This window comes from Rhabdaerophilum calidifontis (assembly GCF_008641065.1).
Lineage (GTDB): Bacteria > Pseudomonadota > Alphaproteobacteria > Rhizobiales > Beijerinckiaceae > Rhabdaerophilum > Rhabdaerophilum calidifontis.
This window is the reverse complement of sequence record NZ_VTRS01000006.1, coordinates 1-56,871: the sequence shown is the minus strand read 5'-3', so window position 1 is coordinate 56,871 and position 56,871 is coordinate 1. Positions and strand designations below refer to the sequence as shown.

Below are 56,871 nucleotides of genomic sequence, written 5' to 3'. Positions count from 1 at the left end.
GTGAGTTCGAAGCGGACCTGATCATTGCCCTTGCCGGTCGCGCCGTGGGAGACGGCGTCCGCCCCGACCAGCTTCGCGATCTCGATCTGCCGCTTGGCGATCAGCGGCCGCGCGATCGAGGTGCCGAGCAGGTATTGCCCCTCGTAGAGCGCGTTCATGCGGAACATCGGGAAGACGAAATCGCGGGTGAATTCCTCGCGCAGGTCATCCATGAAGATGTGCTCGGGGCGGATGCCGAGCATCTCGGCCTTGCGGCGTGCCGGCTCCAGCTCCTCGCCCTGGCCGAGATCGGCGGTGAAGGTCACCACTTCGCAGCCATAGGTGGTCTGGAGCCATTTGAGGATGACGGAAGTGTCGAGCCCGCCCGAATAGGCGAGAACGACGCGCTTGATATCGCTTTGTGCCATGGAGCCGTTCCGAGGGGGGCGGCGGAAGCGCCGCTTTGCCGAGAAAACCGAGGCGTTCTATAGACCTTGCCGAGCCGGACGCAAGCCGGCGAACCGGCCGGGATGCGCATGCTGAGCAACGACGACCTTTCCCGCTTCGCCCGCCATATCGTGCTCAGGCATGTCGGCGGGCCTGGCCAGCAGCGACTGCGGGCCGCAAAGGTGCTCGTCGTCGGCGCGGGCGGGCTCGGCTCGCCGCTGCTGCTCTATCTCGCTGCCGCGGGGATCGGCACGCTCGGCATCGTCGACGACGATCGGGTGTCGCTCTCCAATCTCCAGCGGCAGGTGATCCATCGCCTGGCCGATCTCGGCCGCGCCAAGACCGACAGCGCCGGCGACGCGATCCGCGCGCTCGATCCCGGCATCCGGATCGCGCCCCATCCGGTGCGGCTCGATGCCGCCAACGCGGCGGGCCTCGTCGCGGATTACGACGTGATCGCCGATGGCTCGGACAATTTCGATACTCGCTACACCCTCGCCGAGGCGTGCGAGGCGGCGCGGAAGCCGCTCGTCACTGCCGCCGTCAACGAGTTCCACGGCGCGGTGACGGTTCTGCGCCCGTGGGAGGCGGCGCAGGAGGGGGGGCTCAACCCGCGCTACCGCGATCTCTACCCGGACAAGCCGCCCCCCGGCGCCATTCCGACCTGCGCCGAGGCCGGGGTGCTCGGCGCGCTCTGCGGCCTCGTCGGCTCGCTCCAGGCGATCGAGGTGATCCGCCAGATCACACCGTTCGGCACGCCGCTGATCGGGCGGCTGCTGATGATCGACGCGCTCGACATGCGCTTCGAGACGCTCGGCTATTCGCGGCTCGATTGAGGCTCAGCGGCGCCGGCGCCGGAGCGAGGAATCCGTCTGGCGCACCGAGGACCAGGGGTCGATCGTTGCGGAGACGCGGTTGCCGCCGCGGCGCTGGATCGTCACGCCATGGCCGCCCCCGAGGGGCTCGAGCCCGCCGGCGCGCCCCCGCGCGCGGCCGCGGACGGTCGCCTCCGGGTCTCCGGCAGCGGTCGCCGCGCGCTGGCCGCGTTGCGGCCCCTGCCGTGCGAGGCATTCATTGTAGGCGAAGGCATTGGTGATCTGCTCGCAGCCAGCCGCGATCGCCGCATGCGACGGCATCACGGCCCAGAGGCCAAGCAGAAGGGCAGCGGCCCGCAAGCGCATTCCCGTTCCATCCTTGCTGTGCCGGGCACTCAGGCGCGCAGGACAGCCCCTGTCTTCGCCGCGATCTCGGCGACAAGCCTTGCCGAGAGTGCGTCGATCTCGGCATCGGTCAAGGTCTTGTCGCGTGGCTGGAGCGTCACGGCAAGACCGATCGAGACCTTGCCGGGCTCGACGCCCTTGCCGGCATAGCGGTCGAAAACCGAGACATCCGCGATGAGCGCCCGGTCAAGTCCACGCGCGATCCGAAGGATCGCTTCCGCCTCCACCGTCTCGTCGACAAGAAAGGCGAAATCACGGCTGACGGGCTGAAGGTCGGCGAGATCGAGCCGCGCCCGCGCCCGGGTCGGCTTGCGCTTGGGCTGCGGCAGCACGTCGAGCACGAGTTCGAAGGCGACGAGCCGTCCCTCCGCCCCGAGCGCCTCGACCGCGCGCGGATGCAATTCGCCGAACCAGCCGACCACCTCCTTCGGACCGAAGCGCAGGATCGCCGAGCGGCCGGGATGGAGGAAGGGCGGCAGGTCGACATTGACGATCTGAAGCCCGCCGGTCGGCACATTCATCGCCGCGAGCGCGGCCAGGAGATCGACCTTCGCATCATGGATCGATGCCTCGGCCGTGCCGGACCAGTGCCGGCCGGTTCCGAGCCCCGAGGCCAGCCCGCGCCGGAGCCCTGCGGCCGCGAAGCGCTGCTCGTCCTCGCCATCACCGAGAAAGACCTGCCCGACCTCGAACAGGGCGTGATCCGGGTAGCCGCGGTCAGCGTTGCGCTGCGAAGCAAGGACAAGCCCCGGCATCAGGCTCGGGCGCATGTCCGAGAGATCCGCTGCGATCGGGTTGGCGAGCGCCAGCGCCGGCTGGCCGCCGCCGAACAGGGTCGCGGCGCCCTTCGCGATGAAGGACCAGGTGACCGCCTCGACAAGCCCGCGGGCGGCGAGCGCGCGCCGCGCCTGCCGGACGCGCAGCTGAAGCGGGGTGAGCACCCGCCGATGCACCTGATCGACCCGCGCGATCGGCACCAGCGGCACCGCGTCGATGCCGTGGATGCGGACGATCTCCTCGACGAGATCGGCCTTGCCCTCGATGTCCGGCCGCCAGGAGGGCACCGCCACCTTCACATGCGGCGCGATGCCGGAGACCCAGAAGCCCAGCGCGGAGAGGATGGCCTTCATCTCGGAGAAGGGCAGGTCGAGCCCCGTCAGCCGCTTCACTTCCGCGACCGGGAAATCGATGATCCGCTCGCGCTCCGGAACTGCGCCGGCCAGCGTCACCTGGCTCGGCGTGCCGCCGCACAGCTCCGTCACGAGCCGCGTCGCCAGTTCGATTCCCGGCAGGGTGAAGGCGGGATCGACCCCGCGCTCGAAACGGTAGCGCGCATCCGTGACGATGCCGAGCCGACGCCCGGTCTGGGCGATGTTGGTCGGGTCCCACAAGGCCGATTCGATCAGCACATCCGTCGTCGATTCGTCGCAGCCGGAATGCTCGCCGCCCATGATGCCGGCGAGCGATTCCGGGCCGTTCTCGTCCGCGATCACGACCATGGACGGATCGAGCGCGTAGGTGCGGCCGTCGAGCGCGACGAGGCTCTCGCCCGGCCATGCGCGGCGCACGGTGAGCGCGCCCTTCACCTTCGCGGCATCGAACACGTGCAGCGGCCGGCCGCGATCGAAGGTGACGTAGTTCGTGATATCGACCAGCGCGTTGATCGGGCGCAGCCCGATGGCGCGCAGGCGCTTCTGCATCCATTCCGGCGAGGGGCCGTTCCTCACCCCCTCGACGAGGCGCAGCGCGAAGGCCGGGCAGAGCGCCCGGTCATCGCCCTCGAAGGCAAGCGTGACCGGCACGGTGCAGGCGGCGCTGCCTTTCACCGGCGCGATGCCGCGATCCTTGAGCTTGCCGAGGCCGGCCGCCGCGAGATCGCGCGCGATGCCGTGGATGCCGGCCGCATCCGGCCGGTTCGGCGTCAGGTTGATCTCGATGACGGGATCGGCAAGGCCGGCCCATTCGGCGTAAGGCATGCCGATCGGCGCATCCGCCGGCAGATCGAGGATGCCGTCATGATCCTCGTTCACGAGCAATTCGCGGCCCGAGCAGAGCATGCCGTTCGATTCGACGCCCCGGATCACGCCCTTGCCGAGGGTGATGTCCTTGCCCGGAATATAGGTGCCGGGCGGGGAGAACACGCTCTTCATGCCCTTGCGGGCATTGGGCGCGCCGCAGACCACCTGCACCGGTTCGCCGCCGAGGCCGGTCTCGACCATGCAGACGCGCAGCCGGTCGGCATTCGGGTGCTGCTCGGCCGAGACCACATAGCAAACCGTGAAGGCCGAAAGCTTCGCGCCGGGATCCTCGACATGCTCGACCTCGAGGCCGATGCGCGTCAACGCCTCGACGATCTCGGCGAGCGAGGCATCGGTTTCAAGATGATCCTTGAGCCAGGAGAGGGTGAATTTCATGTTTGCCCCCTTATGCGCTCAGCCCGCCCGCCAGGCTCGGCAGGTCGAGCGGCCGGAAGCCGTAATGCTTCAGCCAGCGGATGTCGGCCTCGAAGAAGGGGCGCAGGTCCGGCATGCCGTATTTCAGCATGGCGATGCGGTCGATGCCCATGCCCCAGGCATAACCCTGCACCTCGTCCGGGTTGAGGCCGCAATTCCTCAGCACATTCGGATGCACCATGCCGCAGCCGAGGATTTCGAGCCAATCCTCGCCCTCGCCGAAGCGGATCTCGCCGCCCCGGCGCGAACACTGGATGTCCACCTCCATCGAGGGTTCCGTGAAGGGGAAGAAGGAGGGGCGGAAACGCATCCGGACATCCGCGACCTCGAAGAAGGCCCTGCAGAATTCCTTCAGCACCCATTTGAGCTGGCCGAGATTGGCGGAACGGTCGATCACCAGCCCCTCGACCTGATGGAACATCGGCGTGTGCGTCTGGTCCGAATCGCAGCGATAGGTGCGGCCGGGGCAGATGACGCGGATCGGCGGCTTCTGGCTCAGCATGGTCCGCACCTGCACCGGCGAGGTATGCGTGCGCAGCAATTTCCGCTCGCCCTTCGCATCCGGCGCGAAAAAGAAGGTGTCGTGCATCTCCCGCGCCGGGTGATGGGGCGGGAAGTTGAGCCGGGTGAAATTGAGATCGTCGCTCTCGATATCCGGCCCCTCGGCCACGGCGAAGCCGAGATCGGCGAAGATCGCGGTCAGTTCGTCCATCACCTGGCTGATCGGGTGGATGCGCCCGGCCTCGATGCCGCTCTCGCGCGCCGGCAACGTGACATCGAGCCGCTCGGTCGCGAGGCGGGCGTCGAGCGCGGCATCCTTGAGCACGGCCTTGCGGGCGCTGAGCGCCTCGGCGACGCGGTCCTTCACCGCATTGACCGCCGCGCCGAAGCTCTTGCGCTCCTCCGGCGCCATGGTGCCCAATGTCGCCAGCAGGGCCGAGAGCGAGCCCTTCTTGCCGAGCGCGGCGACACGGACGGCTTCGAGCGCCTCCTCGGAGGTAGCGGCGGCGATATCGGCGAGGAGGGAGGATTCGAGAGCGGCAGGATCGGTCATGGCGGGTTCCGGTTCAGGCGGAACCCCGCTTGTCACGCCGGCCCGGCGGGCGTCAAGTTCCGCCGCGCGGCGGAGCTGGCGGAGAATGGCAAACCCGCCGCTTCCGGCGGATTTGCCCGTGATGCGATGGTCAGGCGCCGGCCGGCAGCGCGCCCTTCGCCTGCTCGACGATCGCCTTGAAGGAATCCGGCTCGCGGATCGCGAGATCGGAGAGCACCTTGCGGTCGATCGAGATGTTGGCGCGGGCGAGCCCGTCGATGAAGCGGGAATAGGTGAGCCCGTATTCCCGCACCGCCGCGTTGATGCGCTGGATCCAGAGCGCGCGGAAGGTGCGCTTCTTCACGCGCCGGTCGCGCGTGGCGTATTGCATCGCGCGGTCGACGGCGGCCTTGGCGGTGCGGATGGTGTTCTTGCGGCGACCATAGAAGCCCTTGGCGGCCTTGTAGACCTTCTTGTGCTTGGCGTGGCTGGTCACGCCCCTTTTGACACGAGACATTTCTTAACTCCTTGAATTGCTGATCGTTTCGAATTGGCCCGAGGTAATCAGCCGTTCGGGAGCCAGTATTTCTTGATGTTGTCGCCGTCGGTCTTGAACAGCACCTTCATGCCGCGATGATCGCGGATCTGCTTGTTGGTGCGCTTGATCATGCCGTGGCGCTTGCCGGATTGGGCGAACTTCACCTTGCCCGTTCCGGTGATCTTGAAGCGCTTCTTCGCGCCCGATTTGGTCTTCAGCTTGGGCATTTGCTTCTCCACAGGAAGAGCGACCCCGAAAGGCCGCAAGCGCCGATGAAATCCTCAACGGATTCCGGACGCGAAAGAACCGCCACGGCAGCCCTTACCGGCCGGGCGGTTCAACGAAAGGCGCGCATATAGGGGAAAGCGGGCGGGAAATCAAGCACGGTGGCCGAGGAGGATGAGGCCCGCCCCAAGCAGACAGAGGCTCGTTCCGATGAGATCCCAACGGTCGGGCGGCACCCGTTCGATACCGATCATCCAGACGAGGGAAGCCACGATATAAACCCCGCCATAGGCGGCAAAGACACGTCCGGCCGCCGAGGCGGGCACGAGGGTGAGCAAGGCGGCAAAAAGCGCCAGCAGGAACAGGCCGGGAACCGCGAGGATGGCCGGCCTGCCAAGGCGCAGCCACGCCCAGAAGAGGTAACAGCCCGCGATCTCCGCAAAAGCCGCACCGAGATAGATGGCGAGCAGTTTCACCCCGATGCGCGCCTCATTTCGGCGCGAGCACCATCACCACCTGGCGACCCTCGAAGCTCGGCTCGTTCTCGACCTTGGCGATCTCGGCGACATCCTGCTTCACCCGGTCGAGCACCTTCATGCCGATATCCTGGTGCGCCATCTCGCGGCCGCGGAAGCGCAGCGTGATCTTGACCTTGTTGCCTTCCTCGAAGAAGCCCTTCATCGCCTTCATCTTGACGCCGTAATCGTGGTCGTCGATGGCCGGGCGGAGCTTGATCTCCTTGATCTCGATGGTCTTCTGCTTCTTGCGGGCCTCGGCCGCCTTCTTCTGCTCGAGGAAGCGGAAGCGGCCGTAATCCATCACCTTGCAGACGGGCGGGTTCGCGTTCGGCGAAACCTCGACCAGATCGAGCCCCTGATCCTCCGCGAGCTTGATGGCATCGAACGTGGACAGGATCCCCTTGTTCGAGCCGTCGGCGTCGATGACCTGGACCTCACGGATGCGGATATCGCGGTTGACGCGCGGCCCCTCCTTCACCGGAAGGGGAGCGTTTCTCATGGGCCTGCGAATGGTCGTTCTCCTGTCGCTGTGGCAAGGGGGCCCGCGCGGCGACGCGCCGGGCGGACGAAAATCTGCATAATCGCTGTCAAAGTCAACGGCAAGGCGGCGCGGGCGCCATTATCCGACGCGGCCCTCGAGCAGGGCCGTATAGCAGTCGAGCGTCTCGGAAACCATGGTTTCGAGCGAGAAGCGGCCCTCGACATGGTGGCGCGCGCGCGCCGCCATCGCCTCGCGGGCCGAGGCGCGCAGATCCAAAGCCGCGGCGAGGGCTTCGGCGAGCGCGAAGGCGTTTCCGGGTTCGATCCGCCAGCCGGTCCGCGCCTCGGGGCGCACCTGCGGCGGCGCCAGCACCGTTTCCGGCACGGCGCCGAGATTGGAAACCACCACCGGCACGCCCATCGCCTGCGCCTCGACCGCAACCCGGCCGAAGGCTTCCGGCTCGGTGGAGGGCACGGCGACGATCGCCGAGGCAAGCAGCGCCGCCGGCATGTCCGTGACATGGCCGACGCGACGCACCACGCCGCCGAGATTGGCGTCGGCGATCATGCGGTCGAGTTCGGCGACATAGCCGTCGCGTCCCTGCGGGTCGCCCGCGAGCACGAAGACGACATCGTGATAATCACGGGCGCGCAGCATCTCCGCCGCCTGGATCAGGAGCTTCTGGCCCTTCCAGGCCGTAAGCCGCGCCGCGAGCAGCACGATCCGTTCGTCCGGCGAGACGAGCCAGGCGCGGCGGATCTTCTCCACCCTGTCCGGCCCGACGCGCTCGGGCGCGAAGACATTCAGATCGGTGCCGCGATGGATGACGCGCAGGCGCTGCGGCTCGATCCGGTGCGTCTTCTGGATCAGTTCGGCGGTGAAGAGCGAATTGGCGATCACGACATCGCCGCGCGCCATGATCGAGTTGTATAGGATCTTCGGCGCAGAGCGGCCGGAATAGGTGCCGTGATAGGTCGTGACGAAGCCGGCGCCGGTGGCGCGCGCCGCCGCATAGGCGACCCAGGCCGGCGCGCGGGAGCGGGCATGGACGAGATCCACCCGCTCGGCGCGGATGAGCCGGGCGAGCCGGCCCACATTCATCGCCATCGCCGCCGGGTTCTTGGTTCCGGCGGGGAATGGCACCCAGATGCCACCCTTGGTCTGGAGTTCGCCGATCAGCCGCCCGCCTTCGGTGGCGACCAGCGCGCGGGCGCCCGCCTGGTTCAGCCCCTCGGCGATGTCGATCGTGGTGCGCTCGGCGCCGCCGGCGTTGAGATCGGGGATGATCTGGAGGATCGTCCGGCCGCGCAGGGGCTTCGGCGTCGTGGAGGAAAAAACCATCGCGGCTCTTTCAATCGGCGGGGCGCCTGTGAGAGGAGGATCCGCGAACCGGATATTCCCGAGGCGGAGACATAGAGAGATGCAGGAGGCGGCGCAATTCCTCACGGTTGCGGCAGATGGGGAGAACGGTTTTCCCGCCCGCCGCCTCGCCTATCACCATCAGCCCGGCCATGCGCCGGCGATCCTGTGGATGGGCGGTTTCCGCTCCGACATGACCTCGACGAAGGCCCTGGCGCTGGGCGCGGCGGCGGCGGCCGAGGGGCGCGCCAGCCTGCGCTTCGACTATACCGCCCATGGCGCGAGCACGGGCGATTTCCTCGCCGCGACGCTCTCGCTCTGGCTCGACGACGCGCTGCGCATGATCCGCGGCTTCGGCGGCCGCCGGCCGATCCTCGTCGGTTCCTCGATGGGCGGCTGGCTCGCGCTGCGCGCCACGGAAATCCTGGCCAAGGAGGGGAACCCGCCCGGCGGACTGGTGCTGATCGCCCCGGCGGTCGATTTCACCGAGATGCTGATGTGGGAGGCGTTCCCGCCGGAGATCCGCGCCGAGATCACGGCGAAGGGCGTCTGGTATCGGCCCTCCGCCTATTCGCCGGAGCCCTACCCGATCACGATGCGGCTGATCGAGGACGGGCGCCGCCACCGGCTGATGACACGCGAGGTCCGGCTCGGGGTGCCGGTGCATATCCTCCAGGGCGGACAGGATCCGGATGTTCCGCTCGCGCATGTCGAGGCTTTCGTCGCGCGGCTTCCGGCCGAGGATATCCGGATGAGCGTGATCCCGGACGGGGATCACCGCCTGTCGCGCGAGGCGGATATCGCCGCCTTGGTCCGCATCACGCTCGGGCTCGCGCGGGAGGTCGCCGCGCTCTGATCCCTCAATGCAGCACGGCGATGGCGAGTTCGTGCTGCCAGGCGCCGGCAATGACCGCGTCGCGGCTGTCGGCCAGCATCAGCGGCGCGCCATCGGCGCCGAACAGCGCGTAGAGCCGGACGGAGGGGTGCAATTGGGCGCTCTGCGGGAAGAGATGGCGCAGTTCGGAAGCGCGGAAGGCCCGGATATAGGCCACCTCGCCGCCGCCCATCGCGGCCAGTTCGGCAGCCGGGCTCAGGACCCGGTCCTGCGGCTTGGCAACCAGCGCCGCCTGTGCGGGCGTTGTGCCTGTCCGGGTCTGGGTCGTCCTTTTCACGTCGGCCATGTCAGCCTCCAATATTCCCATGAAACGCCTCAAGGCGTTGACGAAGTCTTGCGTTACAGACGTTCCGCGTTTCTCGAGCGCGCGAAGAGTCTTGCCGGCTTCGCATCACCCTGCGGTGACGCGAAGCACAAACCGGACCGGCCGGGCGGCGGGAACGCGGCGGAAACCGGAAGGGGTCAATCCCGCGCCAGGATGTCGATCCTGCGGATGATCCGCTCCGGCTCGGGCCGGGCGAGATCGACGGAGAGCAGGCCGTTCTGCAACTCGGCGCCGAGCACCTCCATGCCGTCAGCAAGGAGGAAAGCGCGCTGGAATTGCCGCGCGGCGATGCCGCGATGCAGGAACTGGCGCGTCTTGTCGTCCTGCTGCCGGCCGCGGATCACGAGCTGGCTCTCCTCCAGCGTGATTTCGAGCTCGTCGCGGACAAAGCCGGCGACGGCCAGCGTGATGCGCAGCCGCTCGGGGCGGTTTTCATCGCGCGGGAGACGCTCGATATTGTAAGGGGGATAGCCGTCCGATGCGGCCTTGGCGACGCGGTCGAGCGCGCGCTCGATATCGTCGAAGCCAAGCAGGAACGGCGAGGAAAGCGATGGTACGCGCGACATATCGTTCGAGCCCTCCGGAAGAAGCGGCCTTGTCCTGTCACCCGCAGCGGCGTGACGATGAAAATATGGGCGCCGCGCCGCAGGCGCACAAGGGGCGGGGACCCGTTGTCCACGCCGCGCCGGCCGCGCGGGGGCGGCGATGAGCCGGCCCGCGCCACCCTCCGCCGAGGAAGCCCGGCTCGCCGGTGAGAAAACCGCGCTGCGCCGGCGCATGGCCGCGCTGCGCGACGCGCTCCCCGCCCCGATCCGGGCCGGACGCGCGGACCTGCTCGCCGACCGCCTCGACGATCCTGCCTTCCAGGCCCTGCTGCCGGGGCCGGGCGGGATGGTGGCCGGCTACCACCCGATCCGCTCCGAACTCGATCCCCTGCCGCTGCTGGAACGCCTCGCTAAGGCCGGATTCCGCCGCGCCCTGCCGCGGGTGACGCCGGACGGGCTCGTCTTTCACGAATGGCCGGCGGCAGAGCCGCCGATTGCCGGCGCCTTCGGCATCCCGGAGCCGGCGCCGCATTGGCCGATCGCCGCGCCGGACCTGTTCCTGACGCCGCTTCTCGCCTTCGATTCCGGCGGCGGGCGGCTCGGCTATGGCCGCGGCCATTATGACCGGCTCTTCGCGGCGCAGCCGGCGGCGCGGCGGGTAGGGATCGCCTATCGCGAGCAGCAGGTGGCGGCAGTTCCATGCGCGCCGTGGGATGCGCGGCTCGATCTGGTTCTGGCCGTGTAACCGCTAGGCCTTGCCGAATTTCCACCATTTGCCGCGCGGCTTGTCCTCGCCGCCGGTCTCCTGCCCGCCAGCCTCCGCCTCGCCGGCAACGTCCGGCGGAACGAGGATCTCACCGAAGGCCTGGAAGAAATCCCCGGCGAGCTTCCTGGCGGTCGAATCGATCAGCCGCGCGCCGAGCTGGGCGATCTTGCCGCCGACCTCGGCCCTGGCGGTGTAATGGAGGATCGTCGCCTCGCCATCGGGTTCGAGGCGCACATCGGCGCCGCCTCGCGCATGGCCGGCGACGCCGCCCTGCCCCTCGCCGGTGATCGTGTAGCCGTTCGGCGGATCGATGTTCGAAAGCGTCACCCTGCCGGTGAACGCGGCCTTCACGGGCCCGATCTTCAGCGTGACCTTCGCCTGAAGTTCGTTTTCGCTCAGCCGCTCGATCTCGTCGCAGCCGGGAATCGCCTGTTTCAGCACATCGGGATCGTTGAGCGCCGCCCAGACCACTTCGCGCGGCGCCTCGATCCGCCGGCTGTCGCTCATGTCCATGGCCGTTCTCCCGCCCGATCTTTCGCATCGGGCATGAAGCGCGTGTGCCGAGGCGACGTCAAGGGCGGTTGCCCTGCCCCGCACGGGCCATCTTGCAGATCAGAGGCAGGGAGCGGGGTCTCCTGCGTCAGGAGCCCCCGCCGGGAATGTCCGAAGCGCGCCGGATCACTGCTTCGGCTTGCCATCCGGCCCGAAGGTCTTGAGATAGGCGAGAAGGTCGGCGGCACGCTTCTCGTCTTTCAGGCCGGCATAGGCCATCTTGTTGCCGGGCATGAAGCCGCGCGGATCCTTGATATAGGCGAGGAAGGTTGCCTCATCCCAGGTCTTGCCGGAATTCTTGTTGGCCTCGGAATAATTGTAGCCCTCGACCGTGCCGGCCTTGCGGCCGATGATCCCGTTCAGGAGCGGGCCGACGCCGTTCTTCGCCGTCTCGCCGACCTGATGGCAGGCGCGGCACTGGCCGAATACCGCTTTGCCGGCTTCGGCATCCTGTGCCTGGGCGGCGGCGGCGAGGGCGATCGTGGCGGCAGCAATCGAAAAGCGAAGCATTGCGTTCCCTTTCTTGAACAATTCCAGCCTCTAACGGAATCAGTGTCCGCGCGCAAGAACGCCGATGTCGCAGAGCCGGCTTGCGGCCTCAGCCCGCGGGCAGCGCGAGCCCCCGGTCCCAGCTCGGCACGGGGCTGTAAAGCTCTGTCAGGAAATCGATGAACACCCGCGTGCGCTGCGGCAGGTGGCGACGCGAGGGATAGACCGCATGGATCGCGACGCGGCGCGGGGCGCGATAGCGCGGCAGCACGACGGTGAGCGCGCCCGAGCGCAGTTCCGGCCCGACATCCCAGGTCGAGCGCAATGCGATGCCGAGCCCGGCGATCACCGCCTCGCGGATCACTTCGCTGGAATTGGTGGCGATGACGCTGCGGACCGGCACCGCAAGCGGCCCCTCGGGCCCTTCGAGGCGCCAGTGATCGGCGTTGTGAACCAGCAGCCGGTGCCGGGCGAGATCGGCGATCGTCGCCGGCGCCGGGTTGCGCGCGAGATAGGCCGGCGCAGCGCAGAGCACGCGATGATTCGGCGCGAGCCGGCGCGCGACGAGGCTCGTATCGGCGAGATCCGCGATACGGATCGCGACATCGAATTCGCCGCCGATCACATCGACGAAATCGTCCGAGAGCGAGAGATCGAGCGCGATCTCGGGGTAGCGTTCCAGAAAGCGCACGAGATGCGGCGCGACATGCAGCCGGCCGAAGGTCGTCGGTGCCGAAACACGCAACGGCCCGCGCGGCAGGGCCGCGCGCTGGGAAACCCAATCCTCCGCCTCCTCGACCGAGGCCAGGATCGCCAGCACGCGCTCATGGAAGCCGCGCCCGGCCTCCGTCAATGCGATCTGGCGCGTCGTGCGCTGGAGCAGCCGGGTGCCGAGACGCTCCTCAAGCCGCTTGATCCGCTTCGAGATCACCGGCGGCGAGAGGCCGAGTTCGCGCGCCGCGCGCGACATCGAGCCGGTTCCGGCCACACGCGCGAAGACGTCGAGATCGCCGAACCTGTCCATCAAGCACGAATGCTAGCATATCCATTCCAAATCGGAACAGATGCCATGCAAGAACCGCTGCGGTGGATCAATCGTCAAAGCGCGCGCGATTTGGCATAAGAGACGCAAGCAGACAAAAACGTCACGGGAAACGCCTGCCATGACCGCGATCGCCTTCCCGGCACCCGATGCCGGCATCCTCGGCCGCCGAGACCTGATCCTTGCCGGGCTGGCGCGGCTGGTGGCGCCGGAATGCCTGATCACCAGCGACGACGAGCGCCGCGCCTTCGAGACCGATGCCTTCACAGCCTATCGGCGCATGCCGCTGGCGGTGGTGCTGCCCCGGACCACGGCGGAAGTGGCGGCGGTTCTCGCCTATTGCCATGCCGAAGGCGTGCCGGTGGTGCCGCGCGGCGCCGGCACCTCGCTCTGCGGCGGCGCGATCCCCCAGGAGGACGCGGTGGTGATCGGCGTCTCGAAGATGAACCGCATCCTGGAGATCGACTACGCCAACCGCCTCGTGCGCGTCGAGGCGGGCGTCACCAATCTCGCGGTGACGAATGCGGTCTCGGCGGAAGGGTTCTTCTATGCGCCGGACCCGTCAAGCCAGCTCGCCTGCACCATTGCCGGCAATATTGCGATGAATTCCGGCGGCGCGCATTGCCTGAAATACGGCGTCACCACCAACAACATCCTCGGCGTGACCTTGGTGACGATCGACGGAAGCGTGATCGAGATCGGCGGACCGGCGCTCGACGCGCCGGGCTACGACCTGCTCGGCCTCGTCTGCGGCTCGGAAGGGCAGCTCGGCATCATCACCGAGGCGACGATCCGCATCCTGCGCGCCGCCGAGGGCGCGCGGCCCGTGCTGTTCGGGTTCGAGACCAGCGAACAGGCCGGCGCGGCGGTGGCGGCGATCATCGCCGCCGGCATCGTGCCGGTGGCGATGGAATTCATGGACAAGCCGGCCATCGAGATCTGCGAGGCTTTCGCGAAGGCCGGCTACCCGCTCGATGTCGAGGCGCTCTTGATCATCGAGGTCGAGGGGTCGGAATCCGAGATGGAGGCGACGCTCGCGCGCATCGTCACGATCGCCAGGGCCCATGGCGTGAAGGTCGTCAAGGAATCGAAATCGGCGATGGAGACCGCGGCGATCTGGAAGGGGCGGAAGAGCGCCTTCGGCGCCACCGGCCGCATCGCCGATTATATCTGCATGGATGGCACGATCCCCACCGGGCAATTGCCGCTGGTGCTGCGCCGGATCGACGAGATCGTGAAGGCGAAGGGCCTGCGCGTCGCCAATGTCTTCCATGCGGGCGACGGCAATCTGCATCCGCTGATCCTCTACAACATCAACGATCCCGACGAGGCGCGGAAGGCCGAGGAGGCCGGCAACGAGATCCTCACCCTCTGCGTCGAGGTCGGCGGCTGCCTCACCGGCGAGCACGGCGTCGGGATCGAGAAGCGCGACCTGATGCGGCGCCAGTTCACCGACATCGATCTCGCCCAGCAGCAGCGGATCCGCGCCGCTTTCGATCCCGGCTGGCTCATGAACCCGGCCAAGGTCTTCCCGCTCGATCGCAGGGCGGCATGATGGCCACGGACACGCATCCCGAGAGCGAGGAGGCCGTCGCCGCGGCCGTGCGCGTGGCATTCGAGGCCGGAGAACCGCTGCGGATCATCGGCGGCGGCACCCGCGCCGCGCTCGGCCGGCCGGTCCAGGCGGCGCGGCGCCTCATCCTCGATCGCCTCGCCGGCATCACCCTTCACGAGCCGGCGGAGATGGTCATCGCAGCGAAGGCAGGAACGCCGCTCGCCGCGATCGAGGCGGCGCTCGACGCCAAGGGGCAGATGCTGGCCTTCGAGCCGGCGGATTTCCGCGCGCTGTTCGGCTCGCAGGGCACGCCCAGCATCGGCGCCATCGCGGCCGGCAACATTTCCGGCCCGCGCCGGATCTGGGGCGGCGCGGCGCGCGACAGCCTGATCGGCCTCCGCTTCGTCAACGGGCGCGGCGAGATCGTCAAATCCGGCGGGCGGGTGATGAAGAATGTCACCGGGCTCGATCTGGTGAAGCTCCAGGCCGGAGCCTGGGGCACGCTCGGCATTCTCACCGAGGTCACGTTCAAGGTGGTGCCGAAGCCGGAAACGATCGCGACGCTGGCGCTTGACGGGCTCGACGATCCGGCGGCGCAGGCCGCGATGAGCGCCGCCCTCGCTTCGCCCTTCGAGATCACCGGGGCGGCGCATCTGGCGGCGGGGCTTGCGGGAGAGACGGCGCGGACATTGCTGCGGATCGAGGGATTCGGCTTCTCGGTCGATTATCGCGCGGGCGAGCTTGCCCGGCTGCTTGCGCCCCATGGCCGGCTCGAACGGCTCGACAACGCGGCCGGCCGGGCGCTCTGGGCCGCGATCCGCGATGGCCTGCCCCTCGCGGAGCCGCGCGAGGCGGCGCTGTGGCGGCTTTCGCTGAAACCCTCCGAGGCGGCGGCGGCGGTGGCCGCCATCCGCGCAAGGCGGGATGCGCGGGCCTATTACGATTGGGGCGGCGGGCTTGTCTGGCTCGCGACGGCGGCGGATGGGGATGCAGGTGCGGGCGTGATCCGCGCCGCCGCGAGGGCCGCGCACGGCCATGCAACGCTGATCCGCGCGCCGGAACCGGTGCGCGCCGCGGTGTCCGTGTTCGAGCCGGGACCGGCGCCGGTCGCCGCGATCACGGCCCGGATCCGGGCGGCCGTCGACCCGGCCGGGCTCCTCAATCCCGGCCTGATGCATGCGGGGGCGTGAGATTCGATGCAGACCAGTTTTTCCCTCGCCGCGCTCGCCGATCCGGCCATGGCCGCCTCGGAGAAGATCCTGCGCACCTGCGTGCATTGCGGCTTCTGCACCGCCACCTGCCCGACCTATCTCGAACTCGGTGACGAGCTCGACAGCCCGCGCGGGCGCATCTACCTGATCAAGAAGATGTTCGAGGCGGGCGAGCCGGCCAATGCCGAGGTCGTGCAGCATATCGACCGCTGCCTCTCCTGCCTCTCCTGCATGACGACATGCCCCTCCGGCGTGCATTACATGCATCTTGTCGACCATGCCCGCGCCCATATCGAACGCAGCTACCGCCGCCCCTGGCACCAGCGGCTGATGCGCGGCCTGCTCGCCAATCTCCTGCCTTATCCCAACCGCTTCCGGCTCGCGATCTTCGCCAGCGTTCTGGCGCGGCCCTTCCGCGGCGTGGTGGAAAGGCTGCCGGTGATCGGCGCCCAGCTCGGCGCGATGCTGGCGCTGGCGCCGGCCAGAATCCCCACCCGCTCGGCGATGGAGGGGCCGGGGCGCTTCCCGGCCCGGGGCCCGCGCCGGGCGCGAGTGGCGCTGCTCTCGGGCTGCGCCCAGCCCGTTCTGGCGCCGCAGATCAACGAGGCGACGATCCGCGTGCTCAACCGGCTCGGAATCGAGGTCGTGCTGCCGGAGGGCGCGGGCTGCTGCGGCGCGCTGGTGCACCATATGGGCCACGAGGAGACAAGCCACCGTCAGGCGGCGCGGCTGATCGACGCCTGGATGGCGGAGATCGAGGCCGCCGAGCGCGAGGGCGCCAGCCTCGACGCCATCCTGATCACGGCCTCCGGCTGCGGCACCACGATCAAGGATTACGGCTTCATGTTCCGCAATGATCCGGCCTACGCCGCCAAGGCGGCGCGGGTTTCGGCGCTGGCCAAGGACATCACCGAATATCTCGCGACGCTCGATCTCGCGCCTGCCCGCGAGACCGGGCTGACCATCGCCTATCATTCCGCCTGCTCGATGCAGCACGGGCAGAAGATCACCGAGCCGCCCAAGGCCATCCTCCGCGCGCTCGGCTTCCGGGTGAAGGACGTGCCGGAGGGGCATATCTGCTGCGGCTCGGCCGGCACCTACAACATGCTCCAGCCGGAGATTTCCGGCCGCCTGCGCCAGCGCAAGGCCGGGAACATCGTCCGGACGCGCCCGGACGCGGTCGCGACCGGCAATCTCGGCTGCATCAGCCAGATCGGGCTCGGCCTTTCCGAGCGCGGCGAAGCGGTGCCGGTAATCCACACGATCGAGCTGGTGGATTGGGCGCTGGGCGGCGCCGCGCCGGCGGGACTGCGCATGCCCTGATTGAAGCTTGCGCGGCAATCCGCACCCTCCTGCGGAATGGCGCCGGCATCACCGGTTCATGACGGGAATTGCTTCAAGTTTAGGCAATCCTTCATATTCGCGGCAGAGAATTTCTCCTTGAGCGTGCAAGGAATGCCGCGTTTGCCTGTTGGGAGATGCATTCGTGATCTTTCGTTTCAGAAGCCTGCGGGTGCAGTATGCAGCCGCGGCGACCCTCATTTTCGCGGCCGGGTTCGCCGGCGCCGCTACCCTCTCGAAAATCGTCGTCGAGCAGACGATCCGCGCGGAACAGCTGGTGGCGACACAGGCGGCCGGCGCGCAGGCGGCGCAGGCGTTCGACACGATCCGCGATCGCATCCTCGTCTATGCCGGGCTCATCGCGCGGGATCCCGAATTCGCCCGCATCGTCGAGCGCGGCGATGACAACGAGCGCATCAACGCGACGCAGATGGCGTTCGAAAGCCTGCGCAAGGCCGACGCCGCGATCTCGACCCTGGAAATCTCCAACGCCGCCGGCATCATCCTGGCGCGCGGGCACAATCCGAAGGTGAAGGGCGACGACAAGAGCAAGGTCAAGGGTGTCGGAAGCGCCGTGAACGGCAAGGCCTGGTCCGGGCTCGAAATATCCCCGACGACCGGCCAGGCTGCGCTCGGCGCGGTGGTTCCCGTGGCGACGGGCCGCGGCGTGATCGGCACGCTGGGAATCGGCGCGCGCGCCAGCGCGGCGACCGGCGCCGAGATCAAGGCCAAGACCGGCGCCGAAATCCTGATGTTCTACAAGGGCAAACTGACCAGTGCGACGCTCGACGCCGCCAAGGATCTGACGATTGACCCGGATTTCTATGCCCGCGCGGTCAACGGCATGCAGGCGGATGGCGCGCTGCGGATCGGCGAGGCGTCCTATGCCGCGCAATTGCGGCATTTCCCCTCGGCGGCCGGCGAGGGGCTGGTCGTGGCGGTGCTGGTCGATGGCGCACCCTATGCCGCGCGCGTGGCCGAATTTTCTACCTCCATGCTGCGCTACGGCCTGCTGGCCCTGCCGGTCATCGCGCTTATGGGCTTCGCGCTCGGCGCGCTGTTCGCGCGGCCGATCCTGCGCACCGCGCAGGCGCTCGACGGGCTTGCGGCGGGGCGCGAAGTCTCGCTCGCCGCCTATGCGCAACGCGGCGACGAGATCGGCGACATGGCGCGCGCCTTCGGCCAACTTCAGGGCGAGGTTGTCGATTCCTTCCGCCTGCGCCAGACCGTCGCCGGAATGCCGACCGGGGTCATGATCCTGGACCGGGCCGCCGGCTGGACGATCGGCTATCTCAATCCCGCGCTGGTCGCGGCGCTGCGGCCGGTCGAGAATGCCCTGCCCGCCGCGGCCGATGCGCTGGCCGGGCGCGCCGCGACGGATGTGCTCGCGGCGGCCGGCATCGATCGGGCGGTGCTGGACACCCTGCCCGCAGACGGGCTACGCCGCCCCATCCACATCGGCGATACCGCCTTCATGCTCACGCTTGCCGAAATCCATGCCCCGGACGGCGCAGCCCTCGGTGCCATGGTCGCCTGGGAGAACGTCTCGGATCGCCTGGCGCTCGCCAACCGCTTCGAGGCGGCGGTGATGGCGGTGGCGGCCGGGGTCGAGCGGGCCTCGTCGGATCTGCGCGCCCGCGCCGCAATGATGCGCGACAGCGCCGCCGCAGCCCAGGGGCAGGCCGAGGCCGTGGCGCGCACCTCCGAGGAAAGCGCCACCTCGGTCACGTCCGTCGCCGCCGCCGCGGAAGAGATGCTGACTTCGATCGAGGAAATCCGCCACCGGATCGACGAATCGGCGGCGACCAGCGCGACGGCGACGCAGGAATCGCAGCGTGTCGTCGGAGTGATCGGCCAGCTCGCAAGCAATTCCGAGCGGATCGGCACCATCGTCCAGGTGATCGGCTCGATCGCGAGCCAGACCAACCTGCTCGCGCTCAATGCCACGATCGAGGCCGCCCGCGCCGGCGAGGCGGGCAAGGGCTTCGCGGTCGTCGCGAACGAGGTCAAAACGCTCGCGAGCCAGACCGCGCGCGCCGCCGAGGAAGTGGTCGCGCAGATCAACGAGATCCAGGGCACGACCCAGATCGCCGTCTCCGCCATCGACACGGTTGCTGAGACCATCGCCCGCATCGCCGCGGCGACGAACGGGATCGCCGCCGCCATGGAGCAGCAGCGCGCAGTCACGGGAGAGATCGCGCGGAATACGCAGCTGACCGCCGCCGGCACCGCCGAAGTCGCGACGGCGATCACCGAGGTGTCCACCACAACACGCCTGACCGGAGACGCCGCCGCCGCCATGCTCGAACAGGCGGATGGGCTGCTCGGCGAGGTCGAGACGCTCAAGGGCGAGGTCAGCGCCTTCCTGGCCCAGCTCGCGGCCTGATCGCGGTCATTCCTCGGCCGGCTCGGCGCTGTCGCGCCGGGGCGCCGGGCGGCGGGGGGTGCGCTTCGGTCGCACCACCCCCACCCCCTCGCGCAGATTGGCGCGGAACTCGTCGCGCTTCTCGTGCACCGAGGCGATGACAAGCCCCATCGGCACGCCGATATCGACCAGAACCGCCTCGGCGAGCTGGAGGCTCGCCTCCATCGTCTCCGGCACGACATCGGAGGCGCCGAGCCGGTAGAGCTGCATCGCGTGCTCCGGATCGCGCGAGCGGGCGATGATGACGAGATCGGACCGTTCGGCGCGGGCGGCGCGCACCAGGCGGTCGACCGAATCCGGATCCCCCGAGGTCGCGACCAGCGCCCGCGCCTCGCCCACCCCGAGCCGGCGTAACAGCTCCGGGCGCGAGCCGTCGCCGAAATGGATGCTCAGCCCGCGCGCCCGCAACCGCGCCACCAGTTCAGGGTCGGAATCGACCGCAACCACCGCCACCCGGTGCCGTTCCAGCATGTCGGCGACCAGCTGCCCGACCCGGCCATAGCCGACCACGATCACCGGCGCCGCACCCGGTTCCGGCAACACCGCCGGTGCCGCCGCCACGCCGGCGCGCAGCCGCGCAGCGCCGAGCCGCAACCCGAGCGCGTGCAGGCCCGGAATCAAGAACATCGACAGAAGCACCGCGATCGCGGCCAGCGCGCCGGTCTCGCGCGGCACGACACCGCTCGCCATGCCGGCCCCGAGAATCACGAAGGCGAATTCTCCGGCCGGCGCAAGCACCAGCGCGATCTCGGCACGGGCGGCGGAAGCAATGCCGAATGCCGCGAGCAGCCCCCAGAGCAGCGCGGCCTTCACAACGATCAGCGCCAGAGTCACACCGAGGGCCACGGCAGGGTTCGCAAGCAGCAGCGCGACATCAAGCTGCGCGCCAGCCGTGAGGAAGAACAGGCCGAGCAGCAGCCCCTTGAACGGCTCGATCGTGACCTCGATCTCGTGGCGGAACTCGGTCTCCGCCAGCAGAAGCCCGGCGAGGAAGGCGCCGAGCGCCATGGATTGCCCGGCCGCCGCCGCCAGCAGCGCGGCGCCGAGCGCCACCAGCAGGCAGGCGGCGAGAAACAATTCCTGGCTGCCCGAAAGCGCCACCAGCCGCATCAGCGGCCGCAGCGCCAGCCGACCAACCAGAACCAGCCCTGCAATGGCGAGGATGCCCCACAGGAACGCCACGAGGAACCCCTGCCCCGCCGCGCCGCCGAGCCCCGCCAGCGCCGCGACCGCAATGAGGATGGGCGCAACCGCCAGATCCTGCAGGATCAGGACCGCGAACGCCATGCGGCCGGAAACCCGCGCGATCCGCCGCCCGGCGGCCAGGACCGGCAGCACGATCGCGGTGGAGGACAGGGCGAGCGCAAGCCCGAGGATGATCGACGCCTCGCGCGAGACGCCGAACAGCCAGGCCCCGACGCCGATCGCCAGCGCCGAGGCGACGAGTTGCGCAGAGCCGAGCCCGAACACGTAGCGGCGCAGCCGGATCAGCCGCTCGAAGGAAAGTTCGAGCCCGATCGTGAACAGCAGCACCACGACGCCAAGCTCGGCGAGCGGCGCGAAATCGCGGATATGCGCGAAAGTGAGCGCACCGAGCCAGGGCCAGTGCGATGCCAGGCTCGCAAGCCCGTGCGGGCCCAGGAAAACGCCGCCAAGCAGGAAACCGATGACGGGGCTCACGCGCAGGCGGTGGAAGACCGGGACGATAACCCCGGCAATCACCAGGAAGATGATCAGGTCGCGGAAGGGGCCGAGGCCCGGGCCATGCTCCATGCCGCGCCCCCGATCACATCAGACACGGCTTCATCGGAAGAAGACCAGCGTCACGAGAATGAAGACCGGGACCAGGATGCCGCCCGACCACAGGATGAACCCGAAGAACGAGGGCATCTTCACCTTCATGTCCTTGGCGATGGCATAGACCATGAAGTTCGGTGCGTTGCCGATATAGGAATTCGCGCCCATGAACACCGCGCCGGAGGAGATGGCGGCGAGGGTCAGCGCCATGGGCCCCATCAGCGTCTTCGGGTCGCCCCCCGCCAGCTCGAAGAAGACGAGATAGGTCGGCGCATTGTCGAGGAAGGACGACAGGATTCCCGTCAGCCAGAAATAGGCGATGTTGTTCGGGCTGCCGTCCGGGTTCGAGACCAGCGCGACCAGCGGCCCGAAGGCCCCGGCCTTGCCGGCCTTCAGCATCGCGAGAACGGGGATCATGCAGATGAAGATCCCAGCGAAGAGCTTCGCCACCTCGAGGATCGGCCCCCAGCCGAACTCGTTGCCGGCGCGCACCGGGCCGGGCGTGATCTTCAGCGAGATGAGCGCGATGACCACCAGAACGATATCGCGCAGCAGGTTCTGAAGCTCGATCTCGCCGCCGGGGAAGGCGATCCGGATGCCCGGCTTCCACGAGGCCGAGACGAGAATCGCGGCGATGATGGCGCCGAGCAGCAGGAAGTTCGCCTTGCCGAAGATCTTGATCGCACGATCCGGCGTCGGGTCCTTCGGATGCGGGAGCGAATCCTCCCGGCGGTGGATCACCGTGTCCCAGGCATAGAACAGCACGAGCAGAAACCCGGCCACGAGCAATGTCTCGGTGAAGAGATGCGTCGTCGTCCAGAAGAAGTCCACCCCGCGCAGGAAGCCGAGGAAGAGCGGCGGATCGCCGAGCGGGGTGAGCGAGCCGCCGATATTCGAAACGAGGAAGATGAAGAAGATCACGACATGCACATTGGTGCGCCGGTCGTCATTGGCGCGGATGAGCGGCCGGATCAGGATCATCGAGGCGCCGGTGGTGCCGACGATGCTCGCGAGCACGGTGCCAATGGCCAGAAGACCTGTGTTCACCGCCGGCGTGCCGCGCAGATTGCCGGTGATGAGGATGCCGCCCGCCACCGTGAACAGCGCGAAGAGCAGGATGATGAAGCTCATATATTCGAGCAGCATCGTGTGCAGAACGGCCTCGAAGGCCACGCCGGCCCCCTTGAAGGCGATAAGCGGCAGCACCGTCAGCGCCGCCCAGAGCGCGGCGATCTTGCCGTAATTGTGCTCCCAGAGCCGGTGGAACAGCACAGGGCCGGTGGCGATGCAGAGCAGCAGGCCGATGAAGGGAAGCGCCCAGAAGAAGGAGAGGCCCTTGCCGTCCAGTCCCTCGGCGGCGGAAGCCGGGCCAGACAGGAACAGGGCGAGACCCAGACAAAGCGCGCGCAGCATCATTTCCCCCGCGAAGATCACATGGCAGTTGTTGTGCCATTCGCATGGCGGCACATCAATTGTCTTCGGCGAAGGCGGCAGGCTTCGCATGTGGAAAGAACGGCGGCGTCTCTTCACAACCGGTTCAGTTTCCGCGTCCAGAATGAATATTGGACAATTCTCCCGTCACAGCCGGGAGAGAGCAGACGTCGTTGACGATAAGGATGCCATGTGCCGCTTCCTCGCCTATCAGGGCCAGCCCGTGCTGATGGAGAGCGTCGTCTCCAAGCCCTGCCATTCGCTGATCCACCAATCGATGCAGGCGCATGAGGCCAAGACGACGACGAATGGCGACGGGTTCGGCCTCGGCTGGTATGGCGAACGGCCCGAGCCCGGCATCTATCGCGACCTGCGCCCGGCCTGGTCCGACGAGAACCTGCTGTCGATCTGCGCGCAGGTGCGTTCGCCGCTGTTCTTCGCGCATGTGCGCGCGGCGACCGGGACGGCGACCAGCCGCCCGAACTGCCACCCGTTCTGCCATGGCACCAGCCTCTTCATGCATAACGGCCAGATCGGCGGCTACCATGCCGTGCGCCGGCAGGTAGAGGCGCTGATCCCGGACAGCCATTATGCCCACCGCCACGGCACGACCGATTCCGAGGCGATCTTCCTCGCCGCCGTCGCACGCGGCGCCGCGAACGATGCCTTGCGCGCCTTCGCCGAGGTTTTGAGCGCGGTGCGAGGCATCACGCAAGCGGCGGCGCTCGATGCCCCGCTCCGCTTCGCCGCCGCCTTCACCAACGGCCATACGCTCTGGGCCTTCCGCTGGGCCTGCGACGACCACGCGCCGACGCTCTACTGGCGCCACGAACCGGACGGGCTGCATGTCGTCTCCGAACCCTGGGATGACCGAAGCGGGGCGTGGCATGCCCTGCCCCAGGGCTCGGCGCTGATCGCCGACCGGCACGGCGCGCCAAGGGTCACGGATTTCCGGCCGGCATGCGGGTGAGGCGCCGGCGCCCGCCTCCCGTCTCGACGGCTTGCCCGCCCATGAGCGGCATCGCCCGACCGGAAATGTCTTAATGCGCCTCGTCCCAGTTCTTCGCCGCGCGCGCGTCCACCTTCAGCGGCACCCTGAGCTGGACGAAGGGAAGCGGCGCCGCCTCCATCACCCGCGCGATGACCGGGATCGCCGCCTCCGCCTCGCCCTCGGGCGCTTCGAAGACGAGTTCGTCATGGACCTGGAGCAGCATTCCCACCGATGACAGGCCCGCAGCGGCGAGCGCGGCGTCCATCCGCATCATCGCCCGGCGGATGATGTCCGCCGCCGAGCCCTGGATCGGCGCGTTGATGGCGGCGCGCTCCATGAAGGCGCGCTCGGCCGGGTTCTTCGAATCGATCTGCGGATAATGGCACTTGCGGCCGAAGATCGTCTCGACATGGCCCTCTGCCCGCACCCGGGCCTTCATCGCCTCCATGTAATCGCGGATGCCGGGGAAGCGCTCGAAATACTTCCGGATATAGGCGCCGGCCTCCTCGCGCGGAATGGAGAGCTGGTTCGCGAGGCCGAAGGCCGAGATGCCGTAGATGATGCCGAAATTGATCGCCTTGGCGCGCCGGCGGATCTCGCTCGTCATTTCCGCGAGCGGCACGTTGAACATCTCGCTCGCGGTCATGGCATGGATGTCCACCCCATCCGCAAACGCCTGCCGGAGCTGCGGGATCTCGGCGATATGGGCGAGGATGCGCAACTCGATCTGCGAATAATCCGCCGAGATCAGCACCTTGCCGGGCTCCGCCACGAAGGCCGTGCGGATCTTGCGCCCCATCTCGTTGCGCACCGGAATGTTCTGGAGATTGGGCTCGGAGGAGGAGAGCCGCCCCGTGGTGGTGGCGGCCAGCGCGAAGGAGGTGTGGACGCGCCCGGTCTTCGGGTTCACATAGCCGGGCAACGCGTCGGTATAGGTGGATTTGAGCTTCTGCATCTGCCGCCATTCGAGCAGGCGGGCGGGAAGTTCGTAACCCTCGGCCGCGAGATCCTCCAGCACATCGGCGCCGGTCGACCAGGCGCCGGTCGCGGTCTTCTTGGCGCCCGGCAGCCCCATCTTGCCGAACAGGATGTCGCCGAGCTGTTTCGGCGAGCCGAGATTGAAGCTCTCGCCGGCCAGGGCGTGGATATCCGCCTCGAGCCGTGCCATGCCTTGGGCGAATTCTCCCGAGAGCCGGGAGAGAATCTGGCGGTCGATCGCGATGCCGCGTGCCTCCATGCGCGCCAGGCAATCGACCATGCCGCGTTCGAGCCCCTCATAGACCTCCACCATACCCTCGGCGACGAGGCGCGGCTTCAGCGCCAGCCACAGCCGGAGCGTGATATCGGCATCCTCGGCGGCGTAGGCGGCGGCCTTGTCGAGGCTCACGAAATCGAAGGTCACCTGGGCCTTGCCCTTGCCGGCGACCTCCGAGAACGGGATCGGGCGGTGATGGAGGTGGAGCGCGGAGAGTTCGTCCATGCCATGGCCGTTGCGGCCGGCATCGAGCACGTAGGAGATCAGCATCGTATCGTCGATCGGCGCGATGTCGATGCCGTGCCGGCGCATGACGATCAGGTCGTATTTCAGGTTCTGCCCGATCTTGAGAACCGAACCATCCTCCAGCAGCGGCCTGAGCGCCGCGAGTGCCGCGTCGATCGGGATCTGGTCCGGCAAAAGCCCGGCATCGAACAGCCCCTCGCCGCTCCGGTGCTGGAGCGGCACATAGGCGGCGCGGCCCGGTTCCAGCGCCAGCGAGAAGCCGACGAGGTCCGCCTGCATCGCATCGAGCGAATTGGTCTCGGTGTCGAAGGCGACGATCCCGTGCTCGCGCGCCGCCGCGATCCAGGCCTCGAGCGTCGCGGGATCGCGGATCGTCTCGTAGGCCTCGAACCGCACCGGCATCGCGCGCAGCGCCGCGAGCCGGCCGGCGGCGAGCGCCGCCGGTCCGGTTCCGCCCGCCGGCACGGGCTCCGGCTGCACCGCGCCCGGTTCCGCGGCCGGCGGCGGCGCCGCGGCCGGGCCGCCACCGCCCTTCGCGTGGACGGGATCGGGCTCGATCTGCTCGGCATCGACGCCGTAAAGCTCCGCCACGCGGTTGGTGAGCGTCTTGAATTCCATCGCCTTGAGAAAGGCCACCGCCCGCGCCGCGTCGGGCGGATGCGCGACAAGGTCTTCGAGCGGCGTCGCGATCGGCACGTCGCGGACGAGCGTGACGAGCCTGCGCGACAGGCGCACCTTCTCCACAACGGCGGGGTCCGTCAGCGTCTCGCGCCGCTTCGGCTGCCGGATCTCGGCGGCGCGGGCGAGCAGCGTTTCGAGATCGCCGTATTCCGCGATAAGCTGGGCGGCAGTCTTGACCCCGATCCCCGGCGCGCCGGGGATATTGTCGGTCGAATCGCCGGCGAGCGCCTGGACATCGACGACCTTCTCCGGCGGGACGCCGAAATAATCCCGGACTTCGGCCTCGCCGATCAGGCGCTCCTCGCGCTCGCCGGAGGCGGGGTCATACATCACGATGCCAGGACCGATGAGCTGCATCAGGTCCTTGTCCGCCGAAACGATGGTGACCTCCGCGCCCGCCTCGACCGCCTCCTTCGCATAGGTGGCGATCAGGTCGTCCGCCTCGTAGGTGTCCTGCTCGATCGGCACATAGCCGAAGGCGCGCACCGCCGCGCGCATCAGCGGGAATTGCGGGACGAGATCCTCCGGCGGCTCGGAACGGTTGGCCTTGTATTCGGGGTAGAGCGCCTTGCGGAAGGAATTCTCGCTCTTGTCGAAGATCATCGCGAGATGCGACGCCGTCCGGCCGCGCACGCCCTCGCGGATGAATTGGATGAGCTTGGTCGCGAAGATGCGCACCGCGCCGGTGGGCAGGCGGTCCGACCGGTAATTGTAGCGTGAATCCTGCCGGATCGACTGAAAATAGGCGCGGAACACGAAGGAGGACCCGTCGATCAGCATGACGTGATCGCCGGGGCCGGGCTTGCGGGGCGGGAGGGTTCTGCTGACGGACCGGGTGCTCATGGGGCGGTTATAGGCCGAAGCCGGTGCCGCGTCAGCCCGGCGCCGGCGTTTCTCCCGCCTCAGGCCGCGCTTCGCGCCGCCTCCAGCAGCACCTGCGCGCGCTGCGCCACCAACCGAGCGCTGCCCGTGACCTCGCGCGCGGATTCGGTCGCCCGCGCGACGGCAGCCGCGAGGCTTTCGATCTCGCGCGCCACCTGCCCGGTATCCTGCGCGGCCTGCTCGAGCCGGCCCTCGATGCGCGCCGTCTCCTCGCTCTGATTGCGGACGACGGTCGCGATCTCGGCGTTGCGGGCGCTGACATCGCGCACCGCCTCGCCGACCGTGTCGATGGCGGCGACGCAGCCATCGACCTGCTGACGCACTGCGGCAATCTCGCTGGCGATGGTCTCGGTCGCGCGCGCGGTCTGCCCGGACAGCGACTTGACCTCCGCGGCCACGACCGCGAAGCCCCGGCCCGCAGAACCGGCCCGCGCCGCCTCGATCGTGGCGTTGAGGGCCAGGAGATTGGTCTGGGCAGCAATCGACTGGATCAGATCGACAACGCCCATGATCGAGGTCGCCGCGGCTGCGAGCCGATCCACCGCCGCGCGCGCCGAGGCCACGCGGTCGGCGGCGACACGGGTGATCCGCTCGGTCTGTTCGCCGGCACGGGCGATCTCGGAGGCATCCCGCGTGAGATGCGCGCTGGCGACGACGACCGCGGACAGCCCCTCATCGATCCGCGCCGTGCGGCCGCTCGCCTCCTCGGTGCGGCCGGCGATCTCCTCCGAGACGCGGGCAAGATCGTCGGCGCGGGTCTCGATCGCCCCGATCGCCTCGAGCGTGCCGGCGAGCCCGTCGCGCGACAAGCGCTCGAACTCGGCGATCGACGCCTCCAGGATCCGGCGCCGCTCGGCATTCTCGGCGGCCTCGCGGGCGCGGGCGGCCTCGAGTTCGGCGCGCCGACGCAGGGAGGCGCGGAAGGTCTCGACGCTGGTGGCGATGGCATGCACGACATCGAGGCGCGAGCGGTCCTCGACGACAACGTCGAGTTCGCCCTCCGCCATCGCCCGCATCGCCTCCGACAGCGCCGAGATCGGCCGCACGAAGCCACGGGCGATGGCGCGCGCCACCCCGAGGAGCACGCAGAGCGTGAACACGAGGCCGACCCCCAGCCCGACCATGATCCAGCGGGCATTGACCGCCGCGAGCGCGCGGGCGGCATCGACATCCGCGCGCGCCGCGACACGCTGCGCTGCCGCCTCGCGATTCGCCTCGGTCGCGGCCGCGCGCAGGGCCTCGTCGGCCACGCGGATCGCCTCGGCCGAAGCGCGATATTGCATCGTGATCTCGTAGAGACGGGCACGCGGCCCGTCGCTGCCGCGGAACATCGCCCGCGTCGAATGCCCGGCGGCGCGGATCGCTGCCTCCATCGCCTCGGCGCGATCGGCGAAGGCGGAGAGCGCGACCAGCGCGGCATCGAGCTTCGCCGGGTCGCGGCTCTGGGCGCCATCGGCGCTGAGCCGGATGATCTGCCGCGCCTGTTCCTCGAACGGTTCCGTCAGGGCGCGCAGCGCCTCCTCGGGAAGCGCCTGGACGCGCGCCGAAAGCTGCGTGGCCATCTGATTGAAATCGACGATCGCCGGCAGCAGCAATTCCTGCGCCTCAAGAATGCGCCAGTTCGCCACGAGCGTCTTCTCGCCGGCCACGCGCAGGCTCGCGACCTGGGCGGGGAAGACGGCGCCGAACTCGGGATGCAGGGCGCCGAACGCCTCGCCGGCCCGGTTCAGCCGCCCGAACGGGCCATCGAGCGCACCGGCGAAATCCGACCGCGCCGCCATGCCGGAATCGAGCCGCGCGCGGTCGATCCCGCCCAGGGCCAGGCTCAGTTCGTCGGCATAGGCGGTCGCCGCCTCGAGCCGCGCCAGCGCCGGGCCGATCGTCTCGACGGAAGCGACCATGCGGTCCGTCAGCAGGGCGATGCCGAGCGATACCGCCAGACTGACGGCGACCATGCCGGCCAGGACCAGCCGCGAGATATTCCTGAGGGACACATTCTTGCGCATGCGACTCGTTCTGAGCAATTCAGTTGTGTGTGCGGATATCGTCCCGAACCCCACGCAGATACATGAATTTGCGAGTCTAACATCAGGTTAAGACCAGAACTCGATAATTGAATTCAATATATATTAGCCGTCGAAATGTATTTCAGTTTAGCCGCCTCTTGAAAGAAAAAGGGCGCCTTGCGGCGCCCTTCCGTTCTTAACTTTTGACATCCCCGATCTAGGACGATTTACTTGCTCTTCTTGAGCGCCGCGCCGAGAATGTCGCCCAATGTCGCGCCGGAATCGGCCGAGCCATATTGCGCCATGGCCTCCTTCTCCTCCGCCATTTCCAGCGCCTTGATCGAGACCTGGACCTTGCGGGCCTTCTTGTCGAACAGGATCACGCGGGCGTCGAACTTCTCGCCGGCGGCGAAACGGTCCGGCCGCTGATCCATGCGGTCGCGCGCGAGTTCGGAGCGCTTGATGAAGGTGGTGAGATCCGAACCGACGATCTTCACCTCGAGGCCGCCATCCTTCACCTCGAGCACCTCGCAGGTGACGACGCCGCCCTTGCGGATCGCATCGCCGGCATCGGCGAAGGGATCGCCCGCGACCTGCTTGATTCCGAGCGAGATACGCTCCTTCTCGACATCGACATCGAGCACCACGGCGCGGACGACATCGCCCTTCTTGAATTCGTCGATGACCTGCTCACCGGGGCGGTTCCAGTCGAGATCCGAGAGATGGACCATGCCGTCGACATCGCCCTCGAGCCCGACGAAGAGGCCGAATTCGGTCTTGTTCTTGACCTCGCCCTCGACGACCGAGCCGATCGGATGCCGCTCGACGAAGCTCTCCCACGGATTGGCGAGCGTCTGCTTGAGCCCGAGCGAGATGCGGCGCTTGACCGGATCGACTTCGAGCACCTGCACCTCGACCTCCTGGCTGGTCGAGAGGATCTTGCCGGGATGGACGTTCTTCTTGGTCCAGCTCATCTCGGAGACGTGGATCAGGCCCTCGATCCCCGGTTCCAGCTCCACGAAGGCGCCGTAATCGGTGATGTTGGTGACGCGGCCGGTGAACTTGCCCTCGACCGGATATTTCGCCTCGATGCCCTCCCAGGGATTGCCCTGGAGCTGCTTCATGCCGAGCGAGATTCGGTGGGTTTCCTGGTTGATCTTGATGATCTTGACCTTCACGGTCTGGCCGACGGTCAGCACCTCGGTCGGGTGGTTGACGCGGCGCCAGGCGATGTCGGTCACGTGCAGCAGGCCGTCGATGCCGCCGAGATCGACGAACGCACCGTAATCGGTGATGTTCTTGACCACGCCGTCGATGATCTGACCTTCCTCGAGATTCGAGACCAGTTCCTGGCGCTGGCCGGCGCGGGTCTCCTCGAGCACCGTGCGGCGCGAGACGACGATGTTGCCGCGGCGGCGATCCATTTTCAGGATCTCGAAGGGCTGCGGAACGCCCATCAGCGGGCCGATGTCGCGGATCGGACGGATATCGACCTGCGAGCGCGGCAGGAAGGCGACCGCGCCGTCGAGATCGACGGTGTAGCCGCCCTTGACCTGGTTGAAGATGGTGCCCGAGACCTTCTCCTTGTTCTCGAAGGCCTTCTCAAGCTTGACCCAGCTCTCCTCGCGCCGCGCCTTGTCGCGGCTGATCACCGCCTCGCCCATCGCGTTCTCGACGCGCTCGAGATAAACCTCGACGACATCGCCGACCTTGAGCACCTGATCCTTGTTCGGACCGGCGAATTCCTTGAGCGCGACGCGGCCTTCCGTCTTGAGGCCGATATCGATGACGGCGACATCCTTCTCGATCGCGACGACCTTGCCGGCGATCACCGAGCCCTCGGCGGTATCCGCCTGGAGGAAGGATTCTTCGAGAAGCGCCGCGAAATCCTCACGGCTGGGGTTGAAGTTGGGGGTCATCAAAACTCCGAAAGCGCCCCGTTTCCAGGGCATTGGCGCCGGCATTCATGGTTGGGGTCGCTCCGAGTCGCCGGCCATCCCCCAGTTTCCGGGAGATGCGGCCCCTGCGGGCTGCCAGCGCGGTCAAACCGGCGCATCGGAACGTTCGTCTCCCCGCGACACCCGCCGGAAAGGCCGGAGGCACGCGGATTGTGCTGGCGCCTAGCAAAAAACACGGGAAGCGGCAAGCAAAACCGGGCAAAAACCGGGTTCCGCCCGGCATCTCGGCATCTCCCGCGTCATTCCGGGCGTTGGGGCAGCCTCACGCGCCCCGCAGATCCAGCATCATGGCAGATCCAGCATCATGAAGGTGGAGTTGTGGTCGGCGCGATAGCCCTCGAACGGGGCGCATTCGACGAAACCATGCCGGGCATAGAGCGCGCGTGCGGGTTTGAAATACTCGAAGGATCCGGTCTCGAGATAGAGCCGCGCCAGCCCGGCCGCCCGCGCCTCGGCGATGAGATGGCGGAGCATGGCGCTCGCGACGCCACGGCGCCGGGCGGCATCGACGGTACGCATCGACTTGATCTCCCCTGCTGCGTCGGCAAGGCGCTTCAACGCCCCCATGCCGAGCAGGGCCTCGCCTTCCCAGAGCGTGAAGAAGGCGAGTTCGGGCGCCTGCATCGCCGCGAGATCGAGCACATGCGCCGAGCCGGCCGGCGTCACGGCGCGGTTCTCCGTGTAATGGCGCTCGAGGAGCGCGACGACGCGCGGATCGGCGAAATCGCCGGGCTTGATCTTGAAGGAAGCGGACATCCGGATCGGCCTCACACCAGGACAAGGATATAATGCGCGCCGCTCTCCGGCGGGGTGCGGAACCGGCTCGCGCCCGCGAGGCGGAAGCGCAGGCAATCGCCCGCCGCCAGGCAATGGGACACGCCGTCGACCTGCATCTCGAGCGCGCCGGCGAGCAGGAACAGGTGATGTTCGAGATCGGCGCGCGGGGCCCGGTCATAGGTGATCTCGCGCCCCGGCTCGATCCGGCATTCGAGCATCTCGGCGCGCAATTCCGGCGCCGGCGGGGAGATCGACCGGCGGTGGAAGCCAAGCGCGGCATCGACATAGACCGGCTGCTCCGCGCGCGTCACCAGCGGCGCGAATTGTGCTTCCGCGAGATGGATGATGCGGGTCAGCGTCAGCCCATAGGCCGCCGCGATGCGGGCCAGCACCTGGGTGGTGGGGCTGGTCTCGCCCTTCTCGAGCCGCGCCAGGCTTGCGCGGCTGACGCCCGAACGCGCCGCAAGCTCATCCAGCGACCAGCCGCGCTCCGCCCGGAGGACGCCAAGCCGCCCGGCGATCCGCTCCTGTAGAAGGGCCTGTTCGTCTTCTCTCATACTTGAGAGATATTCTCATAAATGAGAAACGTCAACTTCACTCCGGGGCTTCCAGAAAGCTGGCGATCTCGGCGAGCGGCTTCTTCTCCAGGGCGTGACGGGGAATTGTGGCATCCGGCGCGGGATAGCCGGTGACGAGCAGAAGATAGGGCTTCTCGCTCGCGGGCCGGCCGCACAGGGTGTTGAGAAAGCCCATCGGGCTCGGCGTATGGGTCAGCGTCGCGAGCCCGGCCTGATGCAGGGCGGCGATCAGGAATCCGGCGGCGATCGACACCGATTCCGGCACGTAATAATTCTTGCGCAGCACACCATCGGCGCTCACCGAGGCGCGGGCGCCGAAGATCGCGATCAGCCAGGGCGCGGTTTCAAGGAAAGGCTTGGATGGATCGGTGCCGAGCGGCTTCAGCGCCGCGAGCCAATCCTCGCCGGCCTTGCCGGCGTAGAAGGCGCGTTCCTCCGCCTCGGCCGCGGCACGGATACGCGATTTCAGCGCGGGGTCGCTGATGGCGGCGAAATGCCAGGGCTGGTGGTTGGCGCCGTTGGGCGCGGTGCCGGCGGCGCGCAGGCAGGTCTCGATCAGCGCGCGCGGCACGGGGCGCGGCGCGAATGCACGCACGCTATGCCGGCGGGCGATCATCGCGCGGAAGGCCTCCGCGCGTTCGAGCATCTCCGCCGGCGGATATTCCACGTAATCGGGCAGCGGAACCGGTTCGAAATCCCGTGTCGTCATGCGGCCCTCCCGGCGCGGCGCTTCAGCCGCGCAGGTTAGCGGCCTCCGGGCAGGCGGCAAGCACCGCGCGCAGGGCGGCCGCGAAGGCGGCCTCGACATCCATGGCGCTGGTATCGATGCGGACGGCATCCGCCGCAATCGCCATATTGGGGGCGTCGCGCGCGTCGCGCGCCATGAGATCGGCGAGGATGCCGGCCTCGGAGACCGGCTCGCCGCGCGCGGTAAGCTCGCGATAGCGACGGCCGGCGCGGATCGCGACATCGGCGTCGATCCACAGCTTCGCCGGCGCGAAAGGCGCGATTACCGTGCCGATATCGCGGCCGTCGAGCACCGCGCCGCCGGGCTGGCGCGCGAAATCCTGCTGGAAGCTGCGCAGGGCCTCGCGCACCGGGCCGAAGCGGGCGACCCGGCTCGCGGCCTCGCCGGCCGCCCGCTCCCGCAGACGGGGATCGTCGAGCCAGCCTGCCTCGAAGCCGCGCGCGGCGGCGGCGGCATGACCGGCATCGTCCAGGTCGCGCCCCGCATCGCGCAGCCGCTGGCCGACGGCCCGGTAGAGCAGGCCGGTATCGAGCACCGGCAGGCCGAAATGCGCGCCGAGCCGCGTCGCCAGCGTGCCCTTGCCCGAAGCCGCGGGACCGTCGACCGCGATGACGAGCGCGCGGCTCACGCGAAATTTCCGCCGAGCCGCGTCATCAGCGGCAGGAAATCCGGGAAGCTCGTGGCGATGAAGGCGGTATCGTCGACCGCAACCGGGGCATCGGCGGCGAGCCCCATCACCAGGAAGCTCATCGCGATGCGGTGGTCCATATGCGTGCGCACCAGGCCGCCGCCCCGGCGCGCGCCGGCAAGCCCGCCGACGACAAGATCGTCGCCCTCGATGCGATGCGCGATCCCGTTGGCCGCGAGCCCGTCGGCAACCGCCTGGAGACGATCGGATTCCTTGACACGCAGCTCCTGGAGCCCGTTCATCCGCGTCTCGCCCGCGGCGAAGGCGGCCGCGACGGCGAGGATCGGATATTCGTCGATCATCGAGGGCGCGCGCTCGGCGGGAACATCGACGCCCCTGAGATCGGAATGGCGCACCCGCAGATCGGCGACGATCTCCCCGCCTTCCTCGCGCCGGTCGAGTTCGACGATATCGCCGCCCATCTCGCGCAGCGTGGTGATCAGCCCCGTGCGCAGCGGGTTCATCATCACCGCGCGCACCACGATCTCGGAGCCCGGCACGATCAGCGCCGCGACGATCGGGAAGGCGGCCGAGGATGGATCGGCCGGGACGCGGATCGGTTGCGGCACGAGTTCCGGCCGCCCCTTGAGCACGACGCGCCGGCCATGCGCGCCGAAGGGCTCGCTCCGCACCTCGGCGCCGAAGAAGGCGAGCATCTTCTCGGTATGGTCGCGGCTCGCCTCGCGCTCGATCACCACGGTCTCGCCCGGCGCGTTGAGGCCGCAGAACAGAACGGCGGACTTGATCTGCGCGGAGGCGACCGGCGTCTCGTAGGTGATCGGGATGCAATCGCGCGCGCCGCGGATCGTGAGCGGCATGCGCTCGCCGGCCGCAACGTCGAGCACCTCGACGCCCATGCGCCGCAGCGGATCGAGAATGCGGCCCATCGGCCGCTTGCGCAGCGAGGCATCGCCATCAAACCGCGCGGTGATCGGGTGGCCGCCGATCACGCCCATCATCAGCCGCGAGCCGGTGCCGGCATTGCCGAAATCGAGCGGGGCCTCCGGTTCGAGCAAGGTGCCGATGCCGAGCCCGCGCACGCGCCATTCGCCGGGGGCGAGATGATCGACCGTGGCGCCGAGCGCGCGGGCGGCCGCGGCGGTGCGCAGCACGTCCTCGCCCTCGAGCAGCCCCGAGACCCGCGTCTCACCGACGCTGAGCAGCCCGAAGATCAGCGCGCGATGCGAAATGGACTTATCCCCCGGAACGATGATCGTGCCGGAAAGCGCCGCAGCACGCCCGGCGCGCAGCGGCCGGGGCGGCGTGGAAGCATGCTGCGCGGAAGGCGCCGCGGAGGGGCGGGGTTCTGCTGCGTGGGTCATCTCGAACCATCCTCGCGGCGCGGCTCTCGCCGGAGAAGCGCCGCCGGGAACCGGGGAGTTTTGCTGCTCGGCCCCGACGAGCATTGACAAAGGGTATGCCGGGCCACTAACGGGCTTCACCCCGAGTTTGCAAGTGGAACTTTGCGCCGAGCCGAGCCGCCGGTGCCCATCTCGACAGGAACGCGACATTGGCCAAGCCAGATCTCGGCACGAAGCGCATCTGCCCGGTTACCGGCAAGAAATTCTACGATCTGGGCCGCGACCCGATCGTTTCGCCCTATACGGGGCAGAGCTATCCGCGCAGCTATTTCGATCCGCTGCTCAAGGCGGCGAAGCCAGTCGAGGCGGACGAGGACGAGACCGAGATCGACGAGGCCGTCGGCGCCGACATCGTCCCGCTCGAAGAAGCCGACCAGGCCGATGAAACCAAGGTTGTCGCCGGCGCGGACGACATCGATATCGCGGATGACGAGGACGACACCTTCCTCGCTGCCGAGGAGGACGAGGATGACGGCGATGTCGCCGGCCTGATCGACGGCGAGATCGAGGAAGACGAAGAGGGCTGACCCATGCGCCGGCGCTCGCAGCCGCCGGTGTGACCATGCCGGCGCTTTCCTCTTGCGGACCGGTTTCTCTTGTGACATTAACCGCGCCTCCGGTCACCAGCGACCGGCGGCGGAGTTCTCGGCTCCGGCCGAAGTGGGGCTATAGCTCAGCTGGGAGAGCGCTTGAATGGCATTCAAGAGGTCAGCGGTTCGATCCCGCTTAGCTCCACCAAATCCTTCTCCGCAGAACGTTGAACTGGTCTCTTCGCGGGCTGCATGTGGCGCCGGGCACCCGCCGCAGGATTGCGCGGCGGCAGCGGGCATGCGAAACATGGTTCCGTACTGACGCGAAACCTGCCCGCTCTGCGCTAGTCCCTGCGCCAGCATCCGGGCCTCGGCCAATCCGGTGTCCGGCAGCCCCTGACAAGAACCGCCCTGACAAGACCAGAACCGAAGCCCGCCATCTCCCCCAAGGTCCCCGATGTCCGCGCCGCTCGTCCTTATTCTCAACGGCCCGAACCTCAATCTGCTCGGCAAGCGCCAGCCCGAAATCTACGGCCGCGAGACCATGGCCGATGTCGAGGCCAGCTGCCGCGCGCTGGCGACCGCCTTGGGGCTCGACCTGCGCTTCCATCAATCGAACCGCGAATACGAGCTGATCGACTGGATCCACGAGGCACGCGAGACCGCGCGGGGCATCGTGATCAATCCCGGCGGGCTGACCCATACCTCGGTCTCGCTCCTCGACGCGCTCAACGCCTTCGAGGGCCGGGTCGTTGAGGTGCATGTCTCGCAGATCCACAAGCGTGAGGCGTTCCGCCATCATTCCTATGTCTCCCACCGCGCCGATGCCGTGATCGCCGGCGCCGGAACCCAGGGCTACGAACTTGCGCTGCGGCGCATCGCCCGCCTGCTCGGCGCCAAGGACGCCTGAGCGGGGCTGGCGCGATCGCCCACACCGCCCTATCGTCCCGGTGGACGATGCGCATCATTGCGGGCCACCGCGGCGGATCATGACAGCGAAACCGAGAACCCTGTTCGACAAGCTCTGGGACGCGCATGTGATCGTCACCCGCGAGGATGGCGAGGCGCTGCTCTGGATCGACCGGCATTTCGTCCATGAGGGCTCCCATCACGCCTTCCGCGCGCTCGACGGCAGGGGGCTGCCGCTCGCCGAGCCGGGCCTCACCTTCGGCATCGCCGATCATTACGTGCCGACGCGCGGCCGGCCGCATATCCCGGACCCGGAAATCGCGGGGATGGTCTCGCGTCTGGCCGACAATGCCGGGCGGCACGGCTTCCGGCTGTTCGGGCTCGACGATCCCGCGCAGGGCATCGTCCATGTCGTGGGGCCCGAGCAGGGGCTCACCCTGCCGGGGCTGACCATCGTCTGCGGCGACAGCCACACCTCGACCCATGGCGCGTTCGGCGCCTTCGCCTTCGGGATCGGCGCCTCGGAGGTCGCACATGTGCTGATGACGCAGACGCTCTGGCAGCGCAAGCCGAAGCGGATGCGGGCGTGGTTCGACGGGCGCCCCGGCCCGCATGTCGCGGCGAAGGACCTCGCCCTCCATCTCATCCGCACCATCGGCGCCGACGGCGCACGCGGGCATGCGCTCGAATATGCCGGCGCGGCGATCGCGGCGCTGTCGATGGAAAGCCGGCTGACATTGTGCAACATGGGCATTGAGGCCGGCGCGCGCCTCGCCCTCGTCGCGCCCGACGAGACCACCTTCGCCTATCTGCGCGGCCGGCCCTTTGCGCCCGAGGGCGCGGCGCTGGAGGCGGCGATCGCCGAATGGCGCGGACTCGCGAGCGACCCGGACGCCGCCTTCGACCGCGAGGTGACGATCGACGCCGCCGCGATCGCGCCGACCGTCACCTGGGGCGTCAGTCCCGAGGACGCGCTGCCGATCGATGCCGCGGTGCCCGATCCGGCGGCGGCCGGGAGCGCCGCCCGTGCGGATTACCTGCGCGCCGCGCTCACCTATATGGGCCTCGCACCGGGGCAGCGGCTCGAGGATATCCGGATCGACCGCGCCTTCATCGGTTCCTGCACCAATGCGCGGATCGAGGATCTGCGCGCCGCGGCCGCCGTGCTCCGGGGGCGGCGCGCGCGGGTGCCGGGGCTCGTCTCGCCCGGCTCGTCGCTGGTGCGGCGGCAGGCGGAAGCCGAAGGGCTCGACCGCGTCTTCATCGAAGCCGGCTTCGTCTGGGGCGAATCCGGCTGCTCGATGTGCGTGGGGATGAACGGTGACACGGTCGGCGCCGGCGAACGCTGCGCCTCGACCACCAACCGCAATTTTCGCGGCCGCCAGGGCAAGGATGCCCGCACGCATATCATGTCCCCGGCCATGGTCGCGGCGGCGGCCGTGACGGGGCGTCTCACCGATGTCCGCGCGCTGGGGGAGGCGTGAGATGGAGCCCTTCACCCGGCTCGATGCCGTGGCCTGTCCGCTCGGTCTCGCCAATGTCGACACGGACCAGCTCATCCCCGCCCGGTTCATGAGCCGGCCGCGCGCCGCCGGCTATGGCAGCTTCCTTCTCCACGACCTGCGCTACGACGATGCTGGCGCAACACGGGGCTTCCTGCTCGACACGCCGCGCCATGCCGGGGCGCGCATCCTCGTCGCGCGGCGGAATTTCGGCACCGGCTCGTCGCGCGAGGCCGCGATCTACGCGCTGTGGGATTTCGGGATCCGCTGCGTGATCGCGCCGAGCTTCGGCGATATCTTCGCCTCGAACGCGGTGAAGAACGGCCTGCTGCCGGCGCAGGTGACGGAGGAGGCGGCCGAGACGCTGATCGCGGCGCTGGAGCGGATGGCCGCGCCGCGCCTCGCCGTCGATCTCGTCACGATGAAGATCGGCGGCGCCGGGAGCGACATCGGCTTCACCCTCGATCCCGTACGCCGACTCCAGCTTCTCAACGGCTGGGACGATCTCGACCTGACGCGCCGGCACGCGGCGGAGATCGCCGCCTTCCGCGCCCGGCGCCTCGCCGCGCATCCTTACGCGCTGCCGGCGCAGGATTGAGAGCCCCGGCTCAAGACCCGGTGCCCCGTTTCCAACCGCTCGGGAATCCGCTTCAAGAGGGCGTGGCCCGCGGGCCAGACGATACGGGAGGGCGGCATGGCGCGGCAGATCAGGCTGATCGGCGTTCCGGTCGAGGAGGGGGCGGGGCGGCTCGGCTGCGAGATGGGGCCGAGCGCCTATCGCGCCGCCGGCCTGCGCGAGGCGCTCGTCGCGCTCGGGCATGACGTGACCGATTGCGGCAATCTCGCGCCGGGGCCGGATCACCCGGTGCAGCATCCCAACCCCGCGATCCGCCATCTCGGACGCATCGCGGCCTGGACGGAGACGATCGCCGCCGCCGCCTTCGCCGCGAGCGCCGAGGCGATGCCGATCTTCCTCGGCGGCGATCATTCGCTTGCCGCCGGCACGCTGAGCGGCATGGCGCAGCGCGCGGCGGCCAATGGGCGCCCGTTCTTCGTGCTCTGGCTCGATGCCCATAGCGACATCCACACGCTCGAAACCACGCAGAGCGGCAATCTTCACGGCGTGCCCGTCGGTTATGCCACCGGCGCGCCTGGCTTCGCCGGCTATTTCCCGCCGCTGCCCGTTCCGGTCGACCCCGCGCATGTCTGCATGATGGGCTTGCGCAGCGTCGATCCGGCGGAGAACGAGGCGCTGCGGCGCGCGGGCTTCACGATTCACGACATGCGGGCGATCGACGAGAGCGGGATCGGCGCGCCGCTCCGCGATTTTCTCGCTCGAGTCGCGGCGGCGGGCGGGATGCTGCATGTGAGCCTCGATGTCGATTTCCTCGATCCCGGCATCGCGCCCGGCGTCGGCACCACCGTGCCCGGCGGCGCGACCTTCCGCGAGGCGCATCTCGCCATGGAATTGCTGCATGACAGCGGGCTGGTCACGAGCCTCGACCTCGCGGAACTCAACCCGTTCCTGGACGAGCGCGGCCGCACCGCTTTGCTGATGACCGACCTTGCCGCAAGCCTGCTCGGCAAGCGCGTGATGGAGCGGCCGACGCGCAGCTTCTGACGGTCCGCCCGGCAAAGCGACCAGCCGCTTGACAGGTATATTTCAAATTTAAAATATTTGGGCGGGATCATGCGTTCCCACTGCCCGCGCGGCCGGCGTCGATGCCGAAGAACGGACAAGACAGCGATAGCGAGGCAGGGCTAAGGTAGGTCGGTTCGCGTCAGCGAGGTGCCGCCCGGCACCGCCAGAGGAGGAAGCATGAAGATTTGGGACAAGGGGTTCACGCGCGGCATTCGGGGCGGGTTTCTCGCCGCCGTCGTCCTTGCCGCGCTGCCGGCGGGCGCGGCCGCGCAGGAGAAGGTGAGGATCGGCCTCCTGACCACGCTCTCGGGCCCGGCGGCGACGCTCGGACAGCAATCGCGCGATGCGTTCCTGCTCGCGGTCAAGACGCTGGGCGGCAAGCTCGGCGGCCTCGAGGCGGACATCGTCGTGGTGGACGACGAACTGAAGCCGGATGTGGCGGTGACGCGGGCGCGCGGCCTTGTCGAACGCGACAAGGTGGATTTCGTCGTCGGGCCGATCTTCTCGAACATCCTGATCGCGATCCACAAGCCGGTGACGGATGCCGGCGCCTTCCTGATCTCGCCCAATGCCGGCACCTCGAATTTCGCCGGCCGGCAATGCCACCCGAACTTCTTCGTTGCCTCCTACCAGAACGATCAGAACCACGAGGTGATGGGCAAATACGCGCAGGACAAGGGCTTCAAGAAGGTTTTCCTGCTCGCCCCGAACTACCAGGCCGGCAAGGATTCGCTCGCCGGCTTCAAGCGCCATTTCAAGGGCGAGATCGTTGGCGAGGAATATGTCCCGCTCAACACCGCCGATTTCTCCGGCGAACTCGCGAAGATCGCCGCCGCGAAGCCGGACGCCTTCTTCACCTTCATGCCGGGCGGGCTGGGCGTGAATCTGGTGCGGCAATACCATCAGGCCGGGCTCGCCAGCACGATCCCGTTCCTTTCGGCCTTCACGGTCGACGAATCGACCCTTCCTGCGCAGAAGGAGGCCGCGCTCGGCTTCTTCGGCGGCTCGAACTGGGCACCGGACATGAAGAATGCGCAATCGGAGGCCTTCGTGACGGCCTATGAGGCGGCCTTCGGCACGGTTCCGGGCAGCTATGCAATGCATGGCTACGATGCCGCGCTGCTGATCGACGCCGCCATCCGCACCGCCGGCGGCAAGGTCTCGGATCGCAATGCGCTGCGAGCCGGGCTGCGCAAGGCGGATTTCACGTCGCTGCGCGGCGATTTCAGGATGGGGGCCAACCATTACCCCGTGCAGGATTTCTATGTCGTGCAGGTGGTGCGGCGACCGGACGGCAAATACGCGACTTCCCTGCGGCAGAAGGTGTTCGACGATTACGTCGATGCCTATGCCAAGGATTGCCAGATGCGGGCGAACTGATCCGGCATGCCGGGCGCCTGGCCGGAGCAGGCGCCCCTCCTCTTCCTGATCGGGGGCCTGCCGTGTCGGCGACCTTGCTCTCTGTCCAGACGCTGAACGGCCTTCAGCTCGGCGTGCTGCTCTTCCTCGTCGCCGCCGGGCTGACACTGGTCTTCGGGGTGATGGACTTCATCAACCTCGCCCATGGCGTCCAGTTCATGATCGGCGCCTATCTGGCGGCGATGTTCACCGCGCTCACCGACAATTTCTTCCTCGGGCTCGGGCTCGCGCTGCCCGCGGCGCTGACGCTCGGCCTCGCGCTCGAATGGCTCGTCTTCCGCCATCTCTACGCGCGCGACCATCTCGACCAGGTGCTCGCGACCTTCGGAATCATCCTGTTCCTCAACCAGGCCGTGAAATTCGTCTGGGGCGCGGCACCGCTTTCGGTGCCGGTGCCGACGCTGCTCTCGGGCTCGATCCAGCTGATGGAAGGGCTGCGCTACCCAATCTACCGCCTTGCGGTGATCGGCGCCGGCATCGCGGTGGCGCTCCTGCTCTCCCTGCTCGTGAGCCGGACGCGGATCGGCATGCTGGTGCGCGCCGGCGCCGCCAATGCGCCGATGGTCTCGGCGCTCGGCGTCGATATCGGCCGGCTCTTCATGCTGGTTTTCGGGTTCGGCGCCATGCTCGCGGGCTTCGCCGGCGCGATGGTGGCGCCGCTCGTCTCGGTCGAGCCCGGCATGGGCGACAACCTGCTGATCCTGACCTTCGTCGTCATCGTCATCGGCGGCATCGGATCGATCCGCGGCGCCTTCATCGCCGCGTTGCTCGTCGGGCTGGTCGACACGCTCGGCCGCGCCTTCGGCCCGCTGGTGCTGCGGCTGTTCCTCGACGCTTCCGCCGCCAGCCAGGCCGGGCAGGCGCTGGCGCCGATGCTGATCTATATCCTGATGGCTGCCGTGCTGTTCGTCCGGCCGGCGGGGCTCTTCCCGGTGCGGCGATGAGCGGCGCGCACCCCACCGCCGGCCCGCTGCGCGATCGGCGGCCGCGTCTCGCCGGGCTGATCCTTGCAGGGCTCGCGACACTGCCGCTGCTCGGCGCGCTCGGTGCGGACAGCTACGTGCTGCTGCTGGTGACGCGCGTGATGATCTTCGCCGTCGCCGCGATCTCGCTCGACCTGATCCTCGGCTATGGCGCGATGGTCTCGTTCGGGCATGCCGCCTTCATGGGGATCGGCGCCTATGCCGTCGGCATCCTCGCGACGCATGGCATCGAGGATCTGCTGGCGCAGGCGGGCGTCGCGATCCTCGTCTCGGCCGGATTCGCGGCGCTGACCGGCGCCGTCTCGCTCCGGACGAAGGGCGTCCATTTCATCATGATCACCCTCGCCTTCGGGCAGATGGCGTTCTTCCTCGCGGTTTCGCTCGCGGCCTATGGCGGCGATGACGGGCTGACGATCGCGCGACGCTCGACCGTTCTCGGCGCCGAATGGCTGGGGAACGCGACGATCTTCTACTATCTCGTGCTTGCGGTGCTGGCGGCGACGCTCCTCGCCTGCCGTGCGCTCGTCGCCGCGCGCTTCGGCCGCGTGCTGCGCGGCACGCGCGAGAACCCGGTGCGGATGCAGGCGATCGGCTTCGAGCCCTTTCGCTACCAGCTCACGGCCTACGTGATTTCCGGGGCAATCTGCGGGCTTTCCGGGGTGCTGATCGCCAACCAGACGAATTTCATCTCGCCCGCCTACATGGCCTGGCAACGCTCGGGCGAACTGATCGTGATGGTGGTGCTCGGCGGAATGGGAACGCTCATCGGCCCGCTGATCGGCGCGCTCGCCTATCTGCTGATCGAGGAATGGCTCGCCGGCATCACTGAGCACTGGAAGATGATCTTCGGACCGCTGCTGATCCTGGTCGTGCTCCATGCGCGCGGCGGCCTCGTCGGGGCGATCACGCGGATCACGGGAGGGCGGCATGGCTGAGGACATCCTCATCCTCGATCGCCTGCGCAAGGCCTATGGCGGCCTTGTCGTGACGGAGGACGTCTCGCTCGCGATCCGCCGTGACGAACTCCATGCCGTGATCGGCCCCAACGGCGCCGGCAAGACGACGCTGATCCACCAGATCTCCGGCCTCACGCCGAGCGATTCCGGCCGGGTTCTGCTCGACGGCGCCGATATCACGGCGCTGTCGCTCGCCGCGAGGACGCGGCGCGGCCTGGCGCGCTCGTTCCAGATCACCTCGATCCTGCCCGGCTTCCCGGTGCTCGAGAATGTCGCGCTCGCGGTGCAGGCGCGTGCAGGAAGCAGCTTCCGCTTCCTCGGCACGGCGGCGGACGAGCCGGCGCTCAACGCCGAGGCCCGGGCGATGCTCGACATTGTCGGCCTCGGTGCACGCGCGGACCTGCCGGCGGGCTTGCTCTCGCATGGCGAGAAGCGCCAGCTCGAACTTGCGATCTCGCTCGCCACCCGGCCGAGGATCCTGCTGCTCGACGAGCCGCTCGCCGGAATGGGCCACGAGGAAGGGCAGGCGATCGTGGCACTGCTGCGCCGGCTCAGGGGCCGCTACACGATCCTGCTCGTCGAGCACGACATGGACGCGGTCTTCTCGCTCGCCGACCGCATCAGCGTGCTCGTCTCCGGCCGGGTGATCGCGACCGGCGCGCCGGCGGAAATCCGCGCCAACCCGGCAGTGCGCGCCGCCTATCTCGGCGAGGAGGAGGCGGCATGACCGCCGGATCGCCGGCGATGCTCGCGGTGGAGAATCTGCGCGCTGCCTACGGCCAGAGCCAGGTTCTGTTCGGGATCGGCTTCTCGGTCGGCGCCGGCGAGGTGGTGACGCTGCTCGGCCGCAACGGCATGGGCAAGACGACGACCATCCGCGCCATCATGGGGCTGCTGCCGCCACAGGGTGGCTCGATCCGCTTCGAGGGCAGGGAACTCGCCGGAAGCCCGCCGCACGCCATCGCGCGGCGGGGCATCGGCCTCGTGCCGGAGGGGCGGCAGATCTTCCCGACGCTCAGCGTGGAGGAAAACCTCGTCGCCACGGCGGCGGCACGGTTCGGCCCGCCGCGCTGGACGCTGGCGCGCGTCTACGCCCTGTTCCCCCGCCTTGCCGAGCGGCGGGGCAATCTCGGCAGCCAGCTTTCCGGCGGCGAGCAGCAGATGCTCGCGATCGGCCGGGCGCTGATGACCAATCCGAAGCTCGTGATCCTCGACGAGGCGACCGAAGGGCTCGCGCCGCTGATCCGGCAGGAGATCTGGACCTGCCTGCGGAACCTCAAGGCGGAGGGCGAATCCATCCTCGTCATCGACAAGAATGTCGACCAGCTCGCGAAATTCGCCGATCGCCATGTCGTGATCGAGAAGGGCCGCGTCGTCTGGAGCGGGGACAGCGCGGGCCTTGCCGCCGATCCGGGCGTCAAGGACCGCTATCTGCATGTCTGAGGCGCGATGCCTGATGCGCCCTCCCAAGACAACCATCCTGGATCTGAAATACGTGTCGGCACGATCATGTGCCAGCTTGCGACATGGATATTTCAAATCTAAAACAAATCGATGCGGAAGCCGTGCCCGCCCCTGATGCGCGTGCCCATGCCAGGCCGGGACGCGGCATCCATGCGCGCAACCATGCCGGCGATCGCGGAAGGCGGGATCTGATGCGCGGGAGGCGACCATTCTCGATCTCGAGGCCAAGGCGGCGGAACACCCGGCCGATCACAGGATGGAAGTGCGGCTCTGGCTGCGACTTCTGACCTGCGCGAACCTGATCGAGGCCGGCATCCGCAGGCGGCTGCGCGCGCAATTCGGTATCACGCTGCCACGCTTCGACCTGATGGCGCAGCTCGACCGCATGGCGGAGGGGATAAGCCTCGGCGAACTCTCGCGCCGCATGATGGTCACCAACGGCAATGTCACCACCATCGTCGACGCGCTGGTCGCACAGGGGCTCGTGGCGCGGACTCCCGCGCCGGCGGATCGCCGGACCGTGCTCGTGCGGCTGACCCCCGAGGGACGGCGGCATTTCCGCGCCATGGCCATGGCATATGAGGGGTGGATCGTCGACATCTTCGCCGATCTCAACCCGTTCGAGATCGACAGGCTGATGGCCTTGCTCGGCAAGGCCAAGGAGTCGGCCGCGCAGGCGCTCGACGATCCCTGAGGACGGATCGCCGAAGGCACCCCGCCATCACGACCATTACGCAAGCGAGCCACGGAGCGCCTTGGATGGGCGTGGCCCTCTGCCGGATTGAGCCGGCGCCCGCATCCGCTCGCCCCGCCACGGGGTTGTGATGGATGGTGAGCGGGGCGCGTTTGACTTCACCCCCCCGCTCCGTAAGGTCCGCAGCGAGAGGTTCGGGAGGCAGGCGCCTTGCAGAGCGGGTTCTTCGCATATGTCTGGCGGCACAGCCGGCGCGAACAGCTCGTGGTGCTGTTTCTCGTGCTCGCCTCCCTGCCGTTCTACTGGGTGTCGCTCGATATCCCGAAACGGATCGTCAACGACGCGATCCAGGGCCGTGCCTTCCGTGACGGGGCGGTCGAGGCGCGGCTGTTCGAGGTGACGCTCGGCCTGCCGGATCTCCTCGGCGGCGGCGGCATCACGCTCACAGAGGGCATCCTGCTCGCGCAGCTCCCCTATCTCCTGGCGCTGAGCTTCCTGTTTCTCGGGCTGACGCTGGTCAACGGCGCGTTCAAATACGTGATCAACCTGCGCAAGGGCATCCTCGGGGAACGGATGCTGCGGCGGCTGCGCTTCGAATTGTTCACGCTGGTGATGCGCTTCCGGCCGGAATCGATCCGCGCGACGAAATCCGCCGAGATCGCCAGCATGGTCAAGGATGAGGTGGAGCCGATCGGCGGGTTCTTCGGCGAGGCCTTCATCACCCCGGCCTTTCTCGGCGCACAGGCGCTGACGGCGCTGCTGTTCATCATGACCCAGAACATCCTGATGGGCGTTCTCGCCGGATTGGTGATCGCGGTGCAGGGCATCATCATCCCGCGGCTGCGCAAGGAGCAATTGCGGCTTGGCCGCAAGCGGCAGGTGGCGTCGCGAAAATTCGCCGGCCGGGTGAGCGAGATGGTCGATGCCGCGCCGCTGCTGCACGGCCACGCGCTGGTGCCGCATTTCGGCGCGGAAATCGGCACGCGGCTCGCCCATCTCTTCGATATCCGCATGCGGCTCTTCCGGCGGAAATTCTCCGTCAAGTTCCTCAACAACCTGCTCGCACAGGCAACGCCCTTCATCTTCTACACGCTCGGCGGCTATCTCGCACTCAAGGGCCGGCTCGATATCGGCCAGCTCGTCGCTGTGATCGCCGCCTATCGCGACCTGCCGGGGCCGGTGAAGGAGCTGATCGACTGGGACCAGCAGCGCGCCGACGTGCTGGTGAAGTTCGAGCAGGTGGTTGGCGCCTTCTCGCGCGAATTGCTGCCGGAAATCGCCGACGACGCGCCCGTCCCGCCCGAAGCCCCGATCCAGACCGCGGCGCTGAGGGTCAGCAATGCGCGCGGCATCATCCAGCTCGATGCGCTCTCGCTCGTGATCCGCCGGCCGGCGCATGTGGCGCTGGTCGGCCCGCAAGGCAGCGCGCGCGACATCCTGCCGAAGGTTCTCGGACGGCAGATCAGCGATTTCTCCGGCGATGTCACGATCGGCGGACGGCCGATCGGCAGGCTCGGCGACAAGGCGGCGAGCCGGGCGCTGCTCTATGTCGGCGCCGATCCGCATGTCATGTCCGGCACGATCCGCGAGAATATCACGCTGGTCGCGCGGCTGAGAGCCCCGCCGCCCTTCGGTGCCGACGATGCCGACCGGGACGGGCCGCGCCAGCGCGCGGAAGCCGAGATGACCGGGAATCCCCCGGTTTCCGGCGAGAGCGACTGGATCGATTACGCCCTGCTCGGCGTCGATGGCCCGGCCGGGCTCAACGCCGCGATCATCGCCGCCTTGCGGAGTGTGCATGGCTATGACAGCGTGTTCCAGGCTGGGCTGTCGGGCCGGGTCGGCCCCTATGTCGATGCCGAGATCGAGGCGCGCATCGTGCAGGCCCGCGCCACCATCCGCGACCTGCTCTCGGCGCGCGGGCTGATGGGGGCCGTCGAGCCGTTCGATCATCGCCGCTACAACTCGCTCGCGACGATCGGCGAAAACCTGATGTTCGGCCGTGCGACCGGCGGGCGCTTCGACCTTGCCCATTTCGCGCGCGATCCCTTCGCCCGTGGCCTGCTCGAGGCCGAGGCGCTGATCGAGCCGCTGACACGGATCGGCCTGCGCATCGTCGAGACCGTTCTCGACATCACGGCGGAATTGCCGCCGGGCAGCCCGCTCGCGGACCGCTATTCCTTCGTCGATACGAGCGACCGCGAGGCCTTGGCGGAATTGCTGCGCGCTGCGCGGCGCGGCCGGGGCGGCCGCATGTCCGGCCGGGTGCGCGACAAGCTGCTCGGCTACGCGCTCGCCTATATCGAGCCGCGCCACCGGCTCAATCTCATCGACGACCTGCTCGCCGCACGCATCCTGCGGGCGCGCACCAGCTTCCGGCTCTACATCGCGGCGCGGGCGGCAAGCGAGATCGAATTCTACGATTTTGGGCAGGTGATGCATTCCGCGCCGATCCGCGACAACCTGCTCTTCGGGCGGATCGGCTACGGGATGCAGGGCGTGCGCGGCAAGGTCGAGGCGGTTCTGCTCGAAGCGCTCAAGGCGCATGACCTCGAAACCTTCGTGATCGAGCAGGGACTCGCGCAGGAGACAGGCCCCGGCGGCCGGCTGCTGACGCCCGAGCAGCGCGCGCTGATCGCGCTTGCCCGCGCAGTGCTCGTGCGGCCGGACACGCTCATCCTTGACAACGCACTCGCGGCCTTTTCCGCCGCCGACCAGGCCCGGATCATCGCCGGGCTGCGCGAGGCCTTCATGGGCCGCAGCCTTCTTGTTACCCTGCCGGACGAGGCCGCCGCTTCGGGCTTCGACCGGATCCTGACCTTCCAGGGCACGCGCCTGGCCTCCGACCGGGGGCGCGACGATCCGGCATCGTCGCGCGCCGCCTGAGCACACCCGCAGCAGCAAGCAGAGGATCATCATGGCCATCGATCAGGAGATCGCCCTCCTCCAGCAATCCCCGGTCTTCCAGGGGGTCGAACCGGCGAAGCTCCGGCTGATCGCAGTCTCGGCGGACCGGGTCTCCATCCCCGCGGGCGCAACGATCTATGCCGCGGGCGAAAGCTCGAACGAGGTGCTGTTCATTCTCTCCGGCGAGGCCGAGACTGATGACGGCTATCCCCTGCCGCATATCATCGGCGTGATCGGCACCCTGCTGCGCCGGCCGCGCGCGCGCACCATCCGCGCCCGAACCGCCATCGAGGCGCTGCGGGTGGACCGCGACTCCTTCCTCGCGCTGACGCAGCATTGCAGCGCGATCTCGCTCGCGATCATGACCGATCTCGCGCGGCTCGCGGATACGCTGCTGACCATGACCCCGGCCCACGCCACCGAACCCGCCTGATTGCGGAACTCCCGGCATGACCCAGATCGACAGCGCGACGGACGATATCGACCTTGCCGCCCCCCGCCGCCCCGGCTGGCGCACGATCGTCTGGTCGCGCCTGCTGAGGCTCGGATCGGGGCTGGTGCTGTTCACCTTCCTGACGATGCATCTCCTCAACCACGCCGCGGGCCTGTTCGGGATCGAGGTTCTCGACGCGATCCAGACCCTGCGCTGGGAGATCTGGCACAACCCGATCGGGTTGACGCTGCTCTACGGCAGCTTCGCGGTGCATATCGGCCTGGCGCTGTTCCGGATCGTGACGCGCAGAACCCTGCGCATGACCCGCGACGAGATGACGCAGATCGCGCTCGGGCTGCTGATCCCGGTGCTGCTGCTCCAGCACATCATCGCCACGCGGGTGGCCGGCACCTGGTTCGACGGCAACAGCTTCTACGACAACGTGCTGCGCGCGCTCTGGCCCGGCTCGTTCCTCTGGCAGAGCACGCTGGTGCTCGTCAGCTGGTTCCACGGCGTGATCGGGATCGTGCTGGCCTTCCGACATCGGCCTTGGTTCGCCCGGATCAGGACCGCAGGCGCGGTGCTCGCGATCGTCGTGCCGACCCTTGCCATCGCCGGCTTCATCGCCTCCGGGCGCGAGACCGCGCTGCGGCCGCCGCAATCCCCGCCGACGATGACCGCCGAGCAGACGGAGCGCGTCGCGGAAATCCGCCGCAAGGCGCAGATCGGCCTCGGCGGGATCGCCGCCCTGCTTCTCGCCGCGCTGTATCTCAGCCTGTTGCGGCAGAAGATCGGCGACAAGATCACCATCACCTATCGCGGCCGCGGGCCGGTGCGGGCCCCGAGGGGCATGTCGGTGCTGGAAACGAGCCGGGTCCATGGCATCCCGCACCCCTCGCTCTGCCGGGGACGAGGGCGCTGCTCGACCTGCCGCGTCCAGATCCTTTCGGATCCGGAGGCATTGCCGCCGCCCTCCGAGGCGGAACGGCAGGTGCTCGACCGCGTCGGCTCGCATGCCGATGTACGCCTCGCCTGCCAGCTGCGCCCGACCAGCGACGTCACCGTCCGCATCCTGCTGCCGGTGATCGGCGCGGCGCAGGATCCCGAGAGCCGGCGCGACGCCGAACGCTGGGCCGCCGAACGGGTCGCCTCGATCCTCTCGCTCGACCTGCGCGGGTTCAACGTGCTCGCCCAGAGCAACCTGCCCTACGAACTCGTGGCGCTGGTCAACCGGTTCGGCAACGAGATGCGCCAAGCGGTGAAGAACCATGGCGGCCATGTCTCCACCTTCTACGGCGACGGGCTGATCGCCGTGTTCGAGAACGCCGAGGATCCGCGCGCCGCGGCCCGCCAGGCGATCGCGGCCGCGCGCGACATGGGCCGGGTGCTCAAGATCCTCAACCGCGACATGGGTGGCGCGCTGCCGATCCCCATCCGGGCCGGCATCGGTATCCATAGCGGCACCACGACCCTGGCGCGGATCGGGTCGACAGAGCGCGACTCGGGATTAATGGCCTTCGGACCCACGGTCTCGATCGCCGCGCGGCTCCAGGACGCGACCAAGCGGCTGCTGACCGATTGCCTGATCTCGGCCGCGACGCTTCGCCTCGCCCGCATCGATACCGCGCGGCTCGCGGTTCATGAGATCGAGATCGAAAACATGGATGACGTATTGCGCGCCCATGCGGTCGACGATTGGCGCGTGCTGCGCGGCGGCGAGCAGGAGGAGCAGGACGCGCATGGCGACCGGGAGGAAACCGAGCGTGCGTGAAGCCGGAACGGATCTGCTCCGGATCGAGGATCTGCGCATCGGCTTCGAGCTGCATGGCGAGATCAACGAGGTCGTCAAGGGCGTGTCTTTGCGCGTCCCCCCCGGCCGGACGGTGGCGCTTGTGGGCGAGAGCGGTTCCGGCAAAACCGTCATATCGCAATCGGTGATGGGGCTGTTGCCAAAACAGGGCGTGATCCTCGGCGGGCGCATCCTGTTCGATGATCCGAAGGCGGCGGGCGGGCCGGTCGATCTCGCGCCGCTCGATCGCGATGGCAGCGCCTTCCGGAAGCTGCGCGGCGGGCGGATCGGCATGATCTTCCAGGAGCCGATGTCCTCGCTCTCCCCGGTGCACACGATCGGCGACCAGGTCTCCGAGGCGCTGACGCTGCATCACGGCCTGCGCGGCAAGGCGGCGCGGCAGGAGACCGAGCGGATGTTCGCCGCCGTCGGCTTCCGCGATCCCGCCGGCGCCTTCGAGCGCTATCCGTTCGAACTCTCGGGCGGCCTGCGCCAGCGCGCGATGCTCGCGATGGCGCTGATCTGCCGGCCGGCGCTGCTGATCGCCGACGAGCCGACCTCGGCGCTCGATGTCACCATCCAGGCCCAGGTGCTGAAGCTGATGAAGGATCTCCAGGCCGAGATCGGCATGGCGACGCTGATCATCACCCATGATCTCGGCGTCGTCGCCAATCTCGCCGACGAGGTGGTGGTCATCTATCGCGGCGAAATCGTCGAGATGGGCGAGGTCGGCGACATTTTCGGCGCGCCGCGCCACCCCTATCTGCGGGCGCTGCTCAAGGCGACGCCGCGTTTCGACATGAAGCCGGGTGAGCGTCTCGTCTCGCTCCGCGACGTCGCCGCGCCGCCGCGCGCGCCGGAAGCCCGGCCGGAAGCCGGGCCGATCCTCACCGTCTCCGGCCTCTGCAAGGCCTATGGCGCGCGCTCGCGCGGGCTGTTCGGCACGGGGACCGGCGAGGCGATCCGCGCGGTGGATGAAGTCAGCTTCGAGGTGATGCGCGGGGAATGCCTCGGCATTGTCGGCGAGAGCGGCTCGGGCAAGACCACCGTCGGCAACCTGATCATGCGGGCGCGGCGGGCGGATGCGGGGCGCATCGTCTATCACGCCCCCGAGGGGCCGGTGGATGTGCTCGCGCTCGATGCCGCTGCGCTGCGGGCCCTGCGCCCGCGCATCCAGATGATCTTCCAGGATCCCGTCGCCTCGCTCTCGCCGCGCATGAGCGTGCTCGACATCATCCGCGAACCGATGATCATCGAGGGGCGGCGCGACGTGGCGGCGCAGAAGGCGCTGGCGGGCGAATTGATGTTGCGCGTGGGGCTCGATCCGCGCTTTCTCAACCGCTATCCGCATTCCTTCTCGGGCGGGCAGCGGCAGCGGATCGGCATCGCGCGGGCGCTGGCGCTGCGGCCGGACATAATCATCTGCGACGAGCCGGTCTCGGCGCTCGATGTCTCGGTGCAGGCGCAGATCCTCAACCTGCTGAAGGATCTCCAGGCCGAGCTGGGGCTGACCTATCTCTTCGTCTCGCACAATCTCGCGGTGGTGCATTACATGGCCGACCGCATCGCGGTGATGGCGCGCGGGCGGATCGTCGAACTCGCCGGGCGCGACCAGATCTTCGCCAATCCCGTCCATCCCTATACCCGCCGGCTGCTGGCGGCGGTTCCGCATGCCGATCTCGCCCGGCCGCTCGATTTCGCGCGGCTCGCGCTCGGAAACGCCTCCGATCCCGCGAGCTGGGGTGCGCCCTTCGCGGCACGGCCCGGCGAGAGCCTGACCTTCCAGGAGATCGCGCCCGGTCACAGGGTGCTCGCCTGCGGACCGATCATCGGGGAGCAGGCGGCATGACCCGGCTCACCCGCCGCCTGTTCGGCCTCGGCGCCGCCGGCCTCTGCCTCGCCGGGCGCGCGACGGCGCTGCGCGCGGCCGAGCCGCGCGAGGCCCCCGCCCTCGCGGCGCGGGTGAAGGAGGGCACGCTGCCCCCGCTCGCCGAGCGCCTGCCGGCCGAGCCGCGCATCATGCCGCTGGCTGCCTTGCGCAAGATGCCGGGCCGGCATGGCGGCACGCTGCGGATGCTGATGGGCGACCAGCGCGACATCCGCTTCATGACCGTCTACGGCTATGCCCGCCTCGTCACCTTCGACATGGCGGGCGATCTCGTCCCCGACATCCTGGCGCGCGTCGAGGTCGAGGCCGGGCGGGTCTTCACGCTGCATCTGCGGACGGGGCACAAATGGTCGGACGGGCATCCGTTCACGGCCGAGGATTTCCGCTATTGGTGGGAGGATGTCGCGACCAATGCGCGGCTCAACCGCTCCGGGCCGCCGATGCCGCTGCTGGTGGCCGGCGAACCGCCCGAATTCGCGGTCCTCGACGCGACGACGGTGCGCTACGCCTGGAAGACGCCGAACCCGATGTTCCTGCCGGCGCTGGCGAGCGCGCAGCCGCAGGTGATCGCGATGCCGGCGCATTACATGAAGCGCTTCCACGCGCGCCATGCCGAGCCGGCGGCGCTCGCGGCCGAGATCAAGGCGGCCAAGGTGCGCGATTGGGGCGCGCTGCACGAGCGCAAGTCGCGCTCCTACCGGCCGGAGAATCCCGAGCTGCCGACACTCGACCCCTGGGTCAATCGCACGCATCCGCCGGCGGAGCGCTTCGTCTTCGAGCGCAACCCCTATTTCCACCGGGTTGACGAGCAGGGGCGACAATTGCCCTATCTCGACCGGGTCGAGATGGCGATCACCGCGAGCAACCTCATCCCCGCCAAGGTGGGCGCAGGCGAGGCGGATCTCCAGGCGCGCTACCTGCGCTTCGACAATTACACCTTCCTCAAGGAGGCCGCGAAACGCCAGGGATACCGGGTGCTGCTCTGGGAGCAGGGCAACGGCGCGCAGGTGGCGCTGAAGCCCAATCTCAACGCCGCGGATCCGGTCTGGCGGGCGCTGTTCCGCGATGTCCGGGTGCGGCGGGCCCTGTCGCTCGGCATCAACCGCAAGGATATCAACGAGGCGATCTTCTTCGGGCTCGGCCGGGAGGCGGCGAACGCGGTGCTCCCGGAAAGTCCGTTCTACGATCCCGCCCATGAACAGGCCTATGCCCGCCACGACCCGGCCGAGGCGAATCGCCTGCTCGACGCGGCCGGCCTCGCCAGGCGCGACCTGACCGGAACCCGCCTGCTGCCGGACGGCAGGCCGGCGCTGCTGACCGTCGATTCCTCCGGCGAAAGCACCGAGGAAACCGATGTTCTCCAGCTTGTCGCGGAGGATTGGGCGGCGCTCGGCATCCGCCTCTTCATCCGCTCATCGCAGCGCGACGTGTTCCGGCGCCGCATCCTTGCCGGGCAATGCGTGATGTCGGTCTGGCACGGCATGGATAACGCGATTCCCGGCCCCGACAACGAGCCGGAAGACCTCGCGCCGACCAATTTCACCCAGGCGGAATGGCCGCTCTGGGGCCTCTGGGCGGTTTCCGGCGGCAAGGAGGGCGAGAAGCCCGACCTGCCGGCCGCGTGGCGGCTGCATCAGCTGCATGCCGCATGGCGCGTCTCGCGCACCCGCGAGGAGCGGGCGGCGATCTGGCGCGAGATGCTCGCCATCAACGCCGAGGAAGTGTTCACGATCGGCATCGTCAACCGCACCCGCCAGCCGGTCGTGGTCTCGAACCGGCTGCGCAACGTGCCCGAGACCGCGATCTTCGCCTTCGAGCCCCGCGCCTATCTCGGAGCCTACCTGCCCGACACCTTCTTCTACGCCGAGGGAGGCGGCTGAACGCCATGCTGCGCTATCTGTTCCGCCGCGTGCTGATCATGATCCCGACCCTGTTCGTGACCAGCGTGCTGATCTTCACCGTGATGAAGCTGCCGCCGAGCGATTATTTCGAGACCTATGTCGCCGAGATGCAGGCGCAGGGCGAGAAGGCCGATCTCGGCCGCGTCGAATTCCTGCGCACGGAATACGGGCTCGATCAGCCGGTCCATGTGCAGTATTTCCGCTGGATCACCGGGTTCTTCAAGGGCGATTTCGGCTATTCCTTCGAATACGACCTGCCGGTGCGCGACGTGGTAGGCGAGCGGCTGGGGCTGACCGTGCTGGTCTCGTTCTGCACGATCATCCTCACCTGGGTGATCGCGTTCCCGATCGGCATCTATTCCGCGACCCATCAATACAGCTGGGGCGATTACGGTCTCTCCTTCCTCGGCCTGCTCGGCATCGCCATCCCGCATTTCCTGCTGGCGCTGGTGACGATGTATTTCGCCAATGTCTGGTTCGGGATCTCGATCGGCGGGCTGATGGAGCCGCAATATTTCAACCAGCCGATGAGCTGGGAGAAGTTCAAGTCCATCCTCGCGCATCTCTGGATCCCGGTTCTGATCATCGGCGCCGGCGGCACCGGGGCGATGATCCGCAAGATCCGCGCGAACCTGCTCGATGAATTGCGCAAGCAATATGTCGTCACCGCCAAGGCGAAGGGGCTGCCGCCGCGGCGGGTGCTGATGAAATATCCGTTCCGGATGTCGCTCAACTTCTTCGTCTCGCATATCGGCGACATCCTGCCGACCATCGTCTCCGGAGCGGAACTCACCGCCGTCGTGCTCTCGCTCCAGACCACCGGGCCGCTGCTGATCCGCGCGCTCCAGAGCCAGGACATGTTCCTCGCCGGCTCGTTCCTGATGTTCCTCGCGCTGCTGACCGTGATCGGCGTGCTGATCTCCGATGTCGCGCTGACGCTGCTCGATCCGCGCATCCGCCTCCAGGGGCAGGCCACGAAATGACCGATCCGCACCCCGCCTCCGGCGCCCTGCCGCTGCCGCCGCCCGGCGGTCGGCTCGTCCATGTCGCCGCGACCGCGCCGTTCAATCCGCACATCGAGGAGGCGCTGACCGAGACGCAGAAGAAGGTCTATCTCGCCGACCAGCTCACGCTGATGTGGTGGAAATTCCGCCGCCACCGGCTGGCGCTGGTCTCGGGCCTGCTTCTCGCCGCGCTCTACGCGATGATCCTGATCGCCGAATTCCTCGCGCCCTATAATTACGAGCAGCGGCATACCGGCTTCATCTACCGCCCGCCCCAGGCGGTGCATCTCTTCCACGAGGGACGGTTCCTCGGGCCCTTCACCTACGCGACGCAATACCGGCTCGACATGGAGACGATGCGCCGCCTCTATGCCGAGGATACCAGCCGGCCGGTGCCGCTGCGCTTCCTGTGCCGCGGCGATTCCTACCGCTTCTGGGGGCTTGTCAAGGCCGATATCCATCTTGTCTGCCCCGGCGAAGGCGGCACGCTGTTCCTGCTCGGCACCGACCGGCTCGGGCGCGACGTCCTCTCGCGCATCCTGATCGGCGCGCGGATCTCGCTGACGATCGGCCTGATCGGCATTCTCGTCAGCTTCACGCTTGGCATCGTGATCGGCGGGCTCGCCGGCTATTATGGCGGCCTGTTCGACCTTCTCGTCCAGCGCGCGATCGAGATCGTGCAATCGCTGCCGCATATCCCGATCTGGCTCGCGCTCGCCTCGATCATGCCGCCGCATTGGAGCCCGCTGCTGGTCTATTTCGCGATCACCCTCATTCTCGGGCTGATGGACTGGACCGGGCTCGCGCGCTCGGTGCGCTCGAAGCTGCTCTCGCTGCGCGAGGAGGATTACGTCGTCGCCGCGCAATTGATGGGCGCGGGCACGGGGCGGATCGTGTTCCGGCACCTCGTGCCGGGCTTCATGAGCCATCTCATCGCCTCGGCGACGATCACCATCCCCTCGATGATCCTCGGCGAGACCGCCCTCTCCTTCCTCGGCCTCGGGCTCCGGCCGCCGATCACCTCCTGGGGCGTGATGCTGAACGAGGCGCAGAACATCAATGTCGTGGCGCTCTATCCCTGGCTCATCCTGCCCGTGGTGCCGGTGATCCTCGTGATCCTCGCCTTCAACTTCCTCGGCGACGGGCTGCGGGACGCGGCCGACCCCTATCACTGAGCCGGGAAGAGGTTCCGCGCCGCCACGAACCGGATGGCGGGCGCGGCGGCGAGCCGCGCCAGCACCGCACCGAGGAACCGCTCGATCCAGCCGTCATGGACAAGGTGATGCGTGAGAAGGCCGAGCGGCGCGGCTTCTCCATCCCCGGTCTCCCCCGCCATGCGCGCCGGATCCGCGCATTCGGCACCGGTCCGGGCTTCGATCCGCGCCGCGAGCGCATCGAGAAGCACCGCCTCGTCGCCGAGCCCGCCGCCGGCACGCCAGGCGATCGGATCCCACTCGGCGTTGCGACGGACAAGGCCGGCGGGCGTATCGCCCGGCTTCGGCTCGGCGAAGGTCGATATCCCCGAGAAGCCAAGTTCCGGCAGCCGGGCGACAAGATCGGGCGCGATCCGGTTCCAGGGCGGCACCAGCACCGGCAGGGCACGCGCGCCAGCGAGCCTCCGCACGCGGGCCAGCGCATCTGCCAGTTCGGGCAGCATCACGGAGAGCGGCCGATGCGCGCCGAACTCGGCCTTCTTCGCGCCTGCCGGCGCGTGGTTGAGATGCGCGAGGCCATGGACCAGCAGGTCGGTGCCCGGCCGCGCGCGGACCCGCGCGACGAGCGAGGCGGTCAGCCCCTGCGGGATCGTCGCCAGAGCCACAGGCAGCGCCCAGCGATCGAGCAAAGCGAGGAAGCGCTCCAGCTCCGGGGTCGCGGCGACCGCATCATCGTCGCGGATCCAGACAGGGATCGTCACCTCCGCCGCACCGGCCGCCGCGAGCGCCGCATCGAGGCGCCGCCAGCCGGCCCAGCGCGCCCGCGCCCGCGCTGCTGCCGCTTCGACCGCCGCCACGGCGCGCGCAGCGCCGTCGCGCCGGATCGCGGACCAATCGG

The 56,871-nt window shown here is 68.4% G+C and carries 51 protein-coding genes and 1 tRNA gene (1 of these 52 only partly in view); 27 read left to right on the top strand and 25 right to left on the bottom strand.

Annotated features, from left to right (window positions below; genetic code table 11):
* Positions 1-407, bottom strand: the 5' end (the start) of a protein-coding gene (locus FWJ24_RS10755) for an argininosuccinate synthase (protein WP_150287835.1). Its footprint begins 823 nt before the window's first position; only the first 407 of its 1,230 coding nucleotides appear in the window; it begins with the start codon at positions 405-407; the stop codon falls past the left edge of the window.
* A gap of 102 nt (positions 408-509) precedes the next feature.
* Here FWJ24_RS10755 and FWJ24_RS10750 point away from each other — a divergent pair, with 102 nt between their 5' ends.
* Positions 510-1,262: a HesA/MoeB/ThiF family protein gene (locus tag FWJ24_RS10750; RefSeq protein WP_150287834.1), complete on the top strand. Its 753-nt coding sequence runs from the start codon at positions 510-512 to the stop codon at positions 1,260-1,262.
* Positions 1,263-1,265: 3 nt separating this feature from the next.
* Here FWJ24_RS10750 and FWJ24_RS10745 read toward each other — a convergent pair whose 3' ends face one another.
* The 8 genes from FWJ24_RS10745 to FWJ24_RS10710 form a co-directional block, all read right to left on the bottom strand.
* Positions 1,266-1,607: a hypothetical protein gene (locus FWJ24_RS10745; protein ID WP_150287833.1), complete on the bottom strand. Its 342-nt coding sequence runs from the start codon at positions 1,605-1,607 to the stop codon at positions 1,266-1,268.
* Positions 1,608-1,636: 29 nt separating this feature from the next.
* On the bottom strand, positions 1,637-4,060 hold the full coding sequence (gene pheT / locus FWJ24_RS10740) for a phenylalanine--tRNA ligase subunit beta (protein WP_150287832.1): 2,424 nt from the start codon (positions 4,058-4,060) through the stop codon (positions 1,637-1,639).
* Between the two features lie 10 nt (positions 4,061-4,070).
* Positions 4,071-5,153, bottom strand: a complete 1,083-nt coding sequence (pheS, locus tag FWJ24_RS10735) for a phenylalanine--tRNA ligase subunit alpha (RefSeq protein WP_150287831.1) — start codon at positions 5,151-5,153, stop codon at positions 4,071-4,073.
* A gap of 130 nt (positions 5,154-5,283) precedes the next feature.
* Positions 5,284-5,649 carry a 50S ribosomal protein L20 gene (rplT, locus tag FWJ24_RS10730; protein WP_150287830.1) on the bottom strand — a complete coding sequence of 122 codons (366 nt, stop codon included), beginning with the start codon at positions 5,647-5,649 and terminating at the stop codon, positions 5,284-5,286.
* A 47-nt stretch (positions 5,650-5,696) separates the two neighbouring features.
* On the bottom strand, positions 5,697-5,897 hold the full coding sequence (gene rpmI / locus FWJ24_RS10725; RefSeq protein WP_150287829.1) for a 50S ribosomal protein L35: 201 nt from the start codon (positions 5,895-5,897) through the stop codon (positions 5,697-5,699).
* A gap of 150 nt (positions 5,898-6,047) precedes the next feature.
* Positions 6,048-6,371, bottom strand: a complete 324-nt coding sequence (locus FWJ24_RS10720) for a YnfA family protein (protein ID WP_150287828.1) — start codon at positions 6,369-6,371, stop codon at positions 6,048-6,050.
* 13 nt (positions 6,372-6,384) lie between these two features.
* Positions 6,385-6,924 carry a translation initiation factor IF-3 gene (gene infC, locus FWJ24_RS10715; RefSeq protein WP_246155664.1) on the bottom strand — a complete coding sequence of 180 codons (540 nt, stop codon included), beginning with the start codon at positions 6,922-6,924 and terminating at the stop codon, positions 6,385-6,387.
* 108 nt (positions 6,925-7,032) lie between these two features.
* Entirely contained in the window at positions 7,033-8,235 is a 1,203-nt protein-coding gene (locus FWJ24_RS10710; protein ID WP_150287826.1) for a glycosyltransferase, read from the bottom strand.
* A 79-nt stretch (positions 8,236-8,314) separates the two neighbouring features.
* Here FWJ24_RS10710 and FWJ24_RS10705 point away from each other — a divergent pair, with 79 nt between their 5' ends.
* The gene (locus FWJ24_RS10705; RefSeq protein ID WP_150287825.1) at positions 8,315-9,109 is read left to right on the top strand and encodes an alpha/beta hydrolase; all 795 of its coding nucleotides are present in this window, start codon (positions 8,315-8,317) and stop codon (positions 9,107-9,109) included.
* Between the two features lie 4 nt (positions 9,110-9,113).
* Here FWJ24_RS10705 and FWJ24_RS10700 read toward each other — a convergent pair whose 3' ends face one another.
* Both FWJ24_RS10700 and FWJ24_RS10695 read right to left on the bottom strand, forming a co-directional pair.
* Positions 9,114-9,434 carry a BQ00720 family protein gene (locus FWJ24_RS10700; RefSeq protein ID WP_150287824.1) on the bottom strand — a complete coding sequence of 107 codons (321 nt, stop codon included), beginning with the start codon at positions 9,432-9,434 and terminating at the stop codon, positions 9,114-9,116.
* Positions 9,435-9,610: 176 nt separating this feature from the next.
* The gene (locus FWJ24_RS10695) at positions 9,611-10,039 is read right to left on the bottom strand and encodes an Hsp20 family protein (protein WP_150287823.1); all 429 of its coding nucleotides are present in this window, start codon (positions 10,037-10,039) and stop codon (positions 9,611-9,613) included.
* Positions 10,040-10,178: 139 nt separating this feature from the next.
* Here FWJ24_RS10695 and FWJ24_RS10690 point away from each other — a divergent pair, with 139 nt between their 5' ends.
* A complete protein-coding gene (locus FWJ24_RS10690; protein WP_150287822.1) occupies positions 10,179-10,763 on the top strand; it encodes a 5-formyltetrahydrofolate cyclo-ligase in 585 nt (194 codons plus the stop codon).
* Positions 10,764-10,766: 3 nt separating this feature from the next.
* On the opposite strand, the gene FWJ24_RS10685 is transcribed toward FWJ24_RS10690, so the two are convergent.
* From FWJ24_RS10685 to FWJ24_RS10675, 3 genes are all read right to left on the bottom strand, one after another.
* The gene (locus tag FWJ24_RS10685; RefSeq protein ID WP_150287821.1) at positions 10,767-11,297 is read right to left on the bottom strand and encodes an SRPBCC family protein; all 531 of its coding nucleotides are present in this window, start codon (positions 11,295-11,297) and stop codon (positions 10,767-10,769) included.
* A gap of 165 nt (positions 11,298-11,462) precedes the next feature.
* Positions 11,463-11,846 (bottom strand): c-type cytochrome, encoded by a 384-nt coding sequence (locus FWJ24_RS10680; protein ID WP_150287820.1) that lies wholly within the window; start codon positions 11,844-11,846, stop codon positions 11,463-11,465.
* Between the two features lie 88 nt (positions 11,847-11,934).
* Positions 11,935-12,849, bottom strand: coding sequence for a LysR family transcriptional regulator (locus FWJ24_RS10675; RefSeq protein ID WP_150287819.1), 915 nt, complete (start codon positions 12,847-12,849; stop codon positions 11,935-11,937).
* A 139-nt stretch (positions 12,850-12,988) separates the two neighbouring features.
* On the opposite strand from FWJ24_RS10675, the gene FWJ24_RS10670 reads away from it, so the two are divergent.
* From FWJ24_RS10670 to FWJ24_RS14915, 4 genes are all read left to right on the top strand, one after another.
* Positions 12,989-14,422, top strand: coding sequence for an FAD-binding oxidoreductase (locus tag FWJ24_RS10670; protein WP_150287818.1), 1,434 nt, complete (start codon positions 12,989-12,991; stop codon positions 14,420-14,422).
* The gene (locus FWJ24_RS10665; RefSeq protein WP_246155655.1) at positions 14,419-15,612 is read left to right on the top strand and encodes an FAD-binding protein; all 1,194 of its coding nucleotides are present in this window, start codon (positions 14,419-14,421) and stop codon (positions 15,610-15,612) included. Before FWJ24_RS10670 ends, FWJ24_RS10665 begins: the two co-directional genes overlap by 4 nt.
* A gap of 6 nt (positions 15,613-15,618) precedes the next feature.
* The gene (glcF, locus tag FWJ24_RS10660; RefSeq protein ID WP_150287817.1) at positions 15,619-16,956 is read left to right on the top strand and encodes a glycolate oxidase subunit GlcF; all 1,338 of its coding nucleotides are present in this window, start codon (positions 15,619-15,621) and stop codon (positions 16,954-16,956) included.
* A gap of 190 nt (positions 16,957-17,146) precedes the next feature.
* On the top strand, positions 17,147-19,360 hold the full coding sequence (locus FWJ24_RS14915) for a methyl-accepting chemotaxis protein (RefSeq protein WP_150287816.1): 2,214 nt from the start codon (positions 17,147-17,149) through the stop codon (positions 19,358-19,360).
* A 6-nt stretch (positions 19,361-19,366) separates the two neighbouring features.
* On the opposite strand, the gene FWJ24_RS10650 is transcribed toward FWJ24_RS14915, so the two are convergent.
* Positions 19,367-21,172, bottom strand: a complete 1,806-nt coding sequence (locus FWJ24_RS10650; protein WP_150287815.1) for a cation:proton antiporter domain-containing protein — start codon at positions 21,170-21,172, stop codon at positions 19,367-19,369.
* A 30-nt stretch (positions 21,173-21,202) separates the two neighbouring features.
* A complete protein-coding gene (locus FWJ24_RS10645) occupies positions 21,203-22,609 on the bottom strand; it encodes a sodium:proton antiporter (RefSeq protein WP_246155654.1) in 1,407 nt (468 codons plus the stop codon).
* A 208-nt stretch (positions 22,610-22,817) separates the two neighbouring features.
* Between FWJ24_RS10645 and FWJ24_RS10640 the strand changes: the two genes are divergently transcribed.
* Complete coding sequence (locus FWJ24_RS10640) at positions 22,818-23,597, top strand: class II glutamine amidotransferase (protein WP_150287814.1); 780 nt, start codon at positions 22,818-22,820, stop codon at positions 23,595-23,597.
* A gap of 70 nt (positions 23,598-23,667) precedes the next feature.
* Here the strand turns inward: FWJ24_RS10640 and polA are convergent, their stop codons facing one another.
* The 8 genes from polA to aroA all read right to left on the bottom strand — a co-directional run bounded on the left by polA (position 23,668) and on the right by aroA (position 34,759).
* On the bottom strand, positions 23,668-26,643 hold the full coding sequence (gene polA / locus FWJ24_RS10635; RefSeq protein ID WP_150287813.1) for a DNA polymerase I: 2,976 nt from the start codon (positions 26,641-26,643) through the stop codon (positions 23,668-23,670).
* A gap of 59 nt (positions 26,644-26,702) precedes the next feature.
* A complete protein-coding gene (locus tag FWJ24_RS10630; protein ID WP_150287812.1) occupies positions 26,703-28,688 on the bottom strand; it encodes a methyl-accepting chemotaxis protein in 1,986 nt (661 codons plus the stop codon).
* A gap of 227 nt (positions 28,689-28,915) precedes the next feature.
* Entirely contained in the window at positions 28,916-30,607 is a 1,692-nt protein-coding gene (gene rpsA, locus FWJ24_RS10625) for a 30S ribosomal protein S1 (protein WP_150287811.1), read from the bottom strand.
* A gap of 324 nt (positions 30,608-30,931) precedes the next feature.
* Positions 30,932-31,402, bottom strand: coding sequence for a GNAT family N-acetyltransferase (locus FWJ24_RS10620; protein ID WP_150287810.1), 471 nt, complete (start codon positions 31,400-31,402; stop codon positions 30,932-30,934).
* Positions 31,403-31,413: 11 nt separating this feature from the next.
* Complete coding sequence (locus FWJ24_RS10615; RefSeq protein WP_150287809.1) at positions 31,414-31,980, bottom strand: helix-turn-helix domain-containing protein; 567 nt, start codon at positions 31,978-31,980, stop codon at positions 31,414-31,416.
* A gap of 37 nt (positions 31,981-32,017) precedes the next feature.
* Positions 32,018-32,710 (bottom strand): nitroreductase family protein, encoded by a 693-nt coding sequence (locus FWJ24_RS10610; RefSeq protein WP_150287808.1) that lies wholly within the window; start codon positions 32,708-32,710, stop codon positions 32,018-32,020.
* A gap of 22 nt (positions 32,711-32,732) precedes the next feature.
* On the bottom strand, positions 32,733-33,377 hold the full coding sequence (locus FWJ24_RS10605; protein WP_150287807.1) for a (d)CMP kinase: 645 nt from the start codon (positions 33,375-33,377) through the stop codon (positions 32,733-32,735).
* Entirely contained in the window at positions 33,374-34,759 is a 1,386-nt protein-coding gene (aroA, locus tag FWJ24_RS10600; protein ID WP_150287806.1) for a 3-phosphoshikimate 1-carboxyvinyltransferase, read from the bottom strand. Before aroA ends, FWJ24_RS10605 begins: the two co-directional genes overlap by 4 nt.
* A gap of 188 nt (positions 34,760-34,947) precedes the next feature.
* Here aroA and FWJ24_RS10595 point away from each other — a divergent pair, with 188 nt between their 5' ends.
* The 19 genes from FWJ24_RS10595 (at position 34,948) to FWJ24_RS10505 (ending at position 55,994) form a co-directional block, all read left to right on the top strand.
* Positions 34,948-35,325 (top strand): TIGR02300 family protein, encoded by a 378-nt coding sequence (locus FWJ24_RS10595; protein ID WP_150287805.1) that lies wholly within the window; start codon positions 34,948-34,950, stop codon positions 35,323-35,325.
* 135 nt (positions 35,326-35,460) lie between these two features.
* Positions 35,461-35,536 (top strand) — tRNA-Ala (locus FWJ24_RS10590).
* 249 nt (positions 35,537-35,785) lie between these two features.
* Positions 35,786-36,238, top strand: coding sequence for a type II 3-dehydroquinate dehydratase (gene aroQ / locus FWJ24_RS10585; protein ID WP_150287804.1), 453 nt, complete (start codon positions 35,786-35,788; stop codon positions 36,236-36,238).
* A 79-nt stretch (positions 36,239-36,317) separates the two neighbouring features.
* Positions 36,318-37,721, top strand: coding sequence for a 3-isopropylmalate dehydratase large subunit (gene leuC / locus FWJ24_RS10580; protein WP_150287803.1), 1,404 nt, complete (start codon positions 36,318-36,320; stop codon positions 37,719-37,721).
* A gap of 1 nt (position 37,722) precedes the next feature.
* Positions 37,723-38,337 (top strand): 3-isopropylmalate dehydratase small subunit, encoded by a 615-nt coding sequence (leuD, locus tag FWJ24_RS10575; RefSeq protein WP_150287802.1) that lies wholly within the window; start codon positions 37,723-37,725, stop codon positions 38,335-38,337.
* A 96-nt stretch (positions 38,338-38,433) separates the two neighbouring features.
* Positions 38,434-39,360 (top strand): arginase, encoded by a 927-nt coding sequence (gene rocF, locus FWJ24_RS10570; protein ID WP_150287801.1) that lies wholly within the window; start codon positions 38,434-38,436, stop codon positions 39,358-39,360.
* 198 nt (positions 39,361-39,558) lie between these two features.
* Positions 39,559-40,761, top strand: coding sequence for an ABC transporter substrate-binding protein (locus tag FWJ24_RS10565; RefSeq protein ID WP_150287800.1), 1,203 nt, complete (start codon positions 39,559-39,561; stop codon positions 40,759-40,761).
* A 62-nt stretch (positions 40,762-40,823) separates the two neighbouring features.
* The gene (locus tag FWJ24_RS10560; RefSeq protein ID WP_150287799.1) at positions 40,824-41,744 is read left to right on the top strand and encodes a branched-chain amino acid ABC transporter permease; all 921 of its coding nucleotides are present in this window, start codon (positions 40,824-40,826) and stop codon (positions 41,742-41,744) included.
* Positions 41,741-42,718 (top strand): branched-chain amino acid ABC transporter permease, encoded by a 978-nt coding sequence (locus FWJ24_RS10555; protein WP_150287798.1) that lies wholly within the window; start codon positions 41,741-41,743, stop codon positions 42,716-42,718. The genes FWJ24_RS10560 and FWJ24_RS10555 overlap by 4 nt, the downstream gene beginning before the upstream one ends.
* Positions 42,711-43,466, top strand: a complete 756-nt coding sequence (locus tag FWJ24_RS10550) for an ABC transporter ATP-binding protein (protein WP_150287797.1) — start codon at positions 42,711-42,713, stop codon at positions 43,464-43,466. The genes FWJ24_RS10555 and FWJ24_RS10550 overlap by 8 nt, the downstream gene beginning before the upstream one ends.
* Positions 43,467-43,483: 17 nt before the next feature.
* A complete protein-coding gene (locus tag FWJ24_RS10545; protein ID WP_150287972.1) occupies positions 43,484-44,182 on the top strand; it encodes an ABC transporter ATP-binding protein in 699 nt (232 codons plus the stop codon).
* A 277-nt stretch (positions 44,183-44,459) separates the two neighbouring features.
* Positions 44,460-44,897, top strand: a complete 438-nt coding sequence (locus FWJ24_RS10540; RefSeq protein ID WP_150287796.1) for a MarR family winged helix-turn-helix transcriptional regulator — start codon at positions 44,460-44,462, stop codon at positions 44,895-44,897.
* A 210-nt stretch (positions 44,898-45,107) separates the two neighbouring features.
* Positions 45,108-47,783: an ABC transporter ATP-binding protein/permease gene (locus FWJ24_RS10535; protein ID WP_150287795.1), complete on the top strand. Its 2,676-nt coding sequence runs from the start codon at positions 45,108-45,110 to the stop codon at positions 47,781-47,783.
* A 31-nt stretch (positions 47,784-47,814) separates the two neighbouring features.
* Positions 47,815-48,237 carry a cyclic nucleotide-binding domain-containing protein gene (locus tag FWJ24_RS10530; protein ID WP_150287794.1) on the top strand — a complete coding sequence of 141 codons (423 nt, stop codon included), beginning with the start codon at positions 47,815-47,817 and terminating at the stop codon, positions 48,235-48,237.
* A 16-nt stretch (positions 48,238-48,253) separates the two neighbouring features.
* Entirely contained in the window at positions 48,254-50,008 is a 1,755-nt protein-coding gene (locus tag FWJ24_RS10525; RefSeq protein WP_150287793.1) for an adenylate/guanylate cyclase domain-containing protein, read from the top strand.
* Positions 49,977-51,875: a dipeptide ABC transporter ATP-binding protein gene (locus tag FWJ24_RS10520; RefSeq protein WP_150287792.1), complete on the top strand. Its 1,899-nt coding sequence runs from the start codon at positions 49,977-49,979 to the stop codon at positions 51,873-51,875. Before FWJ24_RS10525 ends, FWJ24_RS10520 begins: the two co-directional genes overlap by 32 nt.
* A complete protein-coding gene (locus tag FWJ24_RS10515; RefSeq protein ID WP_150287791.1) occupies positions 51,872-53,794 on the top strand; it encodes an ABC transporter substrate-binding protein in 1,923 nt (640 codons plus the stop codon). The genes FWJ24_RS10520 and FWJ24_RS10515 overlap by 4 nt, the downstream gene beginning before the upstream one ends.
* 5 nt (positions 53,795-53,799) lie before the next feature.
* Positions 53,800-54,798 carry an ABC transporter permease gene (locus FWJ24_RS10510; RefSeq protein WP_150287790.1) on the top strand — a complete coding sequence of 333 codons (999 nt, stop codon included), beginning with the start codon at positions 53,800-53,802 and terminating at the stop codon, positions 54,796-54,798.
* Entirely contained in the window at positions 54,795-55,994 is a 1,200-nt protein-coding gene (locus FWJ24_RS10505) for an ABC transporter permease (protein ID WP_150287789.1), read from the top strand. The genes FWJ24_RS10510 and FWJ24_RS10505 overlap by 4 nt, the downstream gene beginning before the upstream one ends.
* Here the strand turns inward: FWJ24_RS10505 and FWJ24_RS14625 are convergent.
* Positions 55,988-56,871: polysaccharide deacetylase family protein (locus FWJ24_RS14625; protein ID WP_484335819.1), on the bottom strand; the 884-nt coding region annotated here is incomplete at its 5' end. The genes FWJ24_RS10505 and FWJ24_RS14625 overlap by 7 nt on opposite strands.

What these genes read in the sequence shown, in the direction of transcription:
- FWJ24_RS10550 (WP_150287797.1), top strand. Translation starts at nt 42,711, where the DNA reads ATGGCTGAGGACATCCTCATCCTCGATCGCCTGCGCAAGGCCTATGGC.
- aroQ (WP_150287804.1), top strand. Translation starts at nt 35,786, where the DNA reads ATGTCCGCGCCGCTCGTCCTTATTCTCAACGGCCCGAACCTCAATCTG.
- FWJ24_RS10525 (WP_150287793.1), top strand. Translation starts at nt 48,254, where the DNA reads ATGACCCAGATCGACAGCGCGACGGACGATATCGACCTTGCCGCCCCC.
- FWJ24_RS10520 (WP_150287792.1), top strand. Translation starts at nt 49,977, where the DNA reads ATGGCGACCGGGAGGAAACCGAGCGTGCGTGAAGCCGGAACGGATCTG.
- pheS (WP_150287831.1), bottom strand. Translation starts at nt 5,153, where the DNA reads ATGACCGATCCTGCCGCTCTCGAATCCTCCCTCCTCGCCGATATCGCC.
- FWJ24_RS10745 (WP_150287833.1), bottom strand. Translation starts at nt 1,607, where the DNA reads ATGCGCTTGCGGGCCGCTGCCCTTCTGCTTGGCCTCTGGGCCGTGATG.
- FWJ24_RS10630 (WP_150287812.1), bottom strand. Translation starts at nt 28,688, where the DNA reads ATGCGCAAGAATGTGTCCCTCAGGAATATCTCGCGGCTGGTCCTGGCC.
- FWJ24_RS10670 (WP_150287818.1), top strand. Translation starts at nt 12,989, where the DNA reads ATGACCGCGATCGCCTTCCCGGCACCCGATGCCGGCATCCTCGGCCGC.
- FWJ24_RS10545 (WP_150287972.1), top strand. Translation starts at nt 43,484, where the DNA reads ATGCTCGCGGTGGAGAATCTGCGCGCTGCCTACGGCCAGAGCCAGGTT.
- rpmI (WP_150287829.1), bottom strand. Translation starts at nt 5,897, where the DNA reads ATGCCCAAGCTGAAGACCAAATCGGGCGCGAAGAAGCGCTTCAAGATC.
- FWJ24_RS10685 (WP_150287821.1), bottom strand. Translation starts at nt 11,297, where the DNA reads ATGGACATGAGCGACAGCCGGCGGATCGAGGCGCCGCGCGAAGTGGTC.
- FWJ24_RS10750 (WP_150287834.1), top strand. Translation starts at nt 510, where the DNA reads ATGCGCATGCTGAGCAACGACGACCTTTCCCGCTTCGCCCGCCATATC.
- leuD (WP_150287802.1), top strand. Translation starts at nt 37,723, where the DNA reads ATGGAGCCCTTCACCCGGCTCGATGCCGTGGCCTGTCCGCTCGGTCTC.
- rocF (WP_150287801.1), top strand. Translation starts at nt 38,434, where the DNA reads ATGGCGCGGCAGATCAGGCTGATCGGCGTTCCGGTCGAGGAGGGGGCG.
- rplT (WP_150287830.1), bottom strand. Translation starts at nt 5,649, where the DNA reads ATGTCTCGTGTCAAAAGGGGCGTGACCAGCCACGCCAAGCACAAGAAG.
- polA (WP_150287813.1), bottom strand. Translation starts at nt 26,643, where the DNA reads ATGAGCACCCGGTCCGTCAGCAGAACCCTCCCGCCCCGCAAGCCCGGC.
- FWJ24_RS10700 (WP_150287824.1), bottom strand. Translation starts at nt 9,434, where the DNA reads ATGGCCGACGTGAAAAGGACGACCCAGACCCGGACAGGCACAACGCCC.
- aroA (WP_150287806.1), bottom strand. Translation starts at nt 34,759, where the DNA reads ATGACCCACGCAGCAGAACCCCGCCCCTCCGCGGCGCCTTCCGCGCAG.
- FWJ24_RS10695 (WP_150287823.1), bottom strand. Translation starts at nt 10,039, where the DNA reads ATGTCGCGCGTACCATCGCTTTCCTCGCCGTTCCTGCTTGGCTTCGAC.
- FWJ24_RS10540 (WP_150287796.1), top strand. Translation starts at nt 44,460, where the DNA reads ATGGAAGTGCGGCTCTGGCTGCGACTTCTGACCTGCGCGAACCTGATC.
- FWJ24_RS10675 (WP_150287819.1), bottom strand. Translation starts at nt 12,849, where the DNA reads ATGGACAGGTTCGGCGATCTCGACGTCTTCGCGCGTGTGGCCGGAACC.
- FWJ24_RS10690 (WP_150287822.1), top strand. Translation starts at nt 10,179, where the DNA reads ATGAGCCGGCCCGCGCCACCCTCCGCCGAGGAAGCCCGGCTCGCCGGT.
- FWJ24_RS10555 (WP_150287798.1), top strand. Translation starts at nt 41,741, where the DNA reads ATGAGCGGCGCGCACCCCACCGCCGGCCCGCTGCGCGATCGGCGGCCG.
- FWJ24_RS10710 (WP_150287826.1), bottom strand. Translation starts at nt 8,235, where the DNA reads ATGGTTTTTTCCTCCACGACGCCGAAGCCCCTGCGCGGCCGGACGATC.
- FWJ24_RS10645 (WP_246155654.1), bottom strand. Translation starts at nt 22,609, where the DNA reads ATGCTGCGCGCGCTTTGTCTGGGTCTCGCCCTGTTCCTGTCTGGCCCG.
- glcF (WP_150287817.1), top strand. Translation starts at nt 15,619, where the DNA reads ATGCAGACCAGTTTTTCCCTCGCCGCGCTCGCCGATCCGGCCATGGCC.
- FWJ24_RS10615 (WP_150287809.1), bottom strand. Translation starts at nt 31,980, where the DNA reads ATGAGAGAAGACGAACAGGCCCTTCTACAGGAGCGGATCGCCGGGCGG.
- FWJ24_RS10620 (WP_150287810.1), bottom strand. Translation starts at nt 31,402, where the DNA reads ATGTCCGCTTCCTTCAAGATCAAGCCCGGCGATTTCGCCGATCCGCGC.
- FWJ24_RS10515 (WP_150287791.1), top strand. Translation starts at nt 51,872, where the DNA reads ATGACCCGGCTCACCCGCCGCCTGTTCGGCCTCGGCGCCGCCGGCCTC.
- FWJ24_RS10705 (WP_150287825.1), top strand. Translation starts at nt 8,315, where the DNA reads ATGCAGGAGGCGGCGCAATTCCTCACGGTTGCGGCAGATGGGGAGAAC.
- FWJ24_RS10650 (WP_150287815.1), bottom strand. Translation starts at nt 21,172, where the DNA reads ATGGAGCATGGCCCGGGCCTCGGCCCCTTCCGCGACCTGATCATCTTC.
- FWJ24_RS10565 (WP_150287800.1), top strand. Translation starts at nt 39,559, where the DNA reads ATGAAGATTTGGGACAAGGGGTTCACGCGCGGCATTCGGGGCGGGTTT.
- FWJ24_RS10610 (WP_150287808.1), bottom strand. Translation starts at nt 32,710, where the DNA reads ATGACGACACGGGATTTCGAACCGGTTCCGCTGCCCGATTACGTGGAA.
- leuC (WP_150287803.1), top strand. Translation starts at nt 36,318, where the DNA reads ATGACAGCGAAACCGAGAACCCTGTTCGACAAGCTCTGGGACGCGCAT.
- pheT (WP_150287832.1), bottom strand. Translation starts at nt 4,060, where the DNA reads ATGAAATTCACCCTCTCCTGGCTCAAGGATCATCTTGAAACCGATGCC.
- rpsA (WP_150287811.1), bottom strand. Translation starts at nt 30,607, where the DNA reads ATGACCCCCAACTTCAACCCCAGCCGTGAGGATTTCGCGGCGCTTCTC.
- FWJ24_RS10680 (WP_150287820.1), bottom strand. Translation starts at nt 11,846, where the DNA reads ATGCTTCGCTTTTCGATTGCTGCCGCCACGATCGCCCTCGCCGCCGCC.
- FWJ24_RS10665 (WP_246155655.1), top strand. Translation starts at nt 14,419, where the DNA reads ATGATGGCCACGGACACGCATCCCGAGAGCGAGGAGGCCGTCGCCGCG.
- FWJ24_RS10530 (WP_150287794.1), top strand. Translation starts at nt 47,815, where the DNA reads ATGGCCATCGATCAGGAGATCGCCCTCCTCCAGCAATCCCCGGTCTTC.
- FWJ24_RS10510 (WP_150287790.1), top strand. Translation starts at nt 53,800, where the DNA reads ATGCTGCGCTATCTGTTCCGCCGCGTGCTGATCATGATCCCGACCCTG.
- FWJ24_RS10640 (WP_150287814.1), top strand. Translation starts at nt 22,818, where the DNA reads ATGTGCCGCTTCCTCGCCTATCAGGGCCAGCCCGTGCTGATGGAGAGC.
- FWJ24_RS10505 (WP_150287789.1), top strand. Translation starts at nt 54,795, where the DNA reads ATGACCGATCCGCACCCCGCCTCCGGCGCCCTGCCGCTGCCGCCGCCC.